Origin of the sequence: Microcoleus sp. S28C3 (assembly GCF_036700785.1) — a bacterium.
In the GTDB taxonomy this organism is placed as follows: Bacteria; Cyanobacteriota; Cyanobacteriia; order Cyanobacteriales; family Microcoleaceae; genus Microcoleus; species Microcoleus asticus.
The window spans coordinates 1-57671 of the sequence record NZ_JAUBPO010000009.1 but is presented as its reverse complement, the minus strand read 5'-3'; the positions used below and the strand labels follow the sequence as shown (position 1 = coordinate 57671).

Genomic DNA, 57671 nt, shown 5'->3' with positions numbered 1-57671 from the left:
AAACTAAAATTGCCAAGGCTACAAACACACAGCCGCCAGTATCCAGATATCCCCGCAGAGTCGGTATCCAACTCATCGGAATTAATAAACTCAGCAGCACAGTTGACCAAAACACCCGGCGGGGATAAACTGGAATTAGCTTTGCAGAAATTGCCCCCAGCAACAGGCGAAACGGCAGCACATAAATCAGGGATACGCTGAGAATGTAACTCAGCCGAGACTCGCCAAATAACAAAATAAACGGCACTAACGGCAGAGAAATTAACAGGTTTTTTTCCTTAGATAGCGAGTCTATAACTCCGCCCCATGCTTTATCTGGGGAGTCTCGAAATAAATTTGCCGTGTTGACTGTAGCGGTGTTGTAGCCCGCGTAATCCCACCAATAAAAAGTATGTTCGCTGGATACATAGATTGATGTTACTGCAACTGTTACGAGAACAAGTAAAAACAGGAAAAAACCATCAATTATAAATTTTTTATGCAATTTAAAAGAAACAAAATCAAATACTCCCATCACTCTCGCAACCCTAAATAACTCCTAAACTTCCTCTTTCTCTCTTCCTTCGCGCCCTTTGCGCCTTCGCGGTTCGTTAACTTACTTTAAAACAGTATCTTGCAAAAAAACATCCAACTTTTCTGCATATTGCCGATTGGCGATCGCACTTGGATGAAGGTCATGAGGTAAATTATTATTGGCAGGTATTTTCAAATCAACAGAAATATCCGCTGTAGGAATTCTCTCCTCACTTAACTCCTCCAACATCTTAGCAGAACCGGCATTAATTCCGGCCACAACTAACTTAACACCATTAGCCTCCGCCACACGGTTAAATTCTTTAATAATTGCCTTAGAAACATCGTGACTTTTGTACAATCCCTCTTCAAATTGATTGTAATTAACCTCCAAAAAATGGCTTAATGCAGAAACCCGCATCAACGGGAACTCGTGATATTCAAGTTTTGCCATTTTGTAGGTAAAATTATTTTCTCCATTCAGCCTAGCATCGGGCTGGAATAAAATACCCAGTTTATTCCAAGCAGCCATTTGCTTTCTTCTCGCCCTTAACAAAGTATTGCGGCGGTCGTGAAATCCCGCATAAGCAATCACCGCAATTTTGGGTTTATTTCCTTGTTTGAGTGCTTCTTTGAATTGAATCAACGAGTGCAGCGTGCCGTAGCCGTTAACGCCAAAATTTACTATTTCATACTTGGGTAATTTCTCTTGCAGCAACCAAGCATAAGTTTCGCTGTCATTCAATGACCAACCGTAGGTAAAAGAACAGCCAAATATCCAAATTTCAGGTTTTTTTGACGATAAATTGTAAGTATTGAGGGGATGTGTTATTCTTAAACTATTATTGAGGTTAGTTGTATTAAATGAGTAATTGCCGTTAAGTGTCACCTTGAACTTACCCGGCAAATGTTTGTAGCCGAGTTCCGAGTCTTTAGTGAAAAAGTTACCTTTTGGTTCGACCGCAACATCAACATTTTCTATTTGCCAGGGTTTGTATCCCGCAACTCGCAAGACAATTTCAGCGGTGGTGGTGGATAAAAAAATAGGAAAAATTAGATATGTTATTAATCTGAAAGCAACATTTTTAGCAAAATCTTTTTCGATCATTAACATAATATGAAATGTCAGCAAAAGTATAGTAAACTGCCATGCGAGTATTATCTAGTTCATGGATCTAATTAAATTAGATTGAGCGCCTTCACTGCATCCCCCAACCTACTCCACTAGATTGTTTGCGAGAATTAAATTTTATTCATAAAACCCGTGGCTACAAAATATTTGTTTAAACTCACATCTTGCACCAATATCAGCAACGGGCTAGAAGCCCGTTCCACAAAAAATAAACTTGATTGTGGAACGGGCATCTTGCCCGTTCTTAAGAAGAGTGCAAAATATTGGTTTCAGCTAATTGATTAATTCCTAATAATTCGCTTCCTCCTCGTACTCGGGAGTCTTATTTTTCTCAGGGATATTCACCCGAGGAGCCTGGTAAGGCTTCGGCGCCTCATCGTCAGCCCAAGCATCCGCCTCCACATCATCCTCGTACTCGTACTGTACGATCGGCTCTTTCGGGCGAGAACTCTCAGAGCGAGTGTACTGCGGCTTCTCCTCGTACTCCTCCTCGTAATCGTCCTCCTCGCCGCCCCAATTATCCTCTTCGTAATCCTCGTAATCGTCGATCGGCTCAGGCTGCACCGCGCGCATCTGCTGCTGCGGTTGTCGCACCTGCGGTCGGTTCCACTGCGAGTCCTCATCCCAAGGAACTTCCTCAACCGCAGGCGCGGCTACCCTGCTACGCATTTCCGGTGCAGGTATCCGCACGCCCGGGCCCAATTGATTTCCCGTCGCCACGGGTTTCGGATAATAACCTGCCTCGTCCTCTTCCCGTTCCCAAGGTGCTTGACCCAAACCAACGCGCTCCAGCAAACCCACACTAAGCTGCCTGAGCCTTTCCTCGGAACCTTCAAACACAATCAAGCGATTCGGGCCGCTGCTGACAATTTCTTCAATCCCCAACTCGTAAGTGCTGAGAACTTGGTCGGGGATTTGAGGGATTCCCAGGGAAGCGATAATTATAGAAACTAACTTACCGTCTTCGGGGTCGAACCTAAAGCCCCGCACCCTACCTAAAAGTTCGCCAGTTTCGGTAATAACTTCGCTATTAATCAAAATGCTGTAGACTTCAACATCAACATCATCTTCGATCGCGCTCTCATCTTCCACCAACAGCACGTCACCGATTTCGCTGACATTGTTGAGGAACATAAACCTCGGCATTCCAGCGACCGCGAATATATTATCGCGCAGACCGATCGCCACAACTTCCCGCCGGTCTATGTCCACCCACAATTGACTGACCACCCCCAAGCGTTTGCCTCTGTCGCGGGTGATGACTTGAGTGCCGAGAATGTCGGAGCGTTGGCAGATTTGTTCTGATGTCATTCTAACTTTAATCCTGATTTATTAAGTACATATATCACTCAACACGAGCGTTAACATAAACTCCGGGACTACAACTTCAGTCCTATGACTTGAGTATAAGCTCCCCGCGCTTGAGTAACGCCAATTGTACGCTCAGCCGATTGAATCATAGGTCGCCGCAAACTCACAACAATAAACTGGGCTTGTTCAGACTGTCGTTTTATCATTCTAGCTAATCGCTCCACATTTGCCCCATCTAGAAACATATCCACTTCATCAAAAGCGTAAAACGTAGACGGGCGGTAGCGTTGCAGCGCAAAAATAAAACTCAGCGCCGTCAGCGACTTTTCGCCTCCAGACATGGAAGCCAGCCGCTGTACGGGTTTGCCCTTCGGGTGAGCGACCAAATTCAAGCCGCTGCTGAAAGGGTCTTCCTGGTCATCTAGCTGAAGATAGCCGTCGCCTTCGGAAAGTTCCGCAAAGATAGTCTGAAAGTTCTCGTTAACCGCGTCGAAAGCTTCTTTAAAAGCGCGCCGCCTGAGTGTGGTAAAGTTTTCGATTCTCAACAGCAGTTCAGTGCGTTCTCCTTCCAATGTCGTCAATTTTTGACTCAATTCTTGAAGGCGTTCTTGAGTGCGGTTGTACTCTTCCAAGGCTAGCATATTGACTGGTTCTAAAGCTTGAATGCGTTTGGCGATCGCCTTTACTTCCTGCTGCAATTCCGTTAAATTGGCTTTCTCAACATTTTCAGGAATCGACGGCACGGGGTCGGGCATTTCCGCCCGCTGCGTTTCCAATAGAGTGCGGATTGCGGCTAATTGTTCCCGGCGTTCTTGCTGAGTTTCGTGGAGTTTTTGCAACTGCCACTGTAACTGTTGTTTGGCTAAATGCTTCTCTCGCAGTTGAGATTCCGCCCGATCGCGATCTCCCTTCTGCACGCCCAATTTTTCCTCAATTTCCCCCAAAGCCGCCTTAGCTTCCGCAATTTGCCGATCGAGTTCTAACTGCTGCGAAACAATGCGATCGAGTGCATCCGCCCCCGCGTTTTGCTGCACTTGCCAATCCTGCAATTTCTCGCTACCTTCCTTAATTTTGTCTTCCAAACGCCCGAATTGATTTTCCAAGTCTACAAGGCGCTGCTGGACGTTTCTCAGAGCCAATTCTCGCTCTTGCAGTTGCGCTTCCAGAGCGCGCAAACTCGATTGCATTTGCTGCCATTCGCTGTGACTGTTCGACTCTTCCAACTGCGCCAAAGTTTGCCGGTACTGCTGCAATTGAGTTTCCTGTGCGGGCAATTCTCGTTCCAGCAACTGCAATCTCGATCGCGAATTAGTTAATTCCTGTGTATTTTTGGCAATTTGCGATCGCACTTGTTCCTGTTGCGCTTGCAAATTCTTAATTTCTGAATCCAACTGTTCCAAGCGCAACTGATTTTCGCGCAAATTCTGTTTTGCTTCCATCAATTCTTGACTGCGAGTTTTGACTGCAACAGACGCGCGGTCGATCGCAATTTTGCACCGTTCCAAAATCCGCTCAATTTCCTCCAACCTTTCTTGCAGAGATGCAATCGTCCGCGCTTCACTAGCAGCCTCACTCGCCTCAACCGTGCCAAAATGCAAGGTAGATCTGTTAGTAGAACTTCCCCCAGTCATCGCCCCGCTAGTTTCCAAAATTTCCCCGTCCAAAGTGACAATCCGGTACTGTCCCAAATAGCGGCGGGCGTCGCTGAGGTTGCTAAACACAACCGTACTGCCAAAAACGTAAGCAAAAATTTCCTGATACCGCGAATCGCAATCAATCAAATTAACAGCCGCATCCACAAACCCAGCCGCGCGCCGCAAATTTTCATTCACCGAATATCTGCCGCCCCTAATTTTATTCAAAGGCAAAAACGTCATCCTTCCCGCCCGTTTTTGTTTCAACAATTCGATCGCAGCAGCAGCCACGCTGTCATCTTCCACCACCATATTTCCCATGCGCCCGCCCGCCGCAATTTCGAGCGCCAACTGATAGCGCGGTTCCACCCTGCCCAGTTGAGCCACCAAGCCGCAAACTCCGCCAATTCCGCTTTGCGCGACAATTTTTGCAGTAAACGTTCCCGTCGCTTCTTGCAGTGCTTGAAACTGCACTTCTAGTTTGTCTAATTTGCGCTGTCTTTCCCGCTGTTCTTCCAACAAACGAGTTTGAGTTTCCTGTTGCAGTTGCAATTCTTGTTCGGCTTCGACTAAAATCTGATTCAGCGATTCTACTTGCAAAGATGCCATGCCTTTGGTTTCCCCAAGGCGAGATTGCTGCTCTTTTTTCGCTGCAATTTCCTGTTCCAATACTTGCAGCGATTGGTTTTGTTCTTGAATTTGGCTTTGCAGGCGATCGGCTCTTTCGCCAATGGTAGCTTGTTCTGTACGCTGCGGTTCCAATGTTTGTTGAATTGTTTCGATTTGGCGGTGCAGTTCCGTTTGCTGCTGTACCCAAACTTCTGCCGTCGAGGCGATCGCATTTGCAACTTCCCGACTTTCATCTAAACTTTGCTGGGCTGCATCCCGCTGTTCCTGAAAACTCCCCTGCTGAGACTTAACATAGGATATTTCAATCTCAATTTGCTCCAAACTTTGCTTGAATTGCCGAACTTCTTGCTCGGTTTGTGCTATATTAGCAGCCATTTGCCCAGCAGTTTTTTCCAAATCCTGTTTGCGGTTTTGCAGTTGCCGTCGTTCCGCTTCCTGAGTCGCAATCGTCGCTTGCAAAGCCAACAATTCTGACTCTCCCAAAGCTTTAACGCGGGCATTCAGCGCGTCAAGTTCGGCGGTTGCTTCTTGAATTTGGGTGCTAATTGTTTGCAGTTGTTCGGTGAGAGATGCAGAAGTGCGATCGCCCGTTTCGATTTGTTCTCGCAGCTTCCATTCTTGCTGCTGCAATTGGCGGAATTTCAGCACAATTTCCCACTGCGACTTTTCTTGAAATTCCGCCCGCAATTTTTGATATTTTTCCGCTTTTGTGCGATCGGAAGCCAGTCTATCGCGCTGAGAAATCAGCTCTTTTTCTACAATTCGACTGCGTTCTTCCACCTCCTTAACTTCATCCAACTTCTGCCTAGCTAAAGAGATTTTGCGATCGAACTGAGCCACCCCAGCCAATTCGTCAATGATTTCTCTGCGTTCCTTAGAATTCATTGAAATAATGCTGGTAACGTCTCCTTGCAGCACGACGTTATAGCCTTCGGGATAAATTCGCAAACGGTTGAGTTGTTCGTGAAGTTGAGTCAGCGTGCAAGGTTGGCCGTTAATGTAATAAGTTGAAGTGTAAGTACCTTGGCGAGTTACCCGAAGTTTGCGCGTCACACTCCACTCATCCGATTTTCGATTTTCGATTTTCGATTTTCGATTTGTAGCGAGTAGTTGTCCGTTGTTGTCTTGAGTTGCTGCGATTTCTATCTCTTCTACGTCTTCAACAGATAACTCATCCGATTTTCGATTTTCGATTTTGGATTTTCGATTGACAGGAGATGATTGGCCGTTGTTGTCTTGAGTTTCGGCAGTTTCTATCCCTTCGGCTTCTTCAACAGATAGAGGCGATTCTTGATTGACAGGAGATGATTTGCCGTTATTGTCTTGAGTTTCGGCAATTTCTATCCCTTCAACTTCCTCTGCTTCAACAGATAACTCATCTGCTGCATTTTCCTCCTCATCTTCATCGCGGGCGAACCATTCCTCCCCCACATCTTCCAGCGCAAAGGTAGCAGTCACGCTAGCTTCGATCGTACCGCGTTTGTTTTGGGCGCTGTTCACCAAATCCGGCAAACGTTCAGCCCGCATTCCCTTAGAACTCGAAAGTCCGAGACAAAACAGCAAAGCGTCGAGGATGTTGGACTTCCCAGAACCGTTGGGCCCGGAAACCACAGTAAAACCGGGCAGCACGGGAATGGCCGTAGTGCCGCCAAAAGATTTAAAGTTAGTCAGTTCGATCCGTTTAATGTGAACCATATGCTAGGAGTAGCTTTGGCTCTAGGTTGTTGTCACAGGTTAGCACAGGCAATGGGGCGATCGACAATGTGTAAACTTTCTGGCATGGTCGATCGAACCGATATCTTACATTTTTGTCAACAACCGAGTCGGCTTTTATTTCAAAAGCTCGTTGACAAAAGTACAACTTCTGCGACCCGAGCGACCGCTACTAATGAACGTAAATTTTGATACAGATAACTTCATGAGACTCGATCGAGATTATTTTTGCGAGCGAACCTGAAAGCCTTGCCCCGAGTCAATGCTAGCAAATATAATGCCGAAAATTCCTCATGTTACCCCTAGACATATAAAAACTTTCCGGTAAAATCGAACCAAAATTAATAATGTATAAAGTAACGAAGCGCATTATGGAGGGCAAACCCATTACACCAGCTCAGAACACGTCTAACCTGCCAGCTTCACCTGAAAGCGACGAACAACAAGTATTACAAATTTGGGGTCGCGAGCCCCTTAAAGGACACGTCAAAATCAGCGGCGCCAAAAACTCGGCCTTAGTCGTCATGGCAGGAGCCCTGCTATGCCCAGAGGATTGCCGTCTCCGCAACGTTCCCGGTCTAGTCGATGTCGCCCGCATGGGGCAAATTCTCTCGGCTGTAGGAGTCAAATTACAGCAGAACGGCGACGTTTTAGACATCAACGCCAGCAACCTCATAGACGCTCAAGCCCCCTACGAATTAGTCAGCCAACTGCGGGCGAGCTTCTTCATCATCGGCCCACTGCTAGCCCGTTTGGGATTTGCCAAAGTGCCCTTGCCCGGTGGGTGCGCCATCGGCGCCCGACCCGTTGAACTCCACGTTCGCGGTCTGCAAGCCCTCGGCGCCGAAGTCCACATCGACCACGGCACGGTTCACGCTTACGTCAAAGGGCCGAACCGGCGCCTGAAAGGAGCCAAAATTTATTTGGACTACCCCAGCGTCGGTGCAACTGAAACTTTGATGATGGCGGCGACTCTGGCTGAAGGAGAAACCGTGATTGAAAATGCGGCTCAAGAGCCGGAAGTCGCAGATTTGGCGAATTTCTGCCGCGCCATGGGAGCAAAAATTCAAGGCGCCGGCACTAATACGATCGTCATTTCGGGAGTTCCCAAGCTGCACGCGGTAGACTATTCAATTATTCCCGATCGCATTGAAGCCGGAACATTTTTAGTAGCAGGAGCCATCACTCACTCCGAAATCAGTTTGTCGCCGGTAATTCCCGACCACCTGACCGCAGTCATTGCCAAATTGAAGACAATTGGGGCGAAAATTATTGCAGAATCCCCCGACATTTTGCGGATAGTTCCCGGCCAAACTCACTCCGCCACAGACATCGAAACTCTGCCTTACCCGGGTTTCCCCACAGATATGCAAGCTCAGTTTATGGCTTTGCTGACGCTGAGCCAAGGAGACAGCTTGATCAAAGAAACCGTGTTTGAGAATCGCTTGCGCCACGTAGCAGAACTCAACCGCATGGGCGCCGACATTCGCCTTAAAGGCAATGTCGCGATTGTGCGCGGAGTCTCGCTGCTGTCGGGTGCGCCGGTAGTGGCAACAGATTTGCGCGCTTCGGCGGCGTTAGTGCTAGCGGGACTTGCAGCCGATGGTGTCACCACCATCAGCAGCTTGCAGCACTTAGACCGCGGCTACGAGCAGTTAGAGGTGAAACTGCAAAAATTGGGAGCTAAGTTGCGGCGCGTCAAAGAGGGCACAGACCCGGCGACTGCTGAGGCTCCTGTCAATCCCGTGCGATCGGGTTTAAACTGTTAATTAGTCATTAGTCAGCAGTCATTAGTCATTAGGAAGAAGGAAGAAGGAAGAAGGAAGAAAAATAATTCAACCTTTTTTAATTGCCAATTCATAATTCCTATTTCCCAATGACCGATGACTAACGACCAGTGACTCTTGACTAATGACTCAGGATTAAAATGTCGAACATACCGCTCATCGGTTTGAAAGCAGACCAGTTTCGCCACCCGCTAGACTTGGAAGCCACCAACACGCTCAAACAACTGCCCGGCCTAGATTTGATGGTGCGGCAGTTGCTGGGACAAATTGGGGAACAGTTTTTCATGCTGGAAAATCTGGCTTCCAGCGTCCAAGTCGGCGAAAATCAATTGCCCCACCTGCATCAATTGCTGTTGGATGCCTGCAAAACTCTTGATTTGGAACCGCCGCAGCTTTATGTCCGCCAGCATCCGATGCCGAATGCTTACACCTTTGCGATGCGGGGAAAACAGCCTTTTGTGGTGATGCACACTTCTCTGATTGATTTGCTCACAGACGAGGAAGTTAAGGCAGTAATCGCTCACGAGTTGGGGCATTTGAAGTGCGAGCACGGAGTTTACCTGACTCTGGCTAATTTAATTGTGTTGGCCGCCGGTCAAATTTCGCCTGTGGGAACCGTGCTCGCGCAGGGTTTGCAGGCGCAAATGTTGGAATGGTTGCGGTGTGCGGAATTTACGTGCGATCGCGCTGCCTTGCTCGCCACCCAAGACCCAAAAGTGGTAGCATCGCTGTTGATGAAACTGGCCGGAGGTTCGCCTACTTTAGCTCCGAAACTGAATGTCGATGCGTTTTTGGCGCAGGCGCAGGCCTACGACGACCTCAGCACCACTCAACTCGGAGAACTGCTTAAACAAGCTCAAACGGCTCAGTTGTCCCATCCTGTACCAGTATTGCGCGCCAGAGAGATCGATCGCTGGGCAAGTTCAAAAGATTATGAATCTTTGCTTGCAGGAAATCGATCTGTGTGTTATGATGGTGAAACGAAAAAGGGCGGGTGGCGAAATTGGTAGACGCATCAGACTCAAAATCTGACACCGAAAGGTATGAGAGTTCGATTCTCTCCCCGCCCACTGCTAAAAAAGCTTAATAATAAATCTAGGGTTCCAGATGATAAGTCTGGAACCCTAATTTATATGGCATGGGGAATTGGTAACAACAGTAAACAGTCAACATTCAACAGATTTTATGGGTGAAATCGCCGCTTTAGGCGCTGCATTTGTCTGGGCCTTATCTTCCACAATCTGGCAGCGAGTGGGAAAGCAAATGCCCGCAGTGGTGCTAAACTTGCTCAAAGGCGCGATCGCCCTTTTCATGCTCCTTGCCACTGTACTAATTTTAGGTAAACCCTTACCCGCAATCAACCCTAATATTTTAGCCATGCTGCTCATCAGCGGCGGCCTAGGAATTGGCATCGGAGACACCGCTTTCTTTATCGTATTAAAATATTTAGGCGCGAGGCGAACGCTGCTTTTAGAAACCCTATCTCCCCCTTTAACAGCTTTATTTGGCTTAATATTTTTGCAAGAAAAATTATCGCCCATTGCTTGTACAGGCATTCTTTTAACAATCTGCGGCGTAGCTTGGGTAATTGCAGAACGAACAGCCGAAACAAGCTTACCATCAAAACATCTTTGGCAGGGATTAGCCATTAGTTTATTAGGACAAACAACCCACGCCGCCGGAGCAGTTTTATCCCGCGCCGCCTTCACTCAAATAGATATCGATCCCCTGTGGACTGCGATCTTGCGTTTGAGCGGTGGCTTAGCAGTCATGCTATGCTTTTTGAACCCAACAAACCGGGACAGTTTCAAACAATTAAAAGCGCCCAAACTCTTAAATGCAATCATTCTAGCAGCTTTTTTAGGAACCTATCTCGGGATTTTCCTGCAACAGATTTCGCTGAAATATGCACCCGCAGGAATAGCTCAAGCACTCAGTTCTACCAGTCCCCTATTTATCCTCCCCTTAGCCGTGCTGGCGGGCGAAAAAGTGAGCCTTCGGGCTGTTTTGGGGGTAGTTTGTGCGATCGGCGGAATCGCCCTATTATTGGGTTTGAAGTAATTAAATGTGAGAACAGAGATTTTAGATTTTAGATTTGATACCAGTTCCCAAAACCAATGAAACTTTAGGTCGGCTACCAACCATAATAGTCATCAGTGATCCCCCAATCTAAAATCTAAAATCTAAAATCTAAAATCTAAAATCGTATGACTGATTATAAAGGCGATCGGCAAAGTCGCAATTTAGCACTTATTAACGAACAAATAAATTGGCTTCAGCAACAACCAGACGGCATCCTATTTCAACAAAACTCCGGCGACAACTGCATAGCAGTAAAAAAAATAAAATCAGTGCTACTACTGCTTTTAGCAGACAGAGAAACCTTAAGCACAAATGTAGCTCAATCAATCCTAGACCTCAACAATCCGCTAAATTTAATATTTCCCTATGCCAGAGCCATGCTGCTAGCATTAGTCTGGACAAACCAACCAAAAAATATCTATATAATTGGCTTTGGCGGCGGCAGCATTCCCAGAGTTTTTTACCATTATTTCGCTAACGCGATAGTCGAATGTACAGATATTGACCTCACAGTAGTCGAAGTCGCTCACAAATTTTTTGGCATTCAATTCGACGACAGACTCAAAGTAGCCATTCAAGACGGGCGCGAATATCTAGCCCAACAAAATTCCACAGTAAAAAACGATATAATTATCGTGGATGCTGGTTTTGGCAGCGGCTATATGCCCTATAGATTGGTCACACAAGAATTTTACCAACTGTGCAAAACTCGCTTGTCAAGCGCAGGTGTTGTAGTTGTCCACCTGTTCCACAAACAAGAGTTTAATGCGGCAGCGGTGAAAACTATTCAAACTGTGTTCGCACAAATTTATATATGCAATTTAGAAACCGGCAACTGCATTGTGATTGCGACTAATACTCCCGATTTAGCTAAAAATGAAATTTTCTTGAAAGCCGAACTTATTCAAGATTTCCACAATTTAGGATTTTCCTTAATAGAAATGTCGCTTCAGCTAAAAAAAGTAGCGCAATTGCCGGAATGGGTAAAAAATTGGGAAACGCTGCCAATTTTTACAGATGCTGAAATACCCGCAGGATATGGGGACTGCTAAATATATGACTTACGCACTCGCCCACAAAGAAATCGGTTTTTTAACTTTTATTGAGGGTTTTAAGCGCATATTTGGTTAAAAAACCCGGTTTCTGGCCACCCGTGCGTAAGTCCTAATACCAAATCTAAATCAGTCAATAGTTGATATTAGCGAACATCTGTTTAAAAAATACTTGACAGTGAAATTCGGGCGGTGTAGTATAGAAGTAGTGCAAAAAATAAAAAATATGAGACTAAAAAGTTGGGAGTCTCCCCGCAGCGAGGGCAGAAACTCCAAAGGCAAAGGCGGCTCAGCCAGAGCACGACAGCTCAAAAAGCAACAGCAAACTCTGCGAAAACAGTTAAAAGCTCAACACGATCGACCAAACCACCAACAAAAGAACCAACAAAACCATCAAGGGAAGGAAACCGATAATTCCTTCCCTTATTTTTTATCTTTCTGCTGTTGCTCAATCCCGCTGAATGTTCGGACAAATCGTGCGAGTAATGCTCGCCTGCGAGGGTTGCTCTTGCCAGCGGTTGAGAATGGATTGCAACTCCCCCTTCAAAGTTTCTAACGCTGCAATTTGCACGGAAATTTCCTCTACCTTCGCCGTTAGATGCTGCTTCGCTTCAGAACAGGGCAACTCTCCCCGATCGCGAACTTGTAAAATATCCTTAATCTCCTGAAGGCTCAAACCCAGAGTCTGAGATCGTTTAATAAACGCCAACCTGTTGAATACCGTTTCGCCAAACAAGCGATAACCAGCGGGCGATCGCTCCACCGCAGGAGACAGCAAGCCCATCTCCTCATAGTAGCGAACAGTTTTCACCGACAAACCGCTACAGGCAGCTACGGAGCCAATTTTGTACAGTTTCTCGGCAACAGAAATATTCATAAACCAAGCATCCCAGATCGAAAGACTTTCTTGCCCTATCTTTTAGTGCCTCAGATCCAGGGAGTCGATCGGCACCTTGCCCAGTCGCCATTGTCCGGTAATCTTAATAAGGAGGATTTTTTTTAGACACGTTAAGCACGGGCAACTGGGGCCGAGAAGACTGAGGAGGAAGATAGTATTCGGGAGCAGGTGCGGTTTGTTCGGCTCCAGAGCGGTACATTTGCCACCAGCGCAGAGCCATCGCTACCCCAGCAGTACCCAGCCCAAAAGCCAATAAAGAACCGCTCGCACCGATGCTGCCGATCGCTACATCGACAACGCCCACTGTGACAACAAAGCTGGTAATTGGCTCTCTACGGTAAGCTGACCTTAAAAGTCGCGTCCACGAAGCATTCATTTGTTTTACTCTGTTCTATATTTATTTACAATCTCTAAAACTTAGAGTTGGCGGAACGATCGGGATTTCTAGTTCAGAGACTAGCTTCACCTAAATTAATCTTCTCGCCTGTGGGGCATTGTACGGGAGCGAGGCAAAATTGCCAAGCTTGTCAAATCAAAATTCCACCCCATATACACCTCCAAAAGCCAGCTATTGCATTCGGGAACAGATCTCTCTCGGCAGAGAAGTCGCTGGGCTTGTTTCTAATTAATATTTTAATCAATTCCCGAATTTGTCGCGGTCAGCAGAAGTGACCCCCGCTGCCAGAAGAGTCAAGACAAAGTGTAAGGCTGACCGCGCCGTTGCTAAAATTAGTTGAGACCTAACCAGGACAGCAAGCCCTGGCCTGTGACATACTCGATAATTAAAGTTAAAGAAAAACCGATCATCGCGGCTCGACCGTTAAGGCGTTCCGCGTAGCTGTTGAAGCCAAACTTTGGCTGTTCCAGTTTGGGAGTGACCGTGGGTTGTAGTTGTGTCATTGCTTTGGGTACCTGGCGATCGACGCTATTCAAATGTGAAATCCAATGTTAGTTACAAATCTTAAACATTGCTACTTCTATTATAAAGAGGGTTAACCGCCGTCAACCGTCCCCGAAGAGAAAAAACTGCTGCCAACTAATGCCAATTAATTATACCCGCTCAAAATATGACTAATCAGTTAGATAATGATAAGCTTCCTGTCGCCGTACAGCGAGTAGCCTTTGCCCTTCGTACAACAGGCTGGGTTTGCTTCTGGGTACAGGTAGTGCTAGGGGTGGTAGCGGCGATCATTTTGCTCTTTGCCATCCCCTTCGCCATCCCCAGGGCTAGCGCCGCTGCGGGTTCAACCAGTGCCGGCACCGGCGGCGGCGTATTTTTTGCTATTTGCGGGCTGGCCGTACTCGCTTACAGCGTATATCGCTCTTTCCGCTTCACCCGCTTGTCGAGACAACTGCGATCGCCCGCTAACGCTGTCCGCCCCAAAAAAGCAGACACCATCAAAGAGGTGCGGCTGGCACTTTGGAGCAATTTGTCAGGAATGCTGCTGACGCTGATCGGCGCAGAAGCCATCAGCGGCACGCTTTTAGCCAAATCTCTAGCTCAGCCGCAAGCATTGTTCGGTGCCGCAGTCGATTTGGGCCGATTTATTCAGCCCCTAGACATATTTGTGGTACTCGCCAATACTCACGCCACTGTTGCCCACTTTGTCGGGATTTTCGGGTCACTTTGGTTGCTCGATCGCATCCACAAGCAATAGACAATCCATAAGTGGGAATTGCGCCTCTCCCACTCTCCCACTCCCTGACTCCCTCGCTCTCCCAGTCTCCCCCAACCGACATCCGGAATCACTGCCAAGCTGTCGAAGAACGTACTCAGATACCTTCTAGCAAGACAAAATAAATATCATGGCACTGAAACCCGAGGCTTATTTTGGGGTGACAGATCACGTAACTATTGAAATTTCTCAAGAAAGTTTTCGTTCTGTCCTCAGTCAAATAGAATCAGAACTCCTCTGTAGCGACACCTATAGCCAAGCTCTAGCTAGCTTGCAAACAATGTTGGGCGAAGCAGCCTCCGCAGCCGAAATTTTAATTAGAGCAGTTAGCAGAGAAGCCGTCAAGCTCGCATTTGACCGATTTCCCAAACAAAACAAAATTGAACCGCAAGTAGCCCAACAGAGTTTTGCTGCTTTAAGTCCCGCCATTGAGACGGTCACAGAAATTAAAGAATTGGAGCCACCAGTAACTGTTCCTGTCTTCTATTGGCGCAGCGCTAGTGTGGAAGCGCCGCCCCAAACCGAGTCCGACACAGAAGAAAATTCCGATCAAGACACTAACACTTCTGAAGACAGCAAACAAGCGCCCCAAGACGAAATTAAAGTCGAGTCGGCTCCACCTGCAACTGTCACCGTCCCCGGAAAATCCTTCCCAGGGTTCGGTTTTCCCAAGAAGCCAAAAAAACTCACCAAGGAAGAAGAAGCAGCAAAAGCAGTTCAAGAGCGAGAAGAGTGCCTGCGGGAGTTGGGTAGAGAATTGCGTAAGGGACGGCAAATTCGCTCCCTATCCCTGCAGCAACTCCACAGTCAAACTCTCGTGCCGCTGCACCACATCGAATCGATCGAAAATGGGGAAATCGAGAAACTGCCCCAAGATATTTACGTTAGAGGTTTTATCCGCAGACTCGGCGACGCCTTGGGACTAGACGGCAGCGCTATGGCGAATGCTTTGCCCAAACCCGCTCCGAGTCCTATTCCCAGTATGTATGTGTCTGTTTCCGATTCCGGGTCAGCCGAAGGCTTTCAAATGCGTCCGGTTCATTTGTACATCGGCTACACCGCTTTGATGGCTGGGGCTGTAGGGGGTTTGGGTTGGCTGTCGCAGCAACCCGTGGTCCCCGGAGCACAGGCAGTACCTCCAACGCAGGTGACACCGCCAGCCTCAGTTGCACCGGCTCAGAAGACCCCTGAAAAAGCACCTCAACCGGGCTTGAAGAAGTCTAATAACGGGGGATTGATGATGGGGGCTGACATGGCGCCGCCGGAGGTGATTTTTGGTTAGTGTGTGTCGGGCGAGCGATCGTCCGACAACTCTCCTGGCGCAGGTGAACTCGGAAACCCGCTTACCGAGTTCACCTCCATACGGATACTGGCTTGAAGAAATAAGTCCAGGAGAGCAATTACGGTTGAGATTTTAGTTCAATCCCCCACCTTCATCAATTTGTAGAGTCAATTCTAAAATCTAAAATCTAAAATCTAAAATCGCCCGGCTTTGTACCCAAAGTGAATTTTTAACTGCATCAGGAAACCCGATATGTGCGATAAACTATCTATCTGACCACTCATTTCGAGGTTTCCGATAAGATGAGTTCCCCAGCCACCGCTGCTTTCTCCGATCTCGATCCGCTATCGACTCACTCGCCAACAGTCACGAGTTTGGCGGCACCAGACAGTGCTTTGGTAACGGCGGCTCAACTGCCACAAAAATCTTGGACAATAGAAGATAGTGAGAAACTCTACCGCATTCAAGGTTGGGGCGAACCGTATTTTTCGATCAATGCAGCCGGTCACGTTACAGTTTCTCCCAAGGGCGATCGCGGCGGTTCCCTCGACTTGTGCGAACTGGTAGAATCCCTCAAACAGCGAAATTTGGCTTTACCTCTGTTGATTCGATTTTCTGATATTTTGGAAGACCGGATCGAGCGCTTAAATTCGTGTTTTGCCAGAGCGATCGCTCGCTACAATTACAAAAATGTCTATCGCGGTGTCTTTCCAGTCAAATGCAACCAGCACCGACAATTAATTGAAGATTTGGTGCGTTTTGGTCAACCCCATCACTTCGGATTGGAAGCCGGCTCGAAACCGGAATTAATGATAGCTTTGGCGACCTTAAAAAACCCAGGCGCTTTATTAATTTGTAACGGTTACAAAGACCGCGAATACATCGAAACTGCTATTTTGGCGCAGCGGCTAGGGCAAACTTCCGTAATTGTGCTGGAGCAAATAGAGGAAGTAGAACTCGCAATCGCCGCGAGCAAAGCATTAGGAATTAAACCGATTTTGGGAGTGCGAGCAAAACTCACTACCAAAGGCGTTGGCCGCTGGGGAGGTTCCACGGGCGATCGGGCAAAATTTGGCTTGACAATTCCTGAAATTATCCGCGCAGTCGGCGAACTAGAAAAAGCTGGAATGCTCCACTGTTTGCAGTTACTGCACTTCCACATCGGCTCTCAAATTTCCTCAATTAGCGTCATCAAAGACGCCATTCGAGAAGCCAGCCACATTTATGTAGAATTGGCTAAATTGGGAGCTAACATGAACTACTTGGACGTAGGCGGCGGACTCGGCGTTGACTACGACGGGTCTAAAACAAACTTCCACGCTTCCAAAAACTACAATATGCAAAACTACGCTAACGACGTAGTAGCGGGAGTGAAAGATGCCTGCGACGAGCGCAAAATCCCGGTTCCAATTATCATTAGCGAAAGCGGGCGGGCGATCGCTTCTCACCAATCAGTGTTAGTTTTTGACGTACTCGGTACTAGCGATGTCCCCAGAGAAGTACCAGAACCAGTAGATGAAAACGCGCACCAAATTCCGCGCAATCTCTACGAAATTTACCAATCTATCAGTCCCGAAAATTACCAAGAAGTTTATCACGATGCTATCCAATTTAAGGAAGAAGCAGTCAGTTTATTTAACTTAGGCTATTTGGGAATTGCGGAACGGGCGAAAACCGAACAGTTGTACTGGGCTTGCTGCGATAAAATACAGGCGATCGCGCGGCAAAAAGAATATGTATCGGACGATTTGGAAGACTTAGAAAAGGTGATGGCGTCCATTTATTACATCAACTTATCTGTTTTCCAGTCCGTACCAGACAGTTGGGCAATTAACCAATTGTTCCCAATTATGCCAATTAACCGACTCGACGAAGAACCAACTCAACGCGGTATTTTAGCCGATCTTACCTGCGACAGCGACGGCAAAATCGACCAATTCATCGATTTGCGAGATGTGAAGTCGGTTTTGGAACTGCATACTCTCAAACCTGGAGAACCTTACTATTTGGCGCTATTTTTGGGAGGTGCTTATCAAGAAATTATGGGCAACCTTCACAACTTATTCGGCGATGCAAATGCAGTTCACATTCAGCTAACACCTTCTGGTTACCATATCGAACACGTTGTGAAAGGAGACACTATGAAAGAAGTCCTCAGCTACGTACAGTACGATTCAGAAAGTTTGGTTGAAAGCATCCGCCGTCAGACAGAAGCAGCTTTGCAGCAAAATAAAATTACTCTTTCCGAAGCCCAACTTTTGCTGCAAAATTACGAGCGGAGTCTCAGCCAATATACTTATCTTCAGTCTTAAAATGTAGGGTGCAACCTAAGCACCTTGCCCGAATTGAAAGCTGAGATAATAACTGTAAAAGTAGGGTGCGCACTGCGCACCTTACCTTGAGCAATTACCAATTACCAATTATTCAGGATGACTACCGAGAATTTCTGCGATCGCCCGCCGCTCTTCTCCGTGTTGAGTCGGTAAAACTTGGCGAGCGTCAGTAATCAGCCAATCGAGAGCCGCCGCTTGCAAATCGATCGCAGCCCCGGTTTTATCAACGCAGTAGCGCCCGAACACCAGTTTGTCAACCAACCGCACCTCCGGACCCAAACGGGAATACTCAAAAATTACGCTGTTTTCTACAGTCGCGCCACTGCAAAGCCAACAATTTGGGCCGATCATTGTCGGGCCGACAATTTTTGCTCCATCCTCAATGATCGTCATCCCGCCAATGTAAACAGGCCCAGTAATATCAACCTTATCCCAGTTAACAGCTACATTCAAACCAGCGTAAATGCCGGGGCGCACTTCAATTCCCGGAATCGAAACATTTTTAACTTGTCCCAGCAGCACGCTCTGAATTGCCCGCCAATAGTCAGGAACTTTGCCGATATCCACCCACTCAAAGTCCATGCTAATCCCGTAAAAAGGCGCGCCTGCTGCTACTAGCGCGGGGAATAACTGCGAACCGATATCGTATTCCTTACCCGAAGGGATATAATTGAATATTTCCGGTTCAAAAATATAAATACCAGTGTTAATGTCGGTACTCAGAGCTTCCTCTACAGAAGGTTTTTCTTGGAAAGCTTTAATTTTGCCAGAATCGTCTGTTACTACCACTCCGTAACTGGGAACCTCCTCGCGGGGAACCGATTTCATAACAATAGTAGCGATCGCCCCTTTTTCCCGGTGCCACTTCACAGCAGCAGTCAAGTCCAAGTCAATCAAAGCGTCGCCGCAGAGCACCACAAAAGTATCGTCAAAAAAGGGCGAGAAGTCCTGAATTCGTTTCATGCCGCCAGCCGAACCGAGAGCCTCTCCAATCATTTCTCCCTCCTCAATTCGCCCTTCAAAAGAATAGGCAATTTGTACCCCAAACTTTTGACCGTCACGGAAGTAGTTTTCAATCACGTCTGCCAAATGGGAAACATTGACCATAATCTGGTCAAATCCGTGCTGGCGGAGTAATTCAACCAAAAACTCCATCACTGGCTTTTGCAGGATGGGAATCATCGGTTTGGGTATTGTCTGAGTAATGGGACGGACGCGAGTGCCTTTACCTGCCGCCAGAATCATCGCTTTCATTCTTAACTTCCTCAACCCTCTGTTAATTGATATAAACTCAACAATTAGATGCTAGCGATTGCGCTCGAATCGATCGCAGCAAAATCCTGACCTGTTTATAGGCGACATCGTAGCAGGCTATCAATCATTTATTGCTAATCTACCTAGATTTAACGAACCAGAAATCAGAAATAATATCAAGTCCGGGTGAATGCACGTACAATTGCCCTAGGAGCGGGTTCGCCTGGATAGCTGTCAAGAGTTCGAGAGACTGGTAAACCCGCCCCAAAACCAAATCTGATGCTCCTCCAAGCTCAAAGCGCGCGGATTTTGAGGTCTTGGTAAAACTCCTCTTGAAGCAACTCTACTTTAGACTGAGCCGACAGCAGCAACAACGCCCAAAAAATACCCACGCGGTCATGATTTGGCAAGTGAAATTCCCCAGTCGATACCGGGACTTCTGGGTCAACAGAGGAGTGCAAATCCTTATGATGCCAAAGTTCCAGCAGTTGTTCCAAGTCGAGCCAACCCTCGTCAATTTCCGAGCCCCGTTCTGCCAGAAACCGATCGAGTTCACTAGCAGTTTCCACCAAATTTTCTTGGTGAGCTAGCTCAAAGATAGCCTGGGCTGCTTGCGATCGCATTTTTGAGGTAGGGCGCCGCCGGGGGGCAACTGTCTGCTCCATTGCTGCTTTCATTAGCTGCAACTGCTCGATCAGTTCTGGGAGGGTCACCGGGCGTTTTTGCGGTAGTTGAGCTACACCGCGACGGCGCAATTGCCGTTCCAAATGCTGGGGCAAGTGTCGCCCTCCTGAGTGCTCTGCGTCTTCGAGTGTCGCCTCGTCCGCCGAGTCGGAATCCGCGGCGGGGGATTCTGAGAGGACGATACTTTCTGCTTTCAGCAACACCAGCATTGAAGCGTACAAAAATGCTTGGCCGGAGTGGGACAAATCAGAGAAATCCGTAGTCTGATCGGCATCGCAGGCGTTCGTAAGCTTGCTCAAACATCGATCGAACACTTCAATGACCTTAACGTCCCAAGGATCGATTTCTCCCCGTTCGGCGAGGTCAATTAAAATTGCGATCCCCTCGGAAATCGTTTCTAAGCCATCTTGGTCTCGGGAAACGGCCATTCGATTTTAGATTTTAGATTTTAGATTTTAGATTTTAGATTTTGCCTCTGAGAAAACGAGAGAGCATATCAAGTTAATTGGCGGTCATTTCAGCAGCTTTGGCCTCAATAGCTGCTGTTTCTAAACTTATCGGTTCTGCACTTTCTAACAAAGGTTGTTTGGATTCTACTTCTGCTTTATAGCGTTCTATATCTTGTTCTAATTCCTGAATCCGCTGCTGTTTTTCGCGAACTTGGCGGATCTCTTGGCGCGAGGCGAGGGTTCGCTGCATTCTCGACCACAGACTGAAAAGCCACGCTAGTGTTGCCCCTAATCCGGTCGCTACAATTAATTCTACGCACAGCGGACCTTTAACTTCGACGCCTTTGATAACTTGAATCGCGACGGGCTGTGTATTTTCGATGCTGAACAATACTAGAGCCAAGCAAATCAGAAAGATAAAGAAGAAATTTAGCGATCGCATTTTCTCTGTCCCTAATTCTCAATTCAGGTTAAGCAAATTATTGGGCATTTGTCAACTGTTTTTGGCAGATGTTCCAGTTTTTTTGATAATATCAAATCTTCTCAATTAAACATAATATTCAGGGAGGGGCGGGTTTATTGTAGCTCGGAGAGTTGATTGAAGAGATTGGTTAACCCGCCCCGGCAGGACATATTCTCTTTAGGTTTGACCGATTTTTTGCGGTTTCTTGCCGATTCCCAGTGCTGGCAATATTTGATATTTCAAAGCAATGCCCGCCGCCACAAATAAGGCAATAATCAGCGCCCCAATTCCTACGGGACTGGGAATCCAGAATATCGCCTCCAAATAGTTAATTTCCCCTGGTTTGAGCTTCCAAACTAACTGTTTTCCCTGCTGATAGCTTTCGGGAACCAGCGCACCGGCGACAGTTTCAATACTTTTGGCACCCCAAGGCGTGTTCAAGCTAAAATCTAGCTCCAAAAGTCCCCCCGGACTCAGCAGCAGACTGCCGTTAGAGGAAATCAGAGAAAGAGAGCGCAAATCCAATTCCAAACTCAACCGATTTCGCAGCACCAATAACAAATTATTCTGCTTGACACTCAGGTGAGATTCAAACTTCGGCAAATCGGTTTCTAGCGGACTTGCGACCCTAGATTTTGCGGTTGGTGCGATCGGATTGTAAAATTGGTTGAACTTGTCTTGCAACTCGGCTCCATTATTGAATGGAATCGTCACTAGAACTTCTGTATCGGAAAGCCGTTTAGTTTTTCCGTCCAGCAACCTCACCCGGCGTTCTACGCTTTTCAACCATTCTGCAACAGTTTGGCTGCTGAAGCTCGTCAACCTTTCCCCCAGTTTAATGTGCTGCACGATTTCGCCGCGAGTTTGACTTTCAAAGTTAACCCCGACATCGTACTGAACGCATCCAGTCACTAGAGTTAAAAGGCAAAAAACCAAAGGTAAAAGAAAGAAAAAGTGCTTTTTCTTCTTCCGAGTTCCATCCTTGACATTTTGCTCTTTCATTGTACGTTTTTCCCTGTTTTTCCCTATTTGCATGAATTAGCAAAGCGCTGAATGGCCGACACTGTTTCTATGTTTGTTTTGCACGTCTGGACTTACGAACCGCTTACCAAAAATCCGGTTTCTGCGCTGCCAAAAGGCGATTTCACAGAGGATTTGTGGCAGAAGCAGGTTTTTTTGACGTGAGTGCTAACATTTTGCTGGCAGCAGTGTCGGCCTTACCTGGAATTAACCGCACTGAACTTATTGCCTGGAAGCTACACCCAACTGTTGAAACAGCATACTCGGCAAATATGCCGCACCGCCTACCCATTCGGCTTCGCTGCTCAAATCTGCCAAATTTTTAAAGGCTTCAAAAATGCTGCCTGCCACCATTGTATTCTTGACGCGGCCGACTATTTTGCCTTTTTCTACTTTATAGCCTAAGTCCAAATTGACAGAAAATTCGCCAGCTAACTGATTGGACTGACCGGCACCTAAAACTTGCTCTACTATTAGACCTTCGTCCATGCTAGCAATCAAGTCTTGAGTGGCGGTATTTCCTGGGGAAATGCAAAAGTTAGTCAAATCAGGGCCTGGGCGAGACAATCCGCCACGAAAACCGTTGCCGGTTGATTGTACACCGGCGCGAGCGGCCCACCTGCGATCCCAATAAAATCCGGTGACAGTACCTTTGTCTATCAAGACTTTGCGGGTGGTGGGCGTACCTTCGTCGTCAAAGGGGCAAGCAGAAGGGCCTAAAGTGGGGTCTTCAAAAAAGGTAAAGCGTTCGTCAAATAAGGTCTCGCCGATTTTGTCGGCTAGGGGAGAGGCTTTTTGAACTACTGTTTGACCTGAAAGGATGGTATCAAACAGGCTGCCGAGGGTGCTAGCGGCGGCTCTGGGGGTAAATAATACTGGGTAGGAACCGCTGGTGATGGTGGCTGAATGTTCGGCGAGGCGGTATTTTTCGAGGAGTGATTGGAGGATGCTGTCGGTGTCCAGGGGCCGATCGCGCGCTACGTCGTAACTGTATGCTTGCATAAAGTCTTCTCCCTGTACCAAATTGCCAGCAATAGTGCCGCTGACTATTTGGCTGCTTCTTTCGGCATACACGTCTTGCGTGGTGGCAATTTTGACGATGCCGCTGCGGACGTGAAAGCCCACATCTACCATAATATCGGGATTGTAGGCGTGAACTTGCTCGATCAGGTTTTTGCCGTTTTCGACTAATTCTTGAGTTGTGGGTGGAGTGTAGGTGGTTTCCGGGCCTTTGAGGTGGAAGTTGGAGGCGAGTTCAAATTCTGCAGGGTCGCCGATTTCGGCTGTTTGAATCGCTGCATCTACTAAATCGTCTATCCGCGTTAAATCTGTGGAACTGGCAAAACCGATTTTGCCAGAGTGAATCAGTCGGAGTGCTACGCCTTGCAGGGCTTTGGTTTGCAGGGATTTGAGGCGATTGTTTTCAAATTCGATCGGCGTGTCTTGACTCGACAGGTAGTATACCTCAGCGGCCGAAGCTCGCTGACTTGCCAATTTCAAAATCTGCTCTAGGGTAGAATCACTCACAATAATAATAGCCTTTCAGGTTTGGTCTTTGTTTTATTTTAGCTTTGTTCGCTGGCAGCCTGACACTCATACAATTTTAGATTTTAGATTGGGAATGACTGATATCGAATGCCCGGTTTTTATACCACTTTTAAGAAGTGTTGCTTCAATATACCTTTTGCAGGTATTCGTTCTCCTATCTTTAAAGGCATTTGCGTTGCATTTGCGTTGCATCTACGGTTTCCCTATCTCAAGATTTATGCAATAAGTCTCATCATTAACCTGAGCCGAATTATTTAAAGTCGCCGATACCAACACCTGACACGGCATTACCATTTCGCTACAGATACTCGCGTACAATCTATTTTCTGTATTTTAAAGGGCTTCTTTTACTTATTACTTAATTTGAGTTACTTTTCCTGAAAAAATGTGTTTTTATTCGATTATTTTTCATGCCCAACAGTTGATAAACTATAAGTCTTACGTGAGCTAAATAAACCAAATTAAGCTTGCTAAAGTAATTATGATAGCCATTAACGCCACCCAAATAAACCTATTATCTTTCGTATTAACCTGACTTAAATCTACAGGTTCTGGTACGCTGGGCTGGGGTTTAGCGTACTTGATCTCAGCATTCGGATTAGCTTGAAAACTGATTGATTGATTTTCATCTAAAGCTGCCAAATCAGGGATTTTCACCATCCATTCAGGAGGGATAGTGAGTTTGGGAGCTTCGAGAATGAACAGCAAGCGCTTTGCTTGTTGGCGGGTTTCTTGGCGGGGATGGCGGGTGAGCTTGCGGCAAAGCTCGATCGCCTTTTCTGTATTGCCAGAGGCTTCGTAGGCTGTCACTAGCCACATCTGCACCTCACCGCCCAACCGGGAATTTCGATCGACTAAACCGGTAGCTGTTTCTAAACTCTGCACAGCTTCAGCATACCGGCCACTCTCAAAAGCTACTTGCCCAGCTTGGTACTCAGTTTGAACAATTTCTAACTTTTCTGAAGTCACGAGCACCCACCCAATTCACAAATATTACTTCTCAAATTCCCCAAACGCTAGAATTCGCTGTTGTTTTGCGACATACCCGACTCGTTGTCGCGTTTGGAACCCAGCAAGTCTAAATGGTCTACCTTAATTACCGGCTTCGAGCGATTTGAACCCGTATTGCGGTCTTGCCAGCGATCGAACTTCAAAGAGCCTGTGACGCCAATTAGAGAGCCTTTGCGAACGTAGTCAGCAGCAATCTGCGCTGTTTTGCCCCAGATTTCCAGATTGAACCAGTCTGGTTGATCGCTGTTCTTGGTTCTGCGGTTCACTGCCAGCGTCAAACTACACTTAACTGTACCCGACTCAAAATACTTCACGTCCGGGTCGCCGCCGACGCGGCCTACTAAAGTCACAACATTAAGACTCATAAACTTTTTTGGGAATGTGGTCGATCGGTGATGTAGTTAAACAGTCCACACGCGCATTAGCCTCCAAACTTAACTTGGAACAACGCTTGTGAGGCTTCATCCTGATTGTACACCCACTTAGCAGAACATATTGATGGTGGATGATTGGCAAGTCTGCGCTCAACCTGAGCTCGACAATGTACATTTCTGACTAGACTCAGGATGAAAAACGTAATAGAATCCACCTCGGTTACATTTTTGTAACAACATTATTGCACACAATAGTATTTTAGTTTTTGGGGGGGGTACAAATCAGTGGGTCTTCTCAATCGATTTTCGTTATCTAGAGATATGGGTATCGACCTCGGTACTGCTAACACGCTCGTTTATGTATCGGGCAAAGGTATTGTTCTGCAGGAACCTTCTGTAGTGGCGATCGACCAAGATTTAAAAATACCGCTGGCTGTTGGAGAAGAAGCTAAAAAAATGCTCGGGCGCACGCCAGGGAACGTCATAGCACTTCGTCCGCTTCGCGACGGGGTAATCGCAGACTTCGATACGGCCGAACTAATGCTCAAGACTTTTATCCGCAGGGTTCACGAAGGCCGAAGCTTAGTTTCGCCCCGGATCATTATTGGCATCCCCAGCGGTGTCACCGGAGTTGAGAGGCGTGCTGTCATTGAGGCGGCGACTCAGGCGGGTGCTAGAGAAGTACGGTTAATTGATGAACCTATCGCTGCTGCGATCGGGGCTGGACTGCCTGTTGCTGAGGCGACTGGCAATATGATTATAGATATAGGCGGAGGTACGACGGAAGTTGCGGTTTTGAGTTTGCAAGGTACGGTGATCAGCGAGTCTGTACGGGTAGCCGGCGACGAACTCAACGAGGCGATCGTCCAATACATGAAAAAAGTTCACAATTTGGTCATAGGCGAACGCACTGCTGAAGAAATTAAGATTCAGGTGGGTTCTGCATATCCAACTCCAGAGGATGACGACGTAATGATGGAAGTGCGCGGCTTGCACTTACTGTCGGGTTTGCCGCGAACTGTTACTATCAAAGGCCCAGAAATTCGCGAAAGTATGTCGGAACCGCTTTCAGTAATTGTGGAAGCTGTCAAGCGTACTTTGGAACGCACCCCCCCGGAATTAGCAGCAGATATTATTGACAGGGGAATTATGCTCGCTGGTGGTGGCGCGCTGATGAAAGGTTTAGATACTCTGATCAGTCACGAAACAGGAATTGTCACTCACGTGGCAGCCGATCCGCTGTGCTGCGTGGTTTTGGGAACTGGTAGGGTATTGGAAAACAAACAGTTGGAACGGGTTTTCAGCGGGCAGTCGTCGCGTAATATGTAGTTAACAAATTTGGGATTGTGGATTTAGAAATACGGCTGCAATCTCAAATCTAAAATGCTGAGATAACAATTTTAGATTACTGAAATTATGCTAAAAAATACATTCCGAAAGTGGTGGGATCTGCGGCTGCAAATTGCTCTTTTAGGTTTAGCTGTAACTGCCGCTTGGGGAGTTCGGCAAACACAAGGTGCGGCAGTATTTGAAGTTTACAATTGGGTGACTCGTCCTTTTCACGCCAACGGCTCTGGGCAAGAGGAGCTGATCTCGGCGCGCACTCAAGAATTGCAAGCGCAGCTATTAGAATTAGAAAATCAAAATCAGAAGCTAAAAGAGCTTTTAGGTTACGTTTCGGGTAAGAAACCTCAAGGAATTGTAGCTCCTATTGTCGGTCGGAGCGCCGACCACTGGTGGCAGCAAGTAACCTTGGGTCGCGGCAGTAACGATGGCATTAAAACAGATTTTACTGTGATGGGTCCCGGCGGTTTAGTAGGCAGGGTTGTCAGCGTTACTCCTAATACTAGCTTGGTGCTGTTAGTCAGCGACGCTACGAGTCAATTGGGTGTGGGAATTACCCGCAGTCGCCACATGGGTTTTATGCGCGGGAAAGGCGGAAATCAGGCTGTGATGGAGTTTTTTGATAATGTTCCTAATGTCAAGCCTGGGGATGTGGTTTCAACTTCTTCTTTCAGTCAGTTGTTCCCTCCTGGTTTGCCGGTGGGAAAAGTGGTTTCGGTGGATATGAATAAAACTCCGGCTCCAGAAGCTGTTGTTGAGTTCTCTGCACCGATGAATTCTCTGGAGTGGGCGGTGGTTTACCCCCACTCTAAGCAAGCCGAAACAAAGGATTCGCAGAGTCAATCTTCTGCACCATCTGAGGGAGTACAGCAGCAATGAAAGCTTTATCTCGGATGTCTTCGCGATCGCGCCAATTTCTCAATTTCGCAGTTACATTTCTATCTGTGATGCTGTGCATACTGATATTGCCCACTCGGATGCCGGGAATGGAATTGCTGGGAATTGGGCCGAACTGGCTGTTAATTTGGTTGGTAGCTTGGAGTATTAAGCGGAAACGTACAGTTTGGGGGGCTGGTAGCATGGGCTTGGTTTTGGGGTTTCTTCAAGATGCGATGACGGCTCCTCATCCCACCCACGCTGTGAGTCTAGTTGTTGTCGGAATCCTAACTGTTGTTTTGCAGAAAACCTGGTCGATTCCGGCAGATATTGTTGAGAGAGATCCGATTCCGATCGCGTTAATTGTATTTGGGATGGCGGTGGTAGCGGAAACGGTGATGGGGCTGCAATTTTTTGCTATGGGCGATCGGGCTTTACTGGAAATTTGGAGCTATCACCAGCGAGTGGCTTTGTGTTCTGCTATTCTTAGCAGTCTTTGGGCTCCGGTGATTTATTTTCCCCTCAATCGCTTGTGGGAAATGACCAGGAATGTAGAAAAGCCTTAGTTAGTCATTAGTCCTCAGTCATTAGTCCTTAGTCAACAGTTAACAGTCAACAGTTAACTGTTAACTCATTACTGTTAACTGGAGTCATTCTACTATTACTTGTTGGCCGGAACCTAATAAGTGATGAACGGCAATAATCAAGTCGCTGAGAATGAAATTAGGTTGGTGCTTTTGTAGTTGATAGCGGCTGCGAATTCCGCAGGTAACGGCAATTGTAGGTATTCCTAATGCTTGTCCTGCGAGGATGTCTGCTTCTGTATCTCCGATCATCCAAGCCGAACCCAGCGATGACTCAAATTCTTCTGCAACTTCAGCCAACAATTCAGTTTTTAAGGCTGTATAGTTGTGATAGGCGGCATCCGCCATCTGAGTTCCGCGAATGCTGGTAAACAGTCTGGCTAAACCGTAATTTTGTAACAGTTGAACGGCTTGATTTCTCGGCCGCAGGGTGACTAAAATCAGTCGCACGCCGCGGGAGTGCAGAAGTCCGATCGCCCATTGCACTCCCGGCTGGATGCGATCTAAGTGCAACAAGTCTGGCTGATTGACAATCTGACTCACGCATCCGAGAAAAACGTGAATTTCTTCTCCCGACAAGCCGGAACTTTTGGCTATTTCAGCATCGGGCACTCGGTTTTGTTTCATTTGCCAAAACTGCTGTTTGCTGAGGATTTGGAGGTTGAGGTTGATTCCCCTAGCAAGATAAGCTGCTTGAGTGTCGGCCAATCCCTGTTGATAGGTGGCGTAGTAGCGATCGGACACATCGACTATGGGCCCGTCTAAATCGCAAAATACCGTCATCCGGGGGGATGAGTCAGTCTCTGATGGTAGCTTGTACTGAAGGTTTTCGGAGTCTTGGGCGACAGCAGTTAACATAAAACGTTAAGTAAATCAAGGGAGCTATACATTTCTTGACTGTAGCAAAAAATGTATAAGTTATAATACATAATTTTTAATGACTTTATTAAAAAAACCTATGAAATTTTTGAGGATGGGGTTCAATAAAGGCGATCGAGCCTGCGCGTGGATAAATTCAAGGCAAAAAGTGATTTTTGTGGCTGTTGATATGTGCTTTAGCCATTAAAGTTTAGAATTAAGTTTTTAGTCTTTTGTAATTTACCCATGCTCAAACAAAGCGATTTTGTTAGGAATTCGGACACTAATCGAGTAGAGGTGCTGTCCGAAGCACTGCCTTACATTCAACACTTTGCCGGTCGCACCATAGTGGTCAAATATGGCGGTGCGGCGATGAAAGATAGCAATCTCAAAGACAAGGTGGTTCGGGATATTGTGCTGCTAGCTTGCGTGGGGATGCGTCCGGTTGTGGTTCACGGCGGCGGCCCGGAAATTAATATTTGGCTGGAAAAATTGGGAATTGAGCCGCAATTTAAGGATGGTTTGCGGGTGACTGATGCGGCGACAATGGAAGTTGTAGAAATGGTTTTGGTGGGGAAAGTAAATAAGGAAATTGTTTCGTTAATCAACCAAGCTGGCGGCAAAGCAGTGGGATTGTGCGGCAAGGATGCCAATCTGATTCAAGCTCGTCCAGATGGTCGGGAAGGAATTGGATTTGTTGGTGAAGTCAGCAGCGTGAAAATCCAGATTTTGGAGTCTTTGGTGAACAGCGGTTATATTCCGGTGGTGTCGAGCGTGGCAGCCGATGAAAAGGGTCAATCTTACAACATTAATGCTGACACGGTGGCTGGGGAAATTGCGGCTGGTTTGGGAGCGGAAAAGTTGATTTTGATGACTGATACTGCGGGAATTTTGGAGGATTATCACAAGCCGGATAGTCTGATTGCTAAGTTAGATATTCAAGAAGCGAGACAGTTGGTTGAGTCGGGAGTTGTCTCTGGGGGGATGATTCCGAAAGTTAATTGTTGTGTGCGGAGTTTGGCCCAGGGTGTAAATGGTGCTCACATTATTGACGGTCGAATTCCTCATGCTTTGCTGCAAGAAATATTTACGGATGCGGGGATTGGGTCGATGATTGTGGCTTCTGAGTTTAGCAGCGCGAACTTAAGGCCTAAGTAAGGGGTAAATCCTAGCGTGGGGAGGGCGGGTGCGTGAAATGGGTAAACTCGCTGAAAGCGTGTATATTCTAACTAAACCTGCCCCTAAAAACCTGGAGAAGGTACTTCTGGGAAATTACTTCAACTAATTCTAACCGTTGTTGGATTTCAGCTTTTGTTAAACTATGCTCAAAAACTTTAGACTTTTGGATTCTGTTGCGATTCTCAAGCCGATTTCAAATACGCGATTAGCGCTAGTGGAACCAGAATACGCATCTATTTCTAGTTTGCCAGTTGGACTTGTGGGAACTATTATTGAAGTGTATGATGATACGGGAAAGGAATGTCAGTATTTAGTGGAGTTTGCTGATAGCCAAGGGAGTGAATATGCTATGGCTATGTTGAAAGCAGATGAAATTTTAGTTCTGCAATATGAACTTGCAGTTGCTTAGTAATGTGAGGAGAATAGAAGTTAGATAAGGGCGATCGCACTTGGGGACAGAAAGGGCGATCGCCCCTCCACTGAGAGGCAAAAATGTTAATAATCTTATAGCTGATAGTTTGAGAAGGAACTTTTTGATAAAATATCGAAATTAAAACTGTCTTACCGCTCGGATTTTACCTAAAACAATAAAATCAGTCAAAATTATGTCTCGATTAAGTATCAGATCGAACAAAAAAGCTCTGGGCTTTGTGCTGGGTTTATTAATTTTTGTCATTTTCATTCCCGGATGTTGGGCTTTAACAACTAATATTGCTCCCACAGCAGCACGGCAAGTAGATAACAAAGTAGCTGTGCGTGCAGATGTACAAAATACGTCAAATTCTCGCTCTTCTTTAGGAGTTGGGCTTAGTGGTATTGCTGACTACTCCACACAATTACCGTTTTTAGATGCTTTTAAATCTTCTAGACAATGGATCACTCAATGCGTCACCGGACAACCAAACTGTAAAGGTGAATGGGATACAGAGGAGTATAATCTTTTAAACCTTGATGAAAATGGGTGGGTGAAGTCTCTTCCGTCTCCCGAAGATGCTCCTAAATATACTAGGGTAAGTACGCTATTACTGAGGGAAATCCCCAATCGCTATCCTTCAGGGCAATATATTGTTACTTATGAGGGTGAGGGTGCGATCGAATATACCTATGATGCCAAAAAAGATGAGGCTGCGTCGAAACCCGGGAGGGATATCATTAATGTGGATGCCACACAAGGCGGAGGCATAATGATTACAATTACTGCTACCGATCCAAAGAAAACAGGGAACTATATCCGCAATATTAAAGTTGTTCGATCCCAAGATGAACAGCTTTATCAAAGCGGTGAAATATTTAATCCGCTGTTTATAGACAAGATTAAAAAGTTTAAAGTTTTGCGTTTTATGGACTGGATGGGAACAAATGGTTCGGAACAAAAAGACTGGTCAAACCGACCTAAACCAGAAAGCGTATCCTATGCTTATAGAGGAAATGTTCCCATAGAAGTTATGGTGAATTTAGCTAATAAAGTCCAAGCAGAACCCTGGTTTAATATCCCGCATCAGGCTACTGATGAATATATGACTAACTTTGCTAAAAGGGTAAAAGATAGTGTAGATCCAAAGCTGAAAGTTTATGTAGAGTATTCTAATGAGGTTTGGAATTGGTCATTTCCACAATCGCATTATGCTTTGGAACAAGGTAAAGCGAAGTGGGGAGATAAAGGCGATGCTTTTATGCAGTGGTACGGAATGCGTACTGCTCAAATGTGCGATATCTGGAAAGGTGTTTTTGAGGATCAAAAGAATCGAGTTGTCTGCGTTTTAGGAGTTCAAAGAGGCTGGAGAGATTTAGAAACTTATGCTTTAGAGTGTTCCTCTTGGGTAGCTGAGGGCAATAAACCTTGTTATCAACACGGGATTGATGCCCTAGCCATAGCTGGATATTTTAGCGGCAACTTGGGCGGGAAAGAAAGTGTCAGCACAGTAGAGTCTTGGTTGAAGGACGCAGATGGCGGGTTTGGAAAAGCTTTTAAGCAATTAAGAGAGGGGGGGTTACTTCCTGGCTTCAAAGATAGTTTGCCAGATGTTGATAATGACTTTAGGTATTTCTTAGATGTGGCTCAAAAAAAAGGTCTCAAGTTATTTGTTTACGAGGGCGGTCAACATATTGTAGGTACTGAAGGAGTGGAGAATAACGAAAAACTGACTGAGTTTTTTATGGAATTAAATAGGCGTCCAGAAATGTATGATATGTACACCCAATTACTGAATAGTTGGAAACAAGCTGGAGGCAGTCTTTTCATGCACTTTGTGGACGTGGGTGGATTTAGTAAGTGGGGAAGTTGGGGCGCTTTGGAATATGTGGAACAAAAGGGTTCGCCTAAGTATGATGCTTTGATGGATTTTATCGATCGGAATCCTTGCTGGTGGGATGGCTGTGCTGTGGAGGGATGATGAGGAATTGGGTGCAATCAAGAATCGTTCGATCGCACTTCTTCAAAATCTTCCGCATCCCCCGGCAAACCCGAACCATCGCTACCCCTCAACCGTGGCGATTCCCCATTACTCGCACCCGCACCGTAAGGCCCAGAATACCTATCCTCCAAACCCGAATCCCTCAGCGAAATCGCACTTCTTTGACTCGGCGATAATCTCTCTGTCGATCGGCGATTTGTCCCAGACACGGGCGGCTTCCGAGTTAAAGTTTTCCAAGCAGCCTTAATCCCAGTCACCACGCTGCGAGTTGTTACCTGCACGTTTTGCGCCTGCTTTTTAGCGCTACCAATACTTCGATCGACCTGTTTGACAACCTCGCCCGCACTTTGTACTCCCTCGCTGACATCATCCGTCAACTCGCTAATTTCCAGCCCCGTCAACCGAATCGCCTCCAAAGTGGGCGGAAATTCGCGAGAAAGCGTGTCAGCGAGCTTTTCCACGCTGCGCGCCGCCCTGGCCAGGGCTTGCACTGCAGGTATTAAAGTCACTAAAACAGCAGTCAGGCTAACTGCCACTAGAAAAATCGAAAGTCCTAGCCAAAATATGGGATCGCTCACTTGAATCTGGGATTTGGGGTTTGGGATTTCATGTCATTTAGCGGACGGGAGGGCGCAACGGGGGACTCACTTCGACTTCAGTTTCCGACAGCGTTTGGCGTTCCCGCTGAGTCGCTTCCAAACCAGCCGCGATCGCCTCTTTGAGTCTAATCAAAGTTTCGTCCCAATTTCGGATTGCAGTTTCAGAAAGTCGATCGGCTTGCAACTGCACGCTAGTAGATAAATCTTCCGCCAACTCCGGCAAAGCATCAGCCGATTTTTTCAATATCTGCCGCGTCTCCTTGCCCGTTCGCGGTGCCATCAGCAACCCAGTTACGGCCCCGATCGCAGAACCCACAAGCAAACCGCCAATAAATAATCCTGAACGTTTAGTTGACATTTGTATAACTTCTCTCTATACACCAATTTTAGGCACGTTTGCCCTATCGCAGCCCTTTGCAAAGGTAGAAATATTGTTGACAATCCTAAGGAGTCAGCACGGGCGACTGTTTTAGGATAGCTTACCTCAAAGGTCGAGCGCGCCTCCGCCAAAGTGTCCGTCCCAAACCAAGCAATCCCAAAAGTTGCTGAACTTGTTGCAGTTGCAATTCTAATTGTTGATAACGCCGTCGCAGTTGGCGGGCACCTTGCTGCCTGTTAGCAAGAAAATCCGGCGACGTGCTGAGGACATTACTGCTACAGCGTTCGATTGCTGCGATCCGACTTTCTAAAAGTGCGATCGTCCGCCTGATTTTCCACACCTTCGCAGCGATATAAAAGCAAACCAGAGATATTAGTAGATTGATAATTACAACAGCACTCAACATTTAATACCTGTTTTAAACTACTAACATATTCAGCTTTTTGTTGCTGCCTAGAACCCCTCTTGTGTAGGGACACAACAATGTTGTGTCCTCATCCATTTTGTAGGGACACAACAATAATGTTGTGTCCCGCTCTATGTGTCCCTATCCCTAAGCTGAGTCAAGTTTTAAGCCTGAGACATAGCAGGCAAACAAACCTTAGTACCGCCCAAACCGCAATAACCGTTCGGGTTTTTAGCAAGATACTGCTGGTGATAACTTTCTGCGTAATAAAACTCAGGAGCCTCAATAATCTCAGTCGTAATCTTGCCGTAACCTGCAGCCGTCAAAGCCTGCTGGTAAGCATCTCGCGAAGCTTCAGCTTGCTGCATTTGGGTAGCTGAATACGTGTAAATTCCCGATCGGTACTGAGTACCAGAATCATTGCCCTGACGCATTCCTTGAGTAGGATTGTGACTTTCCCAAAAAACTTTGAGCAGCGTTTCGTAACTAATTACTTTCGGATCGAACACAACCAGAACTACTTCGTTATGTCCCGTCATCCCGCTGCAAACTTCGTTGTAAGTAGGATTTGGAGTAATCCCGGCTGCGTAGCCAACAGCCGTCGAAAAAACTCCATTTTGCTGCCAAAATTTGCGTTCTGCTCCCCAAAAACAGCCCAGGCCAAACAAGGCAGTCTCCATGCCGTTTGGAAAGGGAGGTTTGAGCGGATTGCCGTTAACAAAGTGACTTGCCGGTACCGACATCGACTCTGCCCGTCCCGGTAATGCCTCTTGGGGAGAGGGCAGGCTCGACTTTTTGCCAAATCCAAATAGCACCATAAGTTTGTGAGGGGATCTCTGATAAACGTCTTTACCTTACTTAATAATATCAGATCTACACTAAAATAGTCGCCCTCTTGAAGGTAGAAGGTAAAAGCCAAAAGGCAGATTTTTTTTACGGATGCTTTTTGGTGATACTGCTCACTGCCAACGCAGTTTTCAATCACATTAGGCCGTGCTATCTGTCACCAAACTATACCTAAAATATCACTTATTGTTCAGGTATAAATCACGCAGATTTCAGGCAAAACATCCGATGATTAAAGGTATGGTGTTGTAGTAGTTATTCAATACCAGTTTTTGGGAGTGTGTACAAATGGCGGCTAAACCTTGCAGTGAACCCTTAAAATCCAATCCGTTTATTACTTACCGCGACCCGATTACAGGTAAATGGATTGTTGTGAATCAGAATTTGCCGAAATCAGCGGAATACTTACAGCTAGCAGCAGCTTGAGTTTTCCTATTAACTTTACCTGAAAAATCAACTATAATTTCTGATTGCGTAAGGGCGGTTTTACCAGCCATCTATGCCTAAAAAAACAATCTCGTAAACCCGCCCCGCTCAACGGTCAATTTGAATCTACATTTTTTTTATATCAAAGAAAGGGTTGATGTAGATTATTAGTTGTATGAGGCGGGTTTAGCTAGATTGTTTGCCGTTATTAAATATTTTTTGTAAAACCCACCCTACGGTATTTAGGGTTATTTAATCGGAGTTTAGTTCATCTCTTTTTGCAGTTCCAAATACCGATATAGATATTCCGAAATTATCCCGTGCAAAAACAAGTCGCGTGCCGCATTAAACGGACTGTTTGGCGCTAGCGGATGGCGGTTGACAATTACATGATTCCAGTCGCAATTTCCAGTAATCTCGCTGACGTAAACTCCGAAGTTTTCATCTAACTGAAGCGACATCACTGCTCGCGCAAATTCGTCGCTAGTCAAACACAGAGAATAAAAAACTTTAAACAGCTCGATCGCAGATTCTAAATCCAGAATTTTTAGCCATCTGCGTTTTTCAAAATCTATTGAAACTTCTACTGGTTGAATGCTATCATAATTAATTCCCCGTTTTTTGACTGCCTGCAACCAGTTAGGATTTGTCAGCATTGCCTGGTTGTAATCCCAGACAAAGTTATAGAGAATTAAGTCGTGTTCGAGAAACGCATTGTTAGCTAAATCGCTAACTGTGCGCGGATAAAGCTTTGACTTTTCAATCTGGGTGTCGGGGCCGTTATCAATCAAGAAGTTGATAATGTTGGAGCCGGCGCAGATGTGCCGGACAATTAAATAACAAGCTTCTGGCGAGACAAAGTTATTCAGGAAAAATGCAGCCGATTTGTGCATTAAAGTGTAAGCGCGAAATTGAAATGGCAACAGGCGCTTTGTTGTCATAATTACCGCCAGCAATACGTTAGCAATTACTTTGATCGGGATGAGCAAATAATTGCGAGTCCAGCTTTGCAAATCCCTCATCATGTAGGCTTTTGCCACTAAATCGACGGGAATCGACCGATCGCAAAACAGCACGTCCCAAACATTCGGATCTCGGCGGTTGTAGGGTTTGGTAGCGTAAGGTATTTTTCGCTCATCTGGGAGATTTTCGGTATCTTGTTTTTGCAGCTTTTGCATTAGCGAATTTCCTCCAATTGCAGCAAATATAAACGAGCAGTGACGCGAGCGGTTTTGACAATGCGGCGGGCTATATCATCTGTCATCCATTCGGCATTAATCAAATTTTCCAGTTTGCCGAGGTGCGACTCGTCGTTAGCTCCGTGATAAGCTAAAAACGATACTTGTTCATCTTGCAAACCGAGAGTTTCTTGAATTTGTTTTGCCCATTTTCCTGCCAACCGATTGCCCAATCCTTCGATGATAAACATACTGCCAATTAAATCTACCGGATTTTCCCGCGATGCTTGGTGGAAGATAAAAGCTGACAGTGCTTCGCTGCCAATATTCTTATCATATTCCACAATTTTTGACAATTCACCGCCCACAGCAACATAATTTTGTTCTAGCATTTGATAGTCGCGGTGTTCGTCTTGAGCGTGACCGATAAAAGTCGATCGCAGTCGAAAATCACTCATGTTAGAAGCAGCGCGAGCAATCCAGCGAGCTCCCTCGACAACTTGCGGGCGCAGATTGCAAAGTAAAGCTTGATAGTCTTCTATTGTAAACTCTCCCCGGTACAATTTGCGGACAATGGGAACAGAACGAATTTCGCGATCGAACTTCAGCCAAATCCATGCTAACTCCCGCAACAAATAAGCTTGCGGAGAGTTGGGCTGTTCGGGTTTAACACTTTCGAGAGGCGAAGCTTCGGGAACCTCAAGAAAGTTAGAAATTTGAGAAATTATAGGTTGATTGGCATTTTCGACAGCAGTTAACATCATGTAGGCGGTTGTAAATCGCCCGCTTTCAGGCACAAAGCAAAAGATTTTTTGCCCTGGCTGCAACTTACCAGAATTGAACAATTCCTCTAACATTAAATAAATCGCAGCGCACCCTGTATTTCCCCGCGTGTACAAGTTAGTAAACCATTTTTTTTCGGGAATCATGCAGTCTGCTTGTTCCAGAAGTTCTACAATTTGTCCCCGGAAAAAATGAGACGAGTAGTGGCAAAGCAACCAGTCTATTTCTTGCGGACAAACCCTCCCTGATTTAATCAACCGCAGCCAACCTTCAACGCCTAATTTCATTACATTGTCCAGCAAGCGAATATTTTGCCGCAAGTCAAAAGCTCCCGCTGTGGCTGCATCGAGGTAGGAGGAATAATCCAACCAGCTTTTAGTTGATGTTTCGTTGGCTAATCCTGAATACATACAAACAGGATAGGCGTTGGCGTGGGAAACAAGTTCAATCCATTCTATTTTTAAACTAATTCCCGTAGAGTTGGGATGGTTTTGCAGCAACAATGCTCCGGCACCGTCTGATAGCATCCAGCGCAAAAATTCTGTATCGAAAGGCAGGGGTTTTCCCGCTTGCACGGAAGTTTCAGCTTCAAATTTGGTGTTTTTGAACAGGCGCGAGGGAAATTCGGAAGCGACGGCAATTGCTGTTTGTTTTTTGCCGAGTTCGATTTGGGATGCGGCGTAATTTAAAGCACTAACTCCGGCACAGCAAACTCCTTGAGTTGACACTATTTCTAGAGGAGATAATTCGGAAAGTTCCCCGTGTACTGTGCTGGCAAATCCCGGTACTAATAAGTCTGGTAAAGTGGTAGCGCAGGCCAATAAGTCGATCGCCCCTGGTTCCAAATTTCCCTGGGCGAGCGCGTCACGGACGGCAAACGCTGCCATTTGGCTGTTAGAATATAGTGTTTGCTGCTGTTTGTCGATCGCGTAGTAGCGCTGTTGAATGCCGTTGCTGTTGAGAATTCGCTGCCTGGCTCTCGAAGGGCGCGAGGCAATTTTGCCGAGATACTCTTCCATCTCATCATTATTAATTGGCGAGCCGGGTAAAAATTTGCCAATCCGATTGATATAAGCACTGTACATGGGGTAAACCTCTAAAGTTGCTAATTTACTCGGGTTCGTTGTTTTGTTAAATCAAGCCAGAAATATCTAAAATTGATTGTGGCTTGGGAAGCAGTGAAGTTGCAACGAGAAACTAGCTATCTTGTCAAGCTTCTCGAAATCACAGAAATCGAGCAACAGCAAGCACAAGTCACCTGAATCATGGTGAAGTTTTTTCAGAAAGTGAGCCAATATGTAAGTAGAGTTCCTTCACTGCTTGGCAACTACAATGGATTTGGAAGAAATAAATGTTTGGTATTCTCAATCTCAACGACGCACGGCTGTCTCGCTGTTGATGAAACGAGTCGGCGTAACTCGCACTAGGGCTGAATGCTTTATCAGGCTGTGGATTTACTTATTGGTTAAACAGCTTCAGGAAAATCAGCCCCGCCTCAAACCGCCGCTGGCGAAACTGGAATTGCCCGCAACAGAAGTGCAGTGCACTCACCGGGAAGCCGCAGAACTATTTTACTGCGATTCCGATCGCGGTAGCGATCGCGCGGCGGGAATGATGTTAGATAAATTAGCAGCCCTGGGGTTAATTAAAAAACACTTTGACGGTAACACTACAGAAATAGAAATTCAACCTATTCCAGAAATTTTAAATATTTCCGAACCTCAAAATCCCGTACAACTCGAATTAGATAATTTTAACCCTCGGTGCGACGCGATTCCCGTTGCAAATTTATTAGCCACCAATTACAACTGGATGAACCGCAACACAAACGCCGTTCCCCACAAAATTGCTAAAATCCTGCGGCTTTTGGCCAGTCAATACTCAAAAGGAATGCGAGTTTTGCGCCGCTCAGATAATCTCAATCCAGTCGGATTTTACTTACTTTATCCCACCGCTACCGAATCTGAAGTAAATTTTTTTAACGCTCCTAGCAAAAGCCTTCATTTAAGTTCAATTTCCGATATCGATCCTTTCAATATGGCGCTACCAGGAGATCCAAATTGCCAGTCTGTATTTGTCCGCAGTTGGATGATCGATCCGCAGTATTTGTCAGAATACCGAATTGCTTTCCTCGAAGACACACAAAAATTTTTAGTCGAAATGCAAACAGATTTTCCCAATCTTTGCGACTTGTACACGCTGATGATTCACCCCATGTACGAAAAACAGGCTCTGGCTTTGGGATTTCACAAGACTAGCAGTGACAGTCAGTTATCTGTTTACTGGATGTATCTCGCATTGGATAGATTTTTGGCCCTCGATATCAAGGAAGCTCTAAGAAATTTGTAATATAGTATCAATTCCGGCTGCGCCGGAATGATATAGAGGATACGGCAGTGCCGTATCCCTACGGTGATAAATTTTAGGGACACGGCACGGCGCCGTGTCCTGATTTCGGGTAATATTAATTCCGATGCCACCGAAATTAATATTACTCGGCGATTTCAATAGCCTAGTGACTTATAAAACCTCGCGTCCCAAGTATTGTTGCAGCACTTCCGGCACTTTTACAGTTCCGTCTGGCTGCTGGTAATTCTCCAAAATTGCCGCCATTGTGCGGCCTATAGCTAAACCGGAACCGTTGAGGGCGTGAACAAATTGAGTGCCTTTTTTCCCCGCTTCTTTAAAGCGAATATTTGCCCGCCGCGCCTGAAAATCTGCGACGTTGGAACAACTGGAAATCTCGCGGTATTTGCCAGCAGATGGCAGCCACACCTCTAAATCGTAGGTTTTTGTCGCCGCGAAACCTAAGTCGCCAGTACACAGTTCGATCGCCCGGTAAGGCAATTTCAGCGCCTGCAAAACTCCCTCAGCATCCTGCACTAACTTTTCGTGCTCTGCCTCGGAGGTACTCGGATGCACGAGTTTCACCAATTCAACTTTATTAAATTGGTGCAGTCGAATTAATCCCCTCGTATCTTTGCCGTAACTGCCAGCTTCGCGGCGAAAGCAAGGAGTGTAAGAACAGTGATAAATTGGCAACTGTTCTGCTGTCAAAATTTCACCTCTGTACAAATTGACAACCGGAACTTCGGAAGTAGGAATTAACCACAAATCATCTTGGTCGCACTTGAAACTTTCTTCGGCAAATTTGGGTAATTGACCCGTAGCAGTCAGGGATTCAGTGTTAACTAAAAATGGGGGAATAACTTCTACATAACCTGCTTTTGTGTGGCGGTCGAGCATAAATTGAATTATCGCTCTTTCCAAGGCTGCACCAGATCCAATTAAGGTGACAAAGCGGGGCTGAGCGATTTTTACTGCCCGTTCAAAGTTGATAATTCCTAATTTTTCGCCGATTTCCCAGTGCGGTAAAATACCGGAATTTTGGGGAATGTATTCGTCTCCCCAGCGCCGGATTTCGATGTTTTCCTCTTCATTTTTGCCGATCGGTGTTGACGGGCTCGGCAAGTTTGGCAGCGGTAGCAATAAAGCTTCTATTTGAGCTTTTAGGTCTTTTTCTTCTGCTTGCAGTTCGTTCGACTGCGTGCCGACTGCGTTGCCTTCTGCTTGCAAAGTTTGAATTTCGGGAGATTCGAGGGGTAAACCCGATTTTCTTTTTTGACCGATGAGTTTGGCAATTTCGTTGCTGCGGGCTTGCAGTTGCGATCGCTTGCCTTCCAACTCCCGCTGCTGTTTGTCTAATTGCAAAATCGGCTCGATTTCATAGTTACCTCCGCGCAGGTTGAGGCTTTCTTGCACGGCTTGCGGGTTTTCTCGGATTAATTTGAGGTCTAGCACAGATTTATTCTAAATTTTAAATTTTATCGGACTTGCGCTCATAAACCCGGTTTCTTGGAAAATCTTGGCTTTGGCAAGCATAAATCTATGAATTAACAAGGTTTCTGAGGATTCCTGCGTCTGTCCTATCTTAGGTTAAGGGGGACAATCCGCTCGAACCTACAAGTTTTATCAATGTTTTATAACCTCAAATATAACTTATTTTAATTAAAAAACCTTCCAGGGTGTCACCAATCAGGGGTGACACCCCACAATAGATGCTATAGTAAGCACATTAGTAGATGCACCCTGATAATTTTCTACCCCAGCCAGCGATGGTAGGGGTTTTTTGTTGTGTGGCATGGAATAGAAGCCCTGGATGCACTATCAGTCTAAAAAACCCGGTTTCTTGTGATTATTGTCTCAAATGAGGCAATTACGTCAAGAAACTGGGTTTTTGCGTCCAGGACTAAGTTAGTAAAAGATCTTTCCTGTTAAAAGTTAAAGCCCGTGCGGAGCAACCAAACCCATTGAGTGTCGTTGCGGCTGTCATTCTCAGGATTAACAACGGCCCAAACACCAGGGGTGATGGAAATGTTGTCGTTGACCTGAAAGCGATAGAACGCTTCAATGTGATAGGAAGTATCTCGCTCGCGGCGCACATTACTGCTCGTCACGCGACCTGGCAAACCCACCAAAATTCCGGGTAGGTTGCCTTCACCTCCTACATCTGGGAAACTTATCCCGATCGCTGCATACACAATATCGGCGCGATCGTTACCGTCAACATTTAGCAAAACCACGCCACCTCTACCATCAGAAACGCTGCTAACACCAGAATTTTCTGCATTGGCGCGAGTATAAACGCCCCAACCGTGAACTTGGAAGCGGGGAGCAAGGCGGTAGAATCCTTGTACGGCTACAGAATCGCTGGATGTAGCAATATTGTCCCCAAACGGTCGCGCAGCCAGAAAACTGCCCGTACCGCCTGTGAGGTCGGCTTTACCGCTGGGTGCAAAGGTACGAGAATAGGCTACGCCAATTGCTCCGCGATCGGCCCGGTAGGCAAGCTGAACCAGAGCATTGTAGGAACCGTTGAATAAACCGTTACTTTGCTGCGAGAGATTGGGATTGCCCGCGACATAGCCCACAGTCAGGGTGAGGTTTTTGACGATCGTCCAGTTGACAGCAGCACCGCCACCTCCCCGGCGGTAGAGGGGGCTGTATTGTCCGAACTTTGAGGGAATTCCCTCACTATCGCTAGCGATCGTGGGAGGAGTCAGCAAATCGGTAATATCCGAATACCCAACACCTGTCGGGCCAACGGTCAGCGAGAGATTAGAGGTCAGCGGGGTGACATACAATATGTGAGGGACGGTGATTGTGTTATCGACATTGCCATCAAAGTTCAAGGCAGTCATATTTGTACCCGTGTTGTCGGCAATCCTGCCCAAGTTGCCGAATTCCAAACGGGTTCTCAGCATATCGCGACCGGTGAAGCTGGTTTCCAAATTTAATCGGCCCCGGTTGGCAATAATAGTGTTGGTGCGATCGCGCGAATCCCCAACACTGTTACCCGAGGTATCTGTTACCACCACGATAATTTCCGCATTCAGTTTCGTCGTAGTCGAGAACTGATTCGCTTCTAGTTCGGCTGTGCGTGCATCGAGAGCATCGACTCGACCCCGCAACACCGATAATTCAGTTGCAAATTCTGCTTGCAGTTTTTGGACGATCGCTAAATCTTCCCCAGTAATCTGGTTGGTTGTTCCTGTGGCAATTAGTTCGCTGACTCGATCGAGACAGCTATTCAATCCTGCGGCAAATTCGTACCGCGTCAGCGCCCGGTTTCCTCTGTAAGTTCCGTCGGGATAACCGACTATGCAGCCGTAGCGTTCTACTAGAGATTGCAGCGCCTGAAACGCCCAGTCAGTGGGTTTTACATCCGAGAGTTGAGAGACAGAATTCACCTGCGCGAAGGGTTTTTCTGCCAAGGTATTTAACGGTTCAGGAGCAACTAATCTATCAATTGGGGCAGCAAAACTTGGGGATGATGTTAGTAGAAATACACCCGGTGATGCCAGGATAAAAGCAGTAATCAGGTGAGGAAAATGCTGGATGTGCATAGGACAAAGCTCCGGATAAGGAACCGATCGACCGAATTAGCAATATTACGCTGCGCTTGAACCGGTGCGAAGTTTGTCAATCGTCACTGCGATAATTATCACCAGACCTTTCACAACTAACTGCCAGAAGAAAGACACGTTCATGAGAGTTAGTCCATTGTTGAGCAGGGCAATAATTAAAGCCCCCAGCAAAGTACCCCAAATAGTGCCAATTCCACCTGTGAAACTGGTTCCTCCCAAAATTACAGCAGCGATCGCATCTAATTCGTAGCCTTGCCCTAACATCCCCGTCGCACTGTAGAGGCGCGACGCGCTCATAATTCCACCTAAACCAGAAAGCAACCCACTGACGCCATAGACAAATAACAGCACGCGACTAACCTTAATACCTGTCAATCGTGCTGCCCGAATGTTGCCTCCCACGGCGTAAATATGCCTTCCGAGAACAGTCCGCCGCAAAACAAACCAACTCGCTAAAACTGCGAGGAAAGCGATAATAACCAACCAGGGAATTGGGCCGACATAATTGTTACCTACCCAAGCAAAATTCAGATTTCTATTGATAACGGTAGTGCCGTTAGCTACTAAATAAGCAACTCCCCGCAAAGCTGTGTAAGAACCCAGGGTGACGATGAACGGAGGCAAACCTAAATAGGCAATTAGCGAGCCGTTAATTAATCCCAAAAATACTCCGGCTATTAACGCAGCCGGTACGGCAAACCAACCCAGACCTGGAACTAAGGAAACCAGCACGCCGACAACTGCCGTCACGCCCAAAATTGACCCAACAGAAAGGTCAATCCCGCCCGTCAAAATCACAAAAGTCATGCCTGTAGCTAGGACAATATTGATCGATGCTTGCCGAATGACATTGATCAAATTTCCTAAGGAAAGAAAGTTGGGCGTTACCAGGGAAAAAATTACACATATGGCCACCAAAATCGGCAGGATACCGGCAACTTGGATAAAATTTCTCCAAGCTTGAGCTTTACTTGTTTTCTGCCGATCGCTTGATTGATTTCTGGTGCTTTTTACTTCTGTTTGACTCATGATTTTTTTACCTCTGTTGCCCCGGTGGCATAAGCCATAATGTTCTCTTGCGTAATTGCTTCCCCAGTCGATCCGCCTACTTCACCGACGAGGCTTCCTGCTCGCATCACTAAGACGCGATCGCTCATTCCCACAATTTCCGGCAGTTCGCTGGAAATCATTAAAATACCTACGCCTTTGGCTGCCAAATCGCTAATAATTCGATAAATTTCGCTTTTGGCGCCAATGTCCACACCCCGCGTCGGTTCATCTAGTAAAAGTACCTTTGGGTTGATAGCCAACCAACGCGCTAGCAGCAACTTCTGCTGATTTCCCCCAGAAAGATCCATTGCCCTGATGCTCGGACTTGCAAGGCGAATCTGCAAATTATTAATAGCATCATTGACAATTCTCAACAGAAACTTTTCGTTAATAATGCCAGCTTTTGCTTCTCGATCGAGGACATTCATGGTAATATTCTCACCCGAACTAGCCTCTAAAAATAGTCCGAGAGCTTTGCGATCTTCTGGCACGTAAGCAATTCCGGCGGCCATTCCTTCATCGGGTGTCGAGACATTGAGATGACGACCTTCCAGTTTTATTTCACCGCTTACCTTCCGATCAGCACCAAAAATTAGGCGGGCAAGTTCTGTTCTGCCGGCGCCAACTAAACCCGCTAAACCCAAAATTTCGCCCGCATGAAGTTTAAAACTGGCCGGCTTTACTTTGTGACCGTCGCTTAAATTTGTTACCTCAAGAACTACTGCACCCGGTGTTATTTCATGCTTGTTTTCGTACAAATCCTGTAAAGAACGACCCACCATCATTTCCACCAGGCGTTCGGCCGAAATTTCGTGCTTTTCAAGAGAGCCAATATACCCGCCATCACGGATGACGCTCACGCGATCGGCAAGGGCATAAATTTCTGCCATTCTGTGGCTGATATAAATAATAGCAATGCCCTCATTCCGCAAGCGGCGAACCACTTCAAAAAGCTTATCTGTTTCGCGGTCTGAAAGCGCGGCCGTCGGCTCGTCCATCACTAAAATTCGGCTATTGTGTTTGAGCGCCCTAGCTATTTCCACTTGCTGCTGTTCGGCAATTGAAAGTGTCGAAACCAGGTCTCCAGCCTCAAAATTTGCATCGAGGTTTTTCAAGACCTCAGATGCCTTGCGCCGCATTTCATCTTGGTCTAAAAATGTACCTCCTTTCTTCAGCTCGCTGCCCATAAAAATGTTTTCAGCAACTGTCAGATTGGGGGCAAGATTGAGTTCTTGATAAATAATCGCTATCCCTAAATCTCTGGCTTGAGCGGGGTCTGTCATCTTAACAGCTTGACCGTCAATTCTGATTTCGCCTGCATCGGCTATGTAGGCTCCCGCCAGAATTTTCATCAGCGTACTTTTTCCCGCACCGTTTTCCCCCATGAGGGCGTGAACTTCACCCGGGTAAACGGTGATATTTACGTCGTGCAAGGCTGTAAAACCGTGAAAGGTTTTTTTAATACCTTGCATTTCGAGAACGGGCTTAGTTTTAATTGTATCTTGAGTGCTATTTACCATCGCAACTACCGTAATTTTATGCGACTTACAAGTCGAGGTTTGCTCCATTAGTTTGTGGAGTTAATGGCAGATATCTCTGTAGAGTGCCCCTTGGGCACCTTACCCCTAGCAATAGCCGAATGACTACTAAAAATAAGTAATTTCCCAAACAACTCGGTTTCCAGCGATTCCTAGTTTATTCACTTGTCCAGCCTTTATGTTGATTGACGTTTTCGCGAGTAATCAGCGCGACTGGAATCAGAATGTTCGGCTCGGCTGGCTTGTTTCCTTTGAGAATGTCGTTCCCGACTTCAACGGCCTTGGCTGCCATACGAAATGGATCTTGAGCTGCTGTAGCCACAAATAAACTGTTGTTCTGCTTGAGCGCATCTAAAGCTTCAGGTGCACCATCGACTCCCACAATAAAGAACTCGCTCCTTTGTGCCTGTTTGGCTGCTAATTCTGCACCAATGGCACAGGGGTCATTAATTGCAAAAACAGCATCAATTTTTGGGAAGGAAGTAAGCAAATCGCTCATGACTCTCAACCCGCCATCCCGGCTGCCTTCAGCGTTCTGATCTTTGGAAAGAACCTTGAGATTGGGATATTTGGAGAAGACACTCTGGCAACCCTGAACTCGCTCGACGACTGAAGCGACGGGAGGCCCGTTGATAATCACAACGCTGCCTTTTCCTTGCAAGCGATCGGCTATATATTGACAGCTTACTTCGCCAGCTTGCACGTTATTTGAAGTAACTGTGGCATCCACGCCTCCCTCGGCGCCGGTATCAACTGCAATTATCGGAATTCCGGCTTGCTTGGCTTTTTCGACAGCGGGTGCAATGCCTTTTGTGTCCGCAGCATTGAGTACAATCATGCTGACCTTAGAGGCAATAAAGTTTTCGATTTGATTAAATTGCTGATTTAAATCGTCGCCGCTGGAAACGAGAGTTGTCCTCACGTTTGCACCGCCGATTTTCTTGGCTTCGGCCTCAGCGCCCTTGCCAACTTGTACGAAGAATGGATTGCCGAGGTCGCGGACTGCTACAGCAACTGATGAAAGTTCGGAGCTGCTTGGTTGTATACTGTTTTGAGCGTTCTGGGAAGCTGCGGTGCAACTTGCCAGAGTGCTGCTGAGCAGACTAAAAAGACTGAGTGCGATCGTTACTCGTTTCACCTCAAACTCCAATGAATTCTCGTTTGGAGAGAGTCGCTCGTAAATATGACGTTGCCAACCTAACATTAGCTTTTGTTAGGTTTAAGCTCGAATACCTAATGTTTTAGGTGAGCGGCTTTTCTTTGTACGCGGTTGTACGAGATCGTGTTTATTTTCAGCTCGTAAAACTTTCTCGCTCGGCTCGCTAGACTACTTTTGTAAACGAAAAGATATGAATATTAATCTCTCTCCTCGATTCAAAAATAATCAACCATCTTAATTATTCTAATGCTTTCTGAGCATTAATTTTTTAGCAAGGCGTGAAAAAATTTTAGGAGAATATTTTAGACAAAATCTTTCAGAAATTGTTTTTTAAACCTGGCTGAGTCATATTTAATTTAACTCTCTATGTTGCTGATTATAACAGTTACATACTGGCTCTATATCTATCTTTAGATAGACCATACTTTCACCAAAAACTAAAAATGCGATCGCCTCGATCGCCACCGATCTGCTAATCCACACTCTGGTCACACGCGCCGCACCAACTCAATAAATCTTAAATTTTGCTTGGGGTAGGATATTGTAAAAAATCATTAAGCTTACAGTCAATAACGGTAGATCATAGTAAACTGAAAGCAAAGCTTCGCGCTCACCCATGCAGCTAGTTAAAAAGCGCTAGTTAAAAAGCATATCGCCGCTCAAAACCAACGGTGAGAGTAGATAAGTCCAATATTTGGCTGTAAAACCTGCAACTACAGTCATATTGACATGGTTTAAAAGCTCTGGACAATGGCGATCGCCCTTTTTTGCCAAGTTACTCTACAGCAATAATTGTCTGCGCTGTCAATGCCTAAATCTGAGATGCGATCGACAAATTACCTATTCTGTTTCCTAGAAATATTTGCCAGCGAAGGCGGCATTCAATCCTACGTTAAAGACATTTTCAAAGCTTACTTGTCAATAACTGCAAGGACAAACTCGCCACCGCAAGCTGAAGTTTTGCTGTTGCGAGATTCCCCAGACTGCAACAATGCTTACGAGTCAAAAAATCTCAAATTTTATTACCTCAAAACCGAGAATCCCTGGTTTGGCCGTCTTAAGTTTGCTACAGTATTACTAACTCGCTTGCTGCAAAAACGACCGGAACGGGTTTTTTGCGGTCACATCAAACTCGCACCGCTAATCCAAACTTTATGCCACCCGCTGGGAATTCCCTACACGATTTTAACTTACGGCAAGGAAGTGTGGGAACCGCTTCCGCCCAAATATCAAACAGCAATGAGACAAGCTGAGAGTATTTGGACTATTAGCGGGTACACGCGCGATCGCACTTGCGAAATTAACAGCTTAAATCCCGAAAAATTCCAAATAGTGCCTTGTACTGTAGATGTAAATATATTTACGACTGGGCCGAAGCCACAGGATTTATTAGAGCAGTACAATTTGGTTGGTGCTAAAATATTGATGACTGTAGCCAGATTGCGATCGACGGATATTTACAAAGGCATCGATGTCACAATTCAAGCTTTGCCGCAAATAGCCAAAACTTTTCCGAATGTGAAATACTTAGTTATTGGACGCGGAGACGATCGATCTAGATTAGCCAAACTCGCCGATGATTTGGGAGTTACCGAAAGAGTAATATTTGCGGGTTTTGTACCGACAGAAAATTTAGCAGAACATTACCAGTTGGCCGATGCTTATGTAATGCCCTCCCAGGAAGGGTTCGGTATAGTTTATTTGGAAGCGCTGGCTTGCGGAGTACCCGTACTCGCGGGAGACGCGGACGGGTCGGCCGATCCGCTGCAAGATGGTAAACTGGGATGGAGAGTTCCCCACCGAGATTCGGCAGCAGTAGCGGTTGCTTGTGTGGAAATGCTGCGAGGGGAGGATAAAAGGTGCGATCGCCACTGGTTGAGGGAACAAACCCTCGCAAGATTTAGTTTTGAATCCCTTTGTCAATCCTTACAAGGAATTTTTCAACCCTCTGACTCAGATCAACTTATGCCGTAGAGAGCGGTTTCTGGGTGTACAATGGGAAAATTAACTCGATCGACCGCCTGAATTTCTGAGTAGGATAGAGTTATGCCTACCTGCAAAGACACCCAAGGAGACCACCGTGAACCAAGGCACCCCCAAAATATCTTTCAAGCTACCCCGTATTAGCAATTGGCTGATACTGCTGGGCATCGCGTGTTTGTTGGTGTCAATTGGTTTGGGTTGGATAGTTAAATCAGTGTTGATTGTAGTAGCTTTTTTGTTGCTGACGCCTGTGGTCGCATTTTTCGCGCTTCAGTGGTGGCTGAAACGCAATTTAATTCAGGACAAGTGTCCAGTTTGTCAATACGAATTTCCAGCTTTAAATCAAACTCAGTTTCAGTGTGCCAACTGCGGCGAACCTCTGAAAATAGAAGAAGGTCATTTTAGTCGCTTGACACCGCCCGGTACGATCGATGTTACCGCAGTTGAAGTATCATCGGTTCAACAGTTAGAAGATTAACCGATTTTAGATTTTAGATTTTAGATTTTGGATTGAAGAATTGAAGAATTGTTGACTGTTACCAATTCCGAATTTCCGATGCCTGATACTTCGACTACGCTCAGTATAAGTGCCCAATTCGCAGTTCTGCATTCCCAAAATTACTTTTCCAAGCGCACAGCGTACCACTGCAAAAATTTTCCAGGCCCGACATCTAATTCACAATAAGTATCAATTAAATACTTGGCTTGAGCTTCCACGCCAGATATTTTATCCACGTCCTGCGGCAAATCTTCGTGTTTCTCGGTTAACACGGCTTTCAGCTTTTCTAACAGTTCCGCCGCAGTCAAAAACTGCTCTGACTGGTTTGTTTCTAAGACCACAAAGGTGTCTTCGTCATACAGTGACATAGTTTCAAAGGTTGAGGTTAATTATTTCTAAAGTTTCGTAAACTTAAGCGAGCGAAAGTATAAACTCTTAATTACAATTTTTCAGCCCCCGCTCGATCGTGTTACAATTAAGCACCATCAGAATTCCTAGCGGATTACCGTTATTAACTTAGTTGTTAACCGAGTTGTCAACAGATCCGACACAGCATTTCTGAGGAGATTTGTCAAGTGCAAATTTGTCAAGTGTCACATTGTCAAGAAATATTCGATCGGCTGTATCTAATTATAACTGGCACTATACATTCCCATGATCACATCTTCCACTTCAACCCCTGTTGCGCGCAAACCCTCTAAATCAGAAGGTCTCAAAGAACGCAGCAACTATTTACGAGAACCCGTTGCGACTGAACTGTTACAAGAAACTACCCACTTCACCGAAGACGGGATTCAGATTCTCAAATTTCACGGCTCGTACCAGCAAGACAACCGCGACAATCGAGTTAAAGGACAAGAAAAAGACTATCAGTTCATGCTCCGCACCCGCAATCCCGGCGGGTTCACTCCACCGCAATTATATCTAGCCTTAGACAAGCTATCTGAAGAATACGGCAACCACACCATCCGCGTTACAACGCGCCAAGGTTTCCAACTTCACGGGGTGTTGAAAAAAAATCTTAAAGCAGTGTTTTCCTCAATTATTAAAAATATGGGGTCAACCTTGGGAGCTTGCGGCGACTTGAACCGCAACGTCATGGCACCGCCAGCACCGTACAAAAATAGCCCAGAATACAAGTATGCGCTGGAATACGCCAACAATGTCGCCGATTTGCTGACGCCGCAAACCGGTGCTTATTACGAAATTTGGCTGGACGGCGAAAAAGCTGTTTCGGCCGAGGAAGACCCCGCAGTGAAGGCGGCGAGACAGAAAAACGGCAACGGCACAATTTTTAACGACGACAAAGAAGAACCAATTTACGGCAGCCATTATATGCCGCGCAAGTTCAAGTGTTCCGTCACCGTGCCGGGAGACAATTCAATTGACTTGTACTCTCAGGATTTGAGCTTGGTGGTAATTACCAATGAAGCTGGCGAGTTGCAAGGTTTTGATGTGTTTGCTGGCGGCGGTTTGGGCCGCACTCACAACAAAGAAGAGACTTTTGCGCGGGTTGCTGACGAGATTTGCTATGTTGCCAAGGATGATGTTTACGATTTGGTCAAGGCAATTGTAGCAACCCAAAGAGATTACGGCGATCGCACAGACAGACGGCACGCGCGGCTGAAGTACCTGATTAACGACAAAGGCGTACACTGGTTCCGCGAAAAAGTAGCCGAATATTTTGGCAAGCCCCTAGAAGCCTTTAAACCGCTGCCTGAGTGGAAGTATTTGGATTTCTTGGGCTGGAACGAACAAGGAGACGGCAAACTGTTTGTCGGCATTTCTGTGGATAATGGCCGGATCAAGGATGAAGGTTCATTTCAGCTAAAAACGGCTTTGCGGGAAATTGTGCAGAAGTACAACTTGCCGGTACGGGCGACGCCACACCAAAACGTGCTGATTTACGATATTTCGCCGGATATCAAACAGGAAATTCAGGGAATACTCGATCGATGCGGCATTCAGCGAGAAACTGCGATCGACCCCTTAGAGCGTTATGCAATGGCGTGTCCGGCAATGCCGACTTGCGGGCTGGCGATTACCGAGTCTGAGCGCGTGATGCCGAGTATTTTAGAGCGGATTCGGGCACTTTTGACCAAAGTGGGCTTGGAAGACGAGCATTTGGTGGTGCGGATGACAGGTTGCCCAAATGGATGCGCCCGCCCTTATATGGCAGAATTGGGGTTTGTCGGGAGTTCGCCGGAATCCTACCAGATTTGGCTGGGCGGTTCTCCCGAGCAAACGCGGCTGGCAAAACCAATTGAGGAAAAGCTGCACGTAAAGGATTTTGAAGCTTTTCTGGAGCCGGTTTTTGTTTATTTCAAGCAAAAACGGCAACTGAGCGAGAGTTTTGGCAATTTTTGCGATCGCGTCGGGTTAGAATCTATCCGTCAATTTGTAACCAACTACCAATCTACTGACTCGATGACAACTGAGATTAATGATTTAGATGTTACGTCTAGTAACGATGACGGGAACGAGACTGCCGCTGCTAGCGGTGGCAAAGTCCGCCGTCGAATTAGCGTCCGCGATGAAATCTACAACGAGCTCAAGGAAGAAGCTGCCCGTCAGGGCAAGCCGATTACACAGCTAGCTACAGAAGCGATTTCTACTTATTTAAAAAAGATTAAGGAGGAAGCATAAGCTGATTTTCAATTTGTGATTTTCGATTGTATTCAATAGACTTCTGGCAAAAGTAATATAAAGGCAGAGCATTTGCAGAAAAAAACTTGAATTTGTAAGATAATTCCGGTTGTAGATGCTCTGCCTTTATTATTTTTGAGCGGTTGAAACCCCGCTTGCCTATATCTTCTCTTTTTCTCTTCCTCTGCGTTCTCTGCGTTCTCTGCGGTTAAATAAAAAAATATATTAAGGAAAGAGCAATCCCAAATTTAATGGCTCAATTACAAAGATTAGCAGTTAGTCCCACTCAAATTTGCGATCGCAAAATCGACTTAACTAGAGAACAGCAGCATTATTTAAACCGAGTGCTGCGTTTGAGTGAGGGCGATCGATTTATTGCGATGGACGGCCGGGGACATTGGTGGTGTGCCGTCCTAGAAGCGCGGGAAACCGGGTTATTTGCCTCGATAGCAGAGGAGATTTCTGTGAACAGGGAGCTACCCGTGGAAGTAACTTTGATGGCGGCTTTGCCCAAGGGAAACGGCTTTGATGAGGTTGTGAGACAGGCGACGGAGTTGGGTGTGGCAAGTATTGTTCCGGTGACGAGCGATCGAACTTTGCTCAAACCAAGTGCTCAAAAGGTCGATCGGTGGAGAAGGATTGCTGCGGAGGCGGCAGAACAGTCGGAACGTCAATTTGTGCCGACGATTTTAGAGTCTGTTTCGTTTGATATTGCTGTGAAAGATTGCGGTCAAAAAAAACGATTTATCTGTGTTGCTCGCGGGGACAATCGGCATTTGTGGGATTGTTTGTTGGGTAATTTAGAACCCCCCCAGCCCCCCTTGTTAAGGAGGGAGCAAGAACAAGAGGAATTAGCGATTGTGATTGCTGTTGGGCCGGAGGGTGGATGGACTGATGGTGAGGTGGAAAGGGCGATCGAATTTGGTTTTGAAGCTGTTTCTTTGGGGAGTAGAATTCTCAGGGCGGTGACTGCGCCGATTGTGGCTTTGTCTTTAGTTGGAGCGGCATTTGAGAAGTGCTAATATCAACAAATAACAAATAATTCATAAAATAGGTGAGTTGACGGGCAATGAAAATAGAGTTGAGAAAAGATATATCACCCTTTTGGTTGATCGCGCTTTTGGCAATTTTCGTCGGTACAACATCAGTTTCTGCACAATCTCCTAGCTTTCCCATTGCTCAACAGATTAATTGCGATCGCCCGCAAGGAGATGCGCAAGTCAGAACTTGTATTCGGTTGAGGTATGAAGCCTCGGATCAACGACTGAACGAGGTTTACAAACAACTGATGTCCCAATTGAGCGGCGAAGAGCGATCGCCACTTTCCGAAGCACAATTAGGATGGATTAAGTTAAGAGATAAAACCTGTGAATTTGAAGTTTATAAAAGTCGTGGCGGTACGGGTTATGGAGGTTTCCTCAATGAATGTTTGGATCGCATGACTAAACAGCGCACTGTGGAACTAGAACAGTATTTAATAAAACAGAGATAAAATACGAAGTAGACAGTGCAACACCTGACAATAATAAATAGAAACAAGTATTTATGAAAAGCCGATCGCCCTTCACCCTCGCCCTCACGATCATCTCAGCAATTGTAACCACCACCGTCCCAGCAGTTTTCGCCCAGCCACAGCCATCGGCCAACGAAATCTACATCGATAAAAATTGCCAGCGCAACCAGCAACTACCGCAACTTGAAAGATTCACTATCTTTAGCCGAAACGAATTTACAACTAACGGTCAAAACTACTGGTTCTACGCAGCCCGCTATCAAGACGGAGCCGTGCTTTTCTGTACCTCAAAACCCAACTTCAACCAACCTAAACCTCTAACAGCTAAAGAAATACAATCCCAATTTATTGACAAAATAGTCCGAGATCCCAACAACAAAACAGGCTTTATCATTGCAGTCAGAGAAGGAAATGGCCCCGGGGCCCCCGTGACAAATTACGGCTTAAATTTGAGCAATGTCGATCGACCAAAACTCACATCCCTTTCCATCCTACAGCGCCGAGAAACATTAAAAGAAGGCGAATCCCGCCAACACACATTTCAAGGACGGGCAGGTCAATCTATTACGATCGACCTCAAAAGCAGAGCATTCGACCACAACATAACACTGTTCGACACCAGCGACAAAATTATTGCCGAAAAAACAGGCAACTCCCAGAATGGCCGAGAGTCTCAACTCACCGTAAAATTGCCTAGTAACGGCACTTATAAAATAGTTGTTAAAGGAGGCGATCGCACAAGCAAAGGTTCCTACAGCTTAACCATTAATTCCAATCAGCTTTAACTGAACTTTAACCAACCCCTAAGCAAATTCAAAAACAGGTGTTTCAATCACCCTAGTCGGCTTTCTATCTTCCCAAATCATCTTCTGCAACTGTTCCACAGTTTCAGGCGAAAAAAAACGCTCTCCCGTTTCCAAACACACTCTAGCAGGAACATTTTCAATAATAATAAACTTACCATTGATTTCAAGCGTATAAGTTACTTTTTGTTCCACCATTGTTTCTTGCAATTTGACACGTATTTTTTCAATGATTGTCATAGTTTCATATCATATCTATAAGTTAACACAAGAGCCAAAGTTGTTAACCAGTGGCGGAACCAACCAAACATCAGCCAAGATAGAAACAACGCCATTCCCGCAACCGCCATGACAGATATCAACCAAATAGCCGCCGCCCTAGATGGCAAAGAGTACAAACAAGCCGCCCAACTCATCAAACAACTGCAAAAAGAATCCCCCGAAAATCCGTGGGTGCAATACTACATCGGCCGTTACTACGAACTCACCAACAACCTCGAAAAAGCCCAAACAACCTACAAACAAATACTCCGCGACATTACCAACCCCAAAATCGTCTCCCAGACCCGCCAAGGCATTCAACGGATTGAAATCGCACAACAAAACGTCCGCCAACAAGCCATAGAAACCGCCAAAAACGACCCCAGCAACCTCGAACCGGGACTCCTCATCCTCGAACCAGTTAGCCCCGAAAACAAACCCGCAGCCATTCAAAATATCAGCAGAATCTTCAAAATCGACGCATACACAACCCGGATGCAAATCCAAAGCCGCGGCTGGAGACTATACAAAACTGGTCCCATTGCCGAACTCCGAATTTACGGTCAAGAACTCCTCAACGCCGGCATTCCCGTATTTTGGGCCACCCTAACCGATATTCAAAAAATCCAAATCTTCCGAGTGCAACACTTCAAGTCTCTCTCTTCCCCAGCCGTTGTTTGCAAAGATCAACTCGACCGACTCGGTGCGATCGAATTTAACTGGTCAGAAGTTAGCCAAAGAGTAGAAGGCTTGTTGCCGATGTTCATCGAAGTCATGGACTACTCACCCAACCGAAGAACCGAGCAATTTCGCCACAGAGAAATCAGGCAAGATTACGCTCAAATCTGTGACTTGCACATTCCCAGCAGAAACTGCATTCTGCGAATTTGCGACCAAAGTTACGAATTTCAACAAGGAGTTGACTTCACCAAAGCTTCTGCCGATTTCCCCAGTTCACCGAACCCGAAAAACAAAAAATCCAGAGTCAAAAACTCTCAACAGATTCCTCAAAGTACCACCAGAATTAACTGGAATCATTTACTGGAAATATTCGATCGCCAGCTTGACGTTACAGTTTGGTCAGAATTTACGCCCTTTGCCGAGACAGTGCTCGATTACACTAATATGTTGAGCAAGATCGAATCTCATATAGAAGTCGATCGCAAATCCGAAACTCCTTGGGACTCAGCTTTTCACCTATACAGCGGATTAGCCTTCCTCAGAAACCAAGAAAATAGGGAATAGAACAAAGAGTTAAAATTAAAAATCAGGAATCCCATTTTTAATTATTTAACGCCAGCATTGGGAAGTATCCAATGCCCAATTCCCTATTATCAATTCCCAATTTCCTACTTCGTTTTCACCTGACGAGCCATTTCCCGAAAATTGTTCATGCTGGGGCCAGGGCTCCGACGACTTGCATTTGATGTCGGCATTAAATTATTAGGAGCAAAAGTCCGAATCGGTTCAGCTTGACTCGGAACTTTCCCGTTATTTGCTGCCGCAGCAGGTACCTTCGCGGGTTCTGGAGCATTAGCAGGAACGCTAGCGGCTGGTTCCTTTTCTTTTTCTTTCTTAGACTTTTTCTCTACCTTAGCCTTTTTAGCTGGTTCAGACTTCTCAGACTTCTCAGACTTCTCAGACTTCTCAGACTTAACAGGCTCAACTTTTGCCGGTGCGATCGCAGCAGTCTCAGCTTTCTTGGCAACAGCAGTTTCAACCTTCGCAGGCTCAACTTTTGCTGGTTCCTTCGCTCCGGACTCGCCCAAATCTAGGAAATATTCAGACTTTTTCAAGCCCAAGAGTCTGCCGAAAAAGCCGAAAATACCGCCGAAGAAATTTTTGATAAAACCAAACATTAGACTTACTCCTTTTGTTCTTTTAGAGAAATTTGTACAAGCTTGTCAACAAAGTTAGATTACGAGGTAAGGCAACTTTTGTCTACATTTATTAATCAAAATTTACATTTTGCTTTATTTAAGCTACCTCATCCAAGCAAATTTTAGGTATAAATACTAGGACAGCTTTGCACTTATTTACAAGTATCTCAGAATTTGTTAGCGATTCCCACTAATTGCCGATCGTACCTCGATCCGATTCGCTAGCTGTCCTAGTAGGGGTAAAAGTCCCTAGGGGAGTGGTTTATGCTGTAATCAGCAAGCAATTTTCCCCTAAAATGAACAGTTCGCTCGATCGAAATCCCGTCATCCTCATACACGGCATCTGGGACACAAAGATGATTTTCAGCCAAATGTCCGCCCGCCTCACCCAACTCGGATGGTCAGTCCACAGCCTCAATCTCACCCCCAACGACGGCAGCCTCAGCCTCGACTTACTGGCCAAGCAACTCGCAGACTACATCTCTGAAAACTTCGATCCAGAACAATCTTTAGACATAGTAGGCTACAGCATGGGGGGCATCGTCAGCCGCTACTACGTCCAGCGACTCGGAGGAATCAACCGCGTACAGCGTTTCATCACCCTATCTTCCCCTCACCACGGCACCCTCACAGCCTATTCCCTACGCCTACCAGGATACCTGGATATGCGCCCCGATAGTGGCTTGCTGCGCGATTTGAATCAAGATGTGACCATGCTCAAACGCATAAACTTTACATCAATGTGGACGCCATTTGACATAATGATTGTACCCTCAAACAGCTCCCAAATGCCAGTAGGTAAAGAAGTTAAAGTCAACGTTTTGCTGCACCGCAAAATGGTGACAGAACCCCTAAGTATTAACGCATTAGTTGAAGAACTCAAAGCACCTATTAAAAATAAAATTCCCACTTAACAATGAATAGCAATTTCAGCCGCAATCCAGTCTTGCTAATTCACGGAATCTTCAGAAAATCGGGAATTTTTAACAAAATGTCTGCCTACCTCACCCAACTGGGATGGTCTGTCTACACCCTCAATCTCTCGCCCCATTGGGGCAACGCCAGCATAGACGAATTAGCCCAACAAATAGCAGATTATATAGACAAAACCTTTGCACCCGAACAGCATTTAGATATAGTAGGATTGAGCATGGGCGGTTTAGTAACTCGCTACTACCTGCAAAGGTTAGGCGGCATTAACCGAGTGCAGCGCTTTATTGCCATATCTTCTCCTCACAGCGGTACTTGGATGGCTTACACTCTCTGGGGAAAAGGCTGCGTTCAAATGCGTCCTGGTAGTGCTTTTCTGGAAGATTTAAATCGAGATGCTGCCTTGTTGGAAAAGCTTAATTTTACTTCGATTTGGACAGATTGGGATTTCATAATCGTACCGGCTTCTAGTTCCCAAATATCTGCTGCCAAAGAAGTAAAATTGTCTATTTTTGCCCATGCCATGATGGCGAGGCATTCCAGCAGTTTAAAAGCGGTCGCTGAAGCGCTGTCACAACCATTTAAAAATCAATAAACTTATTGCATAAATCTTTGATTTATAGGGAAATCGCACATCAACGAAGATGAAATGCAGAGGTATTTTAAGATAGTTTGCAATATTGTCTAATGGTAATTGCTCAACCCCCTTGACAAGAAGACGAGATAGACATTAGATCGAGGAATGGAAAAACTCCCCGACTTAA

54 protein-coding genes and 1 tRNA gene (1 of these 55 running past the window's edge) are annotated in these 57671 nt (G+C 46.1%); 26 read left to right on the top strand and 29 right to left on the bottom strand.

Translation table 11 applies throughout. The annotated features are described in order from the left end of the window. From QUA13_RS04820 to smc, 4 genes are all read right to left on the bottom strand, one after another. Positions 1-514 carry the 5' end (the start) of a hypothetical protein gene (locus QUA13_RS04820; RefSeq protein ID WP_333197077.1) on the bottom strand. It extends 1667 nt beyond the left edge of the window, so the window shows 514 of its 2181 coding nt (coding positions 1-514); it begins with the start codon at positions 512-514; its stop codon lies beyond the left edge, outside the window. An 81-nt stretch (positions 515-595) separates the two neighbouring features. Then, positions 596-1627, bottom strand: coding sequence for an SGNH/GDSL hydrolase family protein (locus QUA13_RS04815; protein ID WP_333197035.1), 1032 nt, complete (start codon positions 1625-1627; stop codon positions 596-598). Positions 1628-1933: 306 nt separating this feature from the next. Next, a complete protein-coding gene (locus QUA13_RS04810; protein ID WP_333197032.1) occupies positions 1934-2956 on the bottom strand; it encodes a PRC-barrel domain-containing protein in 1023 nt (340 codons plus the stop codon). Between the two features lie 68 nt (positions 2957-3024). Further along, the gene (smc, locus tag QUA13_RS04805; protein ID WP_333197030.1) at positions 3025-6915 is read right to left on the bottom strand and encodes a chromosome segregation protein SMC; all 3891 of its coding nucleotides are present in this window, start codon (positions 6913-6915) and stop codon (positions 3025-3027) included. A gap of 365 nt (positions 6916-7280) precedes the next feature. Here smc and murA point away from each other — a divergent pair, with 365 nt between their 5' ends. The 5 genes from murA (at position 7281) to QUA13_RS04780 (ending at position 11854) form a co-directional block, all read left to right on the top strand. After that, positions 7281-8702 carry a UDP-N-acetylglucosamine 1-carboxyvinyltransferase gene (murA, locus tag QUA13_RS04800; RefSeq protein ID WP_333197029.1) on the top strand — a complete coding sequence of 474 codons (1422 nt, stop codon included), beginning with the start codon at positions 7281-7283 and terminating at the stop codon, positions 8700-8702. 158 nt (positions 8703-8860) lie between these two features. Continuing rightward, the gene (locus QUA13_RS04795) at positions 8861-9730 is read left to right on the top strand and encodes a M48 family metallopeptidase (protein ID WP_333197028.1); all 870 of its coding nucleotides are present in this window, start codon (positions 8861-8863) and stop codon (positions 9728-9730) included. Continuing rightward, a tRNA-Leu gene (locus QUA13_RS04790) sits at positions 9709-9790 on the top strand. Before QUA13_RS04795 ends, QUA13_RS04790 begins: the two co-directional genes overlap by 22 nt. Positions 9791-9905: 115 nt before the next feature. After that, positions 9906-10781 carry a DMT family transporter gene (locus QUA13_RS04785; protein WP_333197027.1) on the top strand — a complete coding sequence of 292 codons (876 nt, stop codon included), beginning with the start codon at positions 9906-9908 and terminating at the stop codon, positions 10779-10781. A 146-nt stretch (positions 10782-10927) separates the two neighbouring features. Next, positions 10928-11854, top strand: coding sequence for a fused MFS/spermidine synthase (locus QUA13_RS04780; RefSeq protein WP_333197026.1), 927 nt, complete (start codon positions 10928-10930; stop codon positions 11852-11854). 448 nt (positions 11855-12302) lie between these two features. Here the strand turns inward: QUA13_RS04780 and QUA13_RS04775 are convergent, their stop codons facing one another. The 3 genes from QUA13_RS04775 to QUA13_RS04765 form a co-directional block, all read right to left on the bottom strand. Next, positions 12303-12731, bottom strand: coding sequence for a heavy metal-responsive transcriptional regulator (locus QUA13_RS04775; protein WP_333197023.1), 429 nt, complete (start codon positions 12729-12731; stop codon positions 12303-12305). A gap of 103 nt (positions 12732-12834) precedes the next feature. Beyond that, positions 12835-13128, bottom strand: coding sequence for a hypothetical protein (locus QUA13_RS04770; protein WP_333197021.1), 294 nt, complete (start codon positions 13126-13128; stop codon positions 12835-12837). Positions 13129-13481: 353 nt separating this feature from the next. Continuing rightward, complete coding sequence (locus QUA13_RS04765) at positions 13482-13652, bottom strand: hypothetical protein (protein WP_172186391.1); 171 nt, start codon at positions 13650-13652, stop codon at positions 13482-13484. Positions 13653-13819: 167 nt separating this feature from the next. Between QUA13_RS04765 and QUA13_RS04760 the strand changes: the two genes are divergently transcribed. The 3 genes from QUA13_RS04760 to speA all read left to right on the top strand — a co-directional run bounded on the left by QUA13_RS04760 (position 13820) and on the right by speA (position 18022). After that, positions 13820-14410 carry a DUF3611 family protein gene (locus tag QUA13_RS04760; RefSeq protein ID WP_333186146.1) on the top strand — a complete coding sequence of 197 codons (591 nt, stop codon included), beginning with the start codon at positions 13820-13822 and terminating at the stop codon, positions 14408-14410. A gap of 148 nt (positions 14411-14558) precedes the next feature. Next, positions 14559-15710, top strand: coding sequence for a helix-turn-helix domain-containing protein (locus QUA13_RS04755; RefSeq protein WP_333197019.1), 1152 nt, complete (start codon positions 14559-14561; stop codon positions 15708-15710). A 302-nt stretch (positions 15711-16012) separates the two neighbouring features. Beyond that, positions 16013-18022: a biosynthetic arginine decarboxylase gene (speA, locus tag QUA13_RS04750; RefSeq protein ID WP_333197017.1), complete on the top strand. Its 2010-nt coding sequence runs from the start codon at positions 16013-16015 to the stop codon at positions 18020-18022. A gap of 108 nt (positions 18023-18130) precedes the next feature. Here the strand turns inward: speA and QUA13_RS04745 are convergent, their stop codons facing one another. From QUA13_RS04745 to QUA13_RS04730, 4 genes are all read right to left on the bottom strand, one after another. Then, on the bottom strand, positions 18131-19297 hold the full coding sequence (locus QUA13_RS04745) for an NDP-sugar synthase (protein ID WP_333197015.1): 1167 nt from the start codon (positions 19295-19297) through the stop codon (positions 18131-18133). Positions 19298-19590: 293 nt separating this feature from the next. Beyond that, on the bottom strand, positions 19591-20409 hold the full coding sequence (locus QUA13_RS04740; protein WP_333197013.1) for a segregation/condensation protein A: 819 nt from the start codon (positions 20407-20409) through the stop codon (positions 19591-19593). Positions 20410-20482: 73 nt separating this feature from the next. After that, complete coding sequence (locus QUA13_RS04735) at positions 20483-20872, bottom strand: LapA family protein (RefSeq protein ID WP_333197012.1); 390 nt, start codon at positions 20870-20872, stop codon at positions 20483-20485. A 198-nt stretch (positions 20873-21070) separates the two neighbouring features. Beyond that, positions 21071-21895 (bottom strand): DUF3153 domain-containing protein, encoded by an 825-nt coding sequence (locus tag QUA13_RS04730; RefSeq protein WP_333197011.1) that lies wholly within the window; start codon positions 21893-21895, stop codon positions 21071-21073. A 51-nt stretch (positions 21896-21946) separates the two neighbouring features. On the opposite strand from QUA13_RS04730, the gene QUA13_RS04725 reads away from it, so the two are divergent. Next, positions 21947-22078: a hypothetical protein gene (locus QUA13_RS04725; RefSeq protein ID WP_333197010.1), complete on the top strand. Its 132-nt coding sequence runs from the start codon at positions 21947-21949 to the stop codon at positions 22076-22078. A 57-nt stretch (positions 22079-22135) separates the two neighbouring features. On the opposite strand, the gene QUA13_RS04720 is transcribed toward QUA13_RS04725, so the two are convergent. The 3 genes from QUA13_RS04720 to QUA13_RS04710 all read right to left on the bottom strand — a co-directional run bounded on the left by QUA13_RS04720 (position 22136) and on the right by QUA13_RS04710 (position 24837). Further along, a complete protein-coding gene (locus tag QUA13_RS04720) occupies positions 22136-23440 on the bottom strand; it encodes a metallopeptidase TldD-related protein (protein ID WP_333197009.1) in 1305 nt (434 codons plus the stop codon). 468 nt (positions 23441-23908) lie between these two features. Continuing rightward, the gene (locus QUA13_RS04715) at positions 23909-24430 is read right to left on the bottom strand and encodes a tetratricopeptide repeat protein (RefSeq protein WP_333197008.1); all 522 of its coding nucleotides are present in this window, start codon (positions 24428-24430) and stop codon (positions 23909-23911) included. 47 nt (positions 24431-24477) lie between these two features. Then, positions 24478-24837: a single-stranded DNA-binding protein gene (locus tag QUA13_RS04710; RefSeq protein ID WP_172184493.1), complete on the bottom strand. Its 360-nt coding sequence runs from the start codon at positions 24835-24837 to the stop codon at positions 24478-24480. Between the two features lie 330 nt (positions 24838-25167). On the opposite strand from QUA13_RS04710, the gene QUA13_RS04705 reads away from it, so the two are divergent. The 3 genes from QUA13_RS04705 (at position 25168) to mreD (ending at position 27632) form a co-directional block, all read left to right on the top strand. Continuing rightward, positions 25168-26175 carry a rod shape-determining protein gene (locus tag QUA13_RS04705; protein WP_006632285.1) on the top strand — a complete coding sequence of 336 codons (1008 nt, stop codon included), beginning with the start codon at positions 25168-25170 and terminating at the stop codon, positions 26173-26175. Positions 26176-26262: 87 nt separating this feature from the next. Next, positions 26263-27069, top strand: a complete 807-nt coding sequence (gene mreC, locus QUA13_RS04700; protein ID WP_172184491.1) for a rod shape-determining protein MreC — start codon at positions 26263-26265, stop codon at positions 27067-27069. After that, entirely contained in the window at positions 27066-27632 is a 567-nt protein-coding gene (gene mreD / locus QUA13_RS04695) for a rod shape-determining protein MreD (RefSeq protein WP_172184489.1), read from the top strand. Before mreC ends, mreD begins: the two co-directional genes overlap by 4 nt. A gap of 84 nt (positions 27633-27716) precedes the next feature. Here the strand turns inward: mreD and QUA13_RS04690 are convergent, their stop codons facing one another. Then, entirely contained in the window at positions 27717-28508 is a 792-nt protein-coding gene (locus QUA13_RS04690) for an HAD family hydrolase (RefSeq protein ID WP_333197006.1), read from the bottom strand. Between the two features lie 246 nt (positions 28509-28754). On the opposite strand from QUA13_RS04690, the gene argB reads away from it, so the two are divergent. From argB to QUA13_RS04675, 3 genes are all read left to right on the top strand, one after another. Then, positions 28755-29666, top strand: a complete 912-nt coding sequence (gene argB, locus QUA13_RS04685) for an acetylglutamate kinase (RefSeq protein WP_333186186.1) — start codon at positions 28755-28757, stop codon at positions 29664-29666. Between the two features lie 163 nt (positions 29667-29829). Then, complete coding sequence (locus QUA13_RS04680; RefSeq protein WP_172184483.1) at positions 29830-30096, top strand: DUF4926 domain-containing protein; 267 nt, start codon at positions 29830-29832, stop codon at positions 30094-30096. Positions 30097-30337: 241 nt separating this feature from the next. Continuing rightward, on the top strand, positions 30338-32080 hold the full coding sequence (locus QUA13_RS04675) for a cellulose-binding protein (protein WP_445242679.1): 1743 nt from the start codon (positions 30338-30340) through the stop codon (positions 32078-32080). A gap of 17 nt (positions 32081-32097) precedes the next feature. On the opposite strand, the gene QUA13_RS04670 is transcribed toward QUA13_RS04675, so the two are convergent. The 4 genes from QUA13_RS04670 to msrA all read right to left on the bottom strand — a co-directional run bounded on the left by QUA13_RS04670 (position 32098) and on the right by msrA (position 34303). Next, complete coding sequence (locus QUA13_RS04670) at positions 32098-32679, bottom strand: DUF948 domain-containing protein (RefSeq protein WP_172184475.1); 582 nt, start codon at positions 32677-32679, stop codon at positions 32098-32100. Between the two features lie 37 nt (positions 32680-32716). Continuing rightward, a complete protein-coding gene (locus QUA13_RS04665; protein ID WP_333186196.1) occupies positions 32717-33058 on the bottom strand; it encodes a YtxH domain-containing protein in 342 nt (113 codons plus the stop codon). 121 nt (positions 33059-33179) lie between these two features. Then, positions 33180-33485 carry a hypothetical protein gene (locus QUA13_RS04660; RefSeq protein ID WP_333197004.1) on the bottom strand — a complete coding sequence of 102 codons (306 nt, stop codon included), beginning with the start codon at positions 33483-33485 and terminating at the stop codon, positions 33180-33182. Between the two features lie 164 nt (positions 33486-33649). Further along, positions 33650-34303, bottom strand: coding sequence for a peptide-methionine (S)-S-oxide reductase MsrA (gene msrA, locus QUA13_RS04655; protein WP_172184469.1), 654 nt, complete (start codon positions 34301-34303; stop codon positions 33650-33652). Positions 34304-34619: 316 nt separating this feature from the next. Between msrA and QUA13_RS04650 the strand changes: the two genes are divergently transcribed. Continuing rightward, a complete protein-coding gene (locus QUA13_RS04650; RefSeq protein ID WP_333186200.1) occupies positions 34620-34757 on the top strand; it encodes a hypothetical protein in 138 nt (45 codons plus the stop codon). A gap of 263 nt (positions 34758-35020) precedes the next feature. On the opposite strand, the gene QUA13_RS04645 is transcribed toward QUA13_RS04650, so the two are convergent. Both QUA13_RS04645 and QUA13_RS04640 read right to left on the bottom strand, forming a co-directional pair. Continuing rightward, entirely contained in the window at positions 35021-35935 is a 915-nt protein-coding gene (locus tag QUA13_RS04645; RefSeq protein ID WP_333197003.1) for a DUF6999 family protein, read from the bottom strand. After that, the gene (locus tag QUA13_RS04640) at positions 35935-37803 is read right to left on the bottom strand and encodes a 3-oxoacyl-[acyl-carrier-protein] synthase III C-terminal domain-containing protein (protein ID WP_333197002.1); all 1869 of its coding nucleotides are present in this window, start codon (positions 37801-37803) and stop codon (positions 35935-35937) included. Before QUA13_RS04640 ends, QUA13_RS04645 begins: the two co-directional genes overlap by 1 nt. Positions 37804-38050: 247 nt before the next feature. Here QUA13_RS04640 and QUA13_RS04635 point away from each other — a divergent pair, with 247 nt between their 5' ends. Further along, positions 38051-39067 (top strand): hypothetical protein, encoded by a 1017-nt coding sequence (locus QUA13_RS04635; RefSeq protein ID WP_333197000.1) that lies wholly within the window; start codon positions 38051-38053, stop codon positions 39065-39067. Positions 39068-39238: 171 nt separating this feature from the next. Here the strand turns inward: QUA13_RS04635 and serS are convergent, their stop codons facing one another. The 5 genes from serS to QUA13_RS04610 form a co-directional block, all read right to left on the bottom strand. Beyond that, complete coding sequence (gene serS / locus QUA13_RS04630; RefSeq protein ID WP_333196998.1) at positions 39239-40519, bottom strand: serine--tRNA ligase; 1281 nt, start codon at positions 40517-40519, stop codon at positions 39239-39241. Between the two features lie 473 nt (positions 40520-40992). Then, on the bottom strand, positions 40993-42624 hold the full coding sequence (locus QUA13_RS04625) for an iron uptake porin (RefSeq protein WP_333196997.1): 1632 nt from the start codon (positions 42622-42624) through the stop codon (positions 40993-40995). Positions 42625-42669: 45 nt separating this feature from the next. Beyond that, on the bottom strand, positions 42670-43674 hold the full coding sequence (locus QUA13_RS04620; RefSeq protein WP_333186216.1) for an ABC transporter permease subunit: 1005 nt from the start codon (positions 43672-43674) through the stop codon (positions 42670-42672). Beyond that, entirely contained in the window at positions 43671-45263 is a 1593-nt protein-coding gene (locus QUA13_RS04615; RefSeq protein ID WP_333196995.1) for a sugar ABC transporter ATP-binding protein, read from the bottom strand. Before QUA13_RS04615 ends, QUA13_RS04620 begins: the two co-directional genes overlap by 4 nt. A gap of 127 nt (positions 45264-45390) precedes the next feature. Beyond that, complete coding sequence (locus QUA13_RS04610; RefSeq protein WP_333196994.1) at positions 45391-46437, bottom strand: ABC transporter substrate-binding protein; 1047 nt, start codon at positions 46435-46437, stop codon at positions 45391-45393. 762 nt (positions 46438-47199) lie between these two features. Between QUA13_RS04610 and QUA13_RS04605 the strand changes: the two genes are divergently transcribed. Both QUA13_RS04605 and QUA13_RS04600 read left to right on the top strand, forming a co-directional pair. Next, complete coding sequence (locus QUA13_RS04605) at positions 47200-48366, top strand: glycosyltransferase family 4 protein (protein WP_333196993.1); 1167 nt, start codon at positions 47200-47202, stop codon at positions 48364-48366. A gap of 106 nt (positions 48367-48472) precedes the next feature. After that, on the top strand, positions 48473-48853 hold the full coding sequence (locus tag QUA13_RS04600; protein ID WP_333186224.1) for a hypothetical protein: 381 nt from the start codon (positions 48473-48475) through the stop codon (positions 48851-48853). A 140-nt stretch (positions 48854-48993) separates the two neighbouring features. Here the strand turns inward: QUA13_RS04600 and QUA13_RS04595 are convergent, their stop codons facing one another. Next, positions 48994-49242, bottom strand: a complete 249-nt coding sequence (locus tag QUA13_RS04595) for a chlororespiratory reduction protein 7 (RefSeq protein WP_172184447.1) — start codon at positions 49240-49242, stop codon at positions 48994-48996. 286 nt (positions 49243-49528) lie between these two features. Between QUA13_RS04595 and sir the strand changes: the two genes are divergently transcribed. From sir to QUA13_RS04575, 4 genes are all read left to right on the top strand, one after another. After that, positions 49529-51520 (top strand): sulfite reductase, ferredoxin dependent, encoded by a 1992-nt coding sequence (gene sir / locus QUA13_RS04590; protein ID WP_333196991.1) that lies wholly within the window; start codon positions 49529-49531, stop codon positions 51518-51520. 251 nt (positions 51521-51771) lie between these two features. After that, positions 51772-52542: a 16S rRNA (uracil(1498)-N(3))-methyltransferase gene (locus QUA13_RS04585; protein ID WP_333196989.1), complete on the top strand. Its 771-nt coding sequence runs from the start codon at positions 51772-51774 to the stop codon at positions 52540-52542. Between the two features lie 47 nt (positions 52543-52589). Continuing rightward, positions 52590-53012, top strand: a complete 423-nt coding sequence (locus tag QUA13_RS04580) for a lysozyme inhibitor LprI family protein (RefSeq protein ID WP_333196987.1) — start codon at positions 52590-52592, stop codon at positions 53010-53012. A gap of 53 nt (positions 53013-53065) precedes the next feature. Then, the gene (locus QUA13_RS04575) at positions 53066-53818 is read left to right on the top strand and encodes a PPC domain-containing protein (RefSeq protein ID WP_333196984.1); all 753 of its coding nucleotides are present in this window, start codon (positions 53066-53068) and stop codon (positions 53816-53818) included. Positions 53819-53836: 18 nt separating this feature from the next. On the opposite strand, the gene QUA13_RS04570 is transcribed toward QUA13_RS04575, so the two are convergent. Continuing rightward, complete coding sequence (locus QUA13_RS04570) at positions 53837-54076, bottom strand: YgiT-type zinc finger protein (protein WP_333196983.1); 240 nt, start codon at positions 54074-54076, stop codon at positions 53837-53839. Positions 54077-54184: 108 nt separating this feature from the next. On the opposite strand from QUA13_RS04570, the gene QUA13_RS04565 reads away from it, so the two are divergent. Beyond that, entirely contained in the window at positions 54185-55342 is a 1158-nt protein-coding gene (locus QUA13_RS04565; protein ID WP_333196982.1) for a tetratricopeptide repeat protein, read from the top strand. 104 nt (positions 55343-55446) lie between these two features. On the opposite strand, the gene QUA13_RS04560 is transcribed toward QUA13_RS04565, so the two are convergent. Next, positions 55447-55956, bottom strand: a complete 510-nt coding sequence (locus QUA13_RS04560; protein ID WP_333196980.1) for a hypothetical protein — start codon at positions 55954-55956, stop codon at positions 55447-55449. A gap of 317 nt (positions 55957-56273) precedes the next feature. On the opposite strand from QUA13_RS04560, the gene QUA13_RS04555 reads away from it, so the two are divergent. Both QUA13_RS04555 and QUA13_RS04550 read left to right on the top strand, forming a co-directional pair. Continuing rightward, a complete protein-coding gene (locus QUA13_RS04555) occupies positions 56274-56891 on the top strand; it encodes an alpha/beta fold hydrolase (protein ID WP_333196978.1) in 618 nt (205 codons plus the stop codon). A 2-nt stretch (positions 56892-56893) separates the two neighbouring features. Continuing rightward, on the top strand, positions 56894-57502 hold the full coding sequence (locus tag QUA13_RS04550; protein WP_333196976.1) for an alpha/beta fold hydrolase: 609 nt from the start codon (positions 56894-56896) through the stop codon (positions 57500-57502). Positions 57503-57671: the final 169 nt, after the last annotated feature.

Coding starts and splice junctions, on each gene's coding strand:
- QUA13_RS04690 (WP_333197006.1), bottom strand. CDS start 28,508: ATGTTAACTGCTGTCGCCCAAGACTCCGAAAACCTTCAGTACAAGCTA.
- QUA13_RS04785 (WP_333197027.1), top strand. CDS start 9,906: ATGGGTGAAATCGCCGCTTTAGGCGCTGCATTTGTCTGGGCCTTATCT.
- QUA13_RS04610 (WP_333196994.1), bottom strand. CDS start 46,437: ATGTTAGGTTGGCAACGTCATATTTACGAGCGACTCTCTCCAAACGAG.
- QUA13_RS04780 (WP_333197026.1), top strand. CDS start 10,928: ATGACTGATTATAAAGGCGATCGGCAAAGTCGCAATTTAGCACTTATT.
- QUA13_RS04665 (WP_333186196.1), bottom strand. CDS start 33,058: ATGTCAACTAAACGTTCAGGATTATTTATTGGCGGTTTGCTTGTGGGT.
- mreC (WP_172184491.1), top strand. CDS start 26,263: ATGCTAAAAAATACATTCCGAAAGTGGTGGGATCTGCGGCTGCAAATT.
- QUA13_RS04575 (WP_333196984.1), top strand. CDS start 53,066: ATGAAAAGCCGATCGCCCTTCACCCTCGCCCTCACGATCATCTCAGCA.
- QUA13_RS04605 (WP_333196993.1), top strand. CDS start 47,200: ATGCCTAAATCTGAGATGCGATCGACAAATTACCTATTCTGTTTCCTA.
- QUA13_RS04705 (WP_006632285.1), top strand. CDS start 25,168: ATGGGTATCGACCTCGGTACTGCTAACACGCTCGTTTATGTATCGGGC.
- QUA13_RS04585 (WP_333196989.1), top strand. CDS start 51,772: ATGGCTCAATTACAAAGATTAGCAGTTAGTCCCACTCAAATTTGCGAT.
- QUA13_RS04615 (WP_333196995.1), bottom strand. CDS start 45,263: ATGGAGCAAACCTCGACTTGTAAGTCGCATAAAATTACGGTAGTTGCG.
- QUA13_RS04710 (WP_172184493.1), bottom strand. CDS start 24,837: ATGAGTCTTAATGTTGTGACTTTAGTAGGCCGCGTCGGCGGCGACCCG.
- argB (WP_333186186.1), top strand. CDS start 28,755: ATGCTCAAACAAAGCGATTTTGTTAGGAATTCGGACACTAATCGAGTA.
- QUA13_RS04735 (WP_333197012.1), bottom strand. CDS start 20,872: ATGCGATCGCTAAATTTCTTCTTTATCTTTCTGATTTGCTTGGCTCTA.
- QUA13_RS04725 (WP_333197010.1), top strand. CDS start 21,947: ATGGCCGACACTGTTTCTATGTTTGTTTTGCACGTCTGGACTTACGAA.
- QUA13_RS04635 (WP_333197000.1), top strand. CDS start 38,051: ATGGATTTGGAAGAAATAAATGTTTGGTATTCTCAATCTCAACGACGC.
- QUA13_RS04755 (WP_333197019.1), top strand. CDS start 14,559: ATGGCACTGAAACCCGAGGCTTATTTTGGGGTGACAGATCACGTAACT.
- QUA13_RS04645 (WP_333197003.1), bottom strand. CDS start 35,935: ATGCAAAAGCTGCAAAAACAAGATACCGAAAATCTCCCAGATGAGCGA.
- QUA13_RS04625 (WP_333196997.1), bottom strand. CDS start 42,624: ATGCACATCCAGCATTTTCCTCACCTGATTACTGCTTTTATCCTGGCA.
- QUA13_RS04580 (WP_333196987.1), top strand. CDS start 52,590: ATGAAAATAGAGTTGAGAAAAGATATATCACCCTTTTGGTTGATCGCG.
- QUA13_RS04765 (WP_172186391.1), bottom strand. CDS start 13,652: ATGACACAACTACAACCCACGGTCACTCCCAAACTGGAACAGCCAAAG.
- QUA13_RS04640 (WP_333197002.1), bottom strand. CDS start 37,803: ATGTACAGTGCTTATATCAATCGGATTGGCAAATTTTTACCCGGCTCG.
- QUA13_RS04745 (WP_333197015.1), bottom strand. CDS start 19,297: ATGAAAGCGATGATTCTGGCGGCAGGTAAAGGCACTCGCGTCCGTCCC.
- QUA13_RS04555 (WP_333196978.1), top strand. CDS start 56,274: ATGAACAGTTCGCTCGATCGAAATCCCGTCATCCTCATACACGGCATC.
- QUA13_RS04570 (WP_333196983.1), bottom strand. CDS start 54,076: ATGACAATCATTGAAAAAATACGTGTCAAATTGCAAGAAACAATGGTG.
- speA (WP_333197017.1), top strand. CDS start 16,013: ATGAGTTCCCCAGCCACCGCTGCTTTCTCCGATCTCGATCCGCTATCG.
- QUA13_RS04660 (WP_333197004.1), bottom strand. CDS start 33,485: ATGTTGAGTGCTGTTGTAATTATCAATCTACTAATATCTCTGGTTTGC.
- sir (WP_333196991.1), top strand. CDS start 49,529: ATGATCACATCTTCCACTTCAACCCCTGTTGCGCGCAAACCCTCTAAA.
- QUA13_RS04760 (WP_333186146.1), top strand. CDS start 13,820: ATGACTAATCAGTTAGATAATGATAAGCTTCCTGTCGCCGTACAGCGA.
- QUA13_RS04815 (WP_333197035.1), bottom strand. CDS start 1,627: ATGTTAATGATCGAAAAAGATTTTGCTAAAAATGTTGCTTTCAGATTA.
- QUA13_RS04795 (WP_333197028.1), top strand. CDS start 8,861: ATGTCGAACATACCGCTCATCGGTTTGAAAGCAGACCAGTTTCGCCAC.
- murA (WP_333197029.1), top strand. CDS start 7,281: ATGTATAAAGTAACGAAGCGCATTATGGAGGGCAAACCCATTACACCA.
- QUA13_RS04740 (WP_333197013.1), bottom strand. CDS start 20,409: ATGGCCGTTTCCCGAGACCAAGATGGCTTAGAAACGATTTCCGAGGGG.
- QUA13_RS04650 (WP_333186200.1), top strand. CDS start 34,620: ATGGCGGCTAAACCTTGCAGTGAACCCTTAAAATCCAATCCGTTTATT.
- mreD (WP_172184489.1), top strand. CDS start 27,066: ATGAAAGCTTTATCTCGGATGTCTTCGCGATCGCGCCAATTTCTCAAT.
- QUA13_RS04550 (WP_333196976.1), top strand. CDS start 56,894: ATGAATAGCAATTTCAGCCGCAATCCAGTCTTGCTAATTCACGGAATC.
- QUA13_RS04730 (WP_333197011.1), bottom strand. CDS start 21,895: ATGAAAGAGCAAAATGTCAAGGATGGAACTCGGAAGAAGAAAAAGCAC.
- msrA (WP_172184469.1), bottom strand. CDS start 34,303: ATGGTGCTATTTGGATTTGGCAAAAAGTCGAGCCTGCCCTCTCCCCAA.
- QUA13_RS04680 (WP_172184483.1), top strand. CDS start 29,830: ATGCTCAAAAACTTTAGACTTTTGGATTCTGTTGCGATTCTCAAGCCG.
- QUA13_RS04810 (WP_333197032.1), bottom strand. CDS start 2,956: ATGACATCAGAACAAATCTGCCAACGCTCCGACATTCTCGGCACTCAA.
- QUA13_RS04565 (WP_333196982.1), top strand. CDS start 54,185: ATGACAGATATCAACCAAATAGCCGCCGCCCTAGATGGCAAAGAGTAC.
- QUA13_RS04620 (WP_333186216.1), bottom strand. CDS start 43,674: ATGAGTCAAACAGAAGTAAAAAGCACCAGAAATCAATCAAGCGATCGG.
- smc (WP_333197030.1), bottom strand. CDS start 6,915: ATGGTTCACATTAAACGGATCGAACTGACTAACTTTAAATCTTTTGGC.
- QUA13_RS04560 (WP_333196980.1), bottom strand. CDS start 55,956: ATGTTTGGTTTTATCAAAAATTTCTTCGGCGGTATTTTCGGCTTTTTC.
- QUA13_RS04775 (WP_333197023.1), bottom strand. CDS start 12,731: ATGAATATTTCTGTTGCCGAGAAACTGTACAAAATTGGCTCCGTAGCT.
- QUA13_RS04770 (WP_333197021.1), bottom strand. CDS start 13,128: ATGAATGCTTCGTGGACGCGACTTTTAAGGTCAGCTTACCGTAGAGAG.
- QUA13_RS04595 (WP_172184447.1), bottom strand. CDS start 49,242: ATGTCACTGTATGACGAAGACACCTTTGTGGTCTTAGAAACAAACCAG.